Below are 55,492 nucleotides of genomic sequence, written 5' to 3'. Positions count from 1 at the left end.
CACTTCTGGGAGGAAGTGGCGCGCGGGTAGGGCGGCACGGCGGCGCCGGTGAAATAGTCTTTGAACGGCACCATGCCCGCGTTGACGAACATCAGCGTCGGGTCGTTCTGCGGCACCAGAGGAGCCGAATGGACTTTCGTGTGACCGTCGGCCGCGAAGTAGTCGAGGAAGGTCGAGCGGATCTGTTTCAGGCTGGCCATGGGCGGTTCAGTCGTTTGCGCGTCAGGGAATTGGGAAGGCGCATATAGAGACCGGCGAGGCCGTGAGCCAAGGTTTTCCGGCCGCTCGCGGTCAGTCGGCGTCGTCGAACCCGTCCACGGCGTCATCCTCGTCCGACAGGAGGGCGTCGAGGGCCTCGATGATGGCGTCGATCTGTTCGGCGCTGGCGGCGACGCGAAGCACGGCCCCGTCGCTGCCGCCGATCTCCAGCAGGTAGCCGTCGTCGCCTTCGGCCAGGTTGAACTGGGTCAGGGTCGGAATGTCTGCGGCCATGGGACTCTCCTCGGCGGATGAAGCGCCGGCGGGTGGAAGACGGGTATCCGGAGCCTGATGCCGTGGATCAGGCTCCGGATTCAAGCGCGAGCATGATTCACGCGTGGTTCGGGACCTGAAACGCGGACGCGCCGGGATCGATCATGTTCCGGGGCGGCGGCATGACGCGGGCCAAGGACCGGGTCGCGGTGCTATGCTGGGCCATGTCCACGCTTGAAGTCTGGTTCGATGGCGACTGCCCGCTTTGCCGACGGGAAATCGCCCTGCTGCGGCGTCTCGATCGGAAGGGTGCGATCGTCTTCACCGATGTGGCTTCGGGCGAAGGGTACTGTCCCATTGACCGGACCGAACTGCTCAGCCGCTTTCATGCGCGGGAGGACGGGCGGCTGGTCTCCGGCGCCGAGGCCTTTGCGGCGATGTGGCGGGCGATCCCCGTGCTGGCTCCTCTTGGCCGGCTGGCGAGAAATCGGCGTGTGCTGGCTGGTCTCGAACAGCTCTATCTGGCGTTCCTGAGGGTGCGGCCGGGCTTGCAGCGGGCCATGGGACGGCGAGGCTGAGCCCCTGGTCGGCAGGTGAGGGCGTTCGCCTGATCGCAAAGGAAAAGAGCCCGCCCGGACGAGCCGGGCGGGCGGCTCCGCCCGACCCGAGCCCCGCGGGGGTCGGCGGCGGGTCGCAGGGACCGGCCGGGCGGAGTGTTCTGTCGATCCGGACGGTCAAACACCGTCCGAAGCGTTCGAAGCGTCCGGATCAGCCCTCGAGGTCCTGACCTTCGTCGGGCTCGGGCGAACCCAGCAGTTCCTCGGCGATCTTGGAGGTGGATTTGCGCACCTTGTCCTCGATCGCGGCCGCCATGTCGGGGTTGGCCTTCAGGAAGGCGCGGACGTTCTCGCGGCCCTGACCGATCCGGGTCGAGTCATAGGAGAACCAGCTGCCTGACTTCTCGATGATCCCGGCCTTGACGCCAAGGTCGATGATCTCGCCCAGCTTGGAAATGCCCTCGCCGTACATGATGTCGAAGATGACCTCGCGGAACGGCGGGGCGACCTTGTTCTTGACGACCTTCACCCGGGTCGTGTTGCCGACGACCTCGTCGCGGTCCTTGATCGCGCCGGTGCGACGGATATCCAGACGGACCGAGGCGTAGAACTTCAGCGCATTGCCGCCCGTCGTCGTTTCCGGTGAGCCGTACATGACGCCGATCTTGTGGCGGATCTGGTTGATGAACAGGACGATGCAGTTTGACTTGGAGATGGAGGCGGTCAGCTTGCGCAGGGCCTGGGACATCAGGCGCGCCTGAAGACCCGGCAGGCTGTCGCCCATCTCGCCCTCGATCTCGGCGCGGGGCGTCAGGGCGGCGACGGAATCGACCACCACGATGTCCACGGCGCCCGAGCGCACCAGGGTGTCGACGATCTCCAGCGCCTGCTCGCCGGTGTCGGGCTGGGAGACCAGAAGGTCGTCCAGGTTGACGCCCAGTTTCTGGGCGTAGCCGGGGTCGAGCGCGTGCTCGGCGTCGACGAAGGCGGCCGTGCCGCCCGACTTCTGGATCTCGGCCACCGTGTGCAGGGCCAGGGTCGTCTTGCCCGAGGATTCAGGGCCGAAGACCTCGATCACCCGTCCGCGGGGCAGGCCGCCGATGCCCAGCGCCATGTCCAGACCCAGCGAGCCGGTGGATACCGAAGGGATGACGTCGGCGATCCCGCCCTTGCCCAGCTTCATGACCGATCCCTTGCCGAAGGCGCGATCGATCTGCGCGATCGCCGCCTCCAGCGCGCGCTGCTTGTCGCTGTCGTCCTTGCCCACCAATTTCAATGCCGCCTGCGATGCCACCTTGCCACTCTCCCTTGCCATGATTCCCGTTGAGACCCTGGGGAGAGGCCCGCCTTCGGTCCGATGACCGTGACCCACTCCCTGTGAGCCGGACTATGTGCACGGTTTGTTCCGGTTGCCAATATGTTCTTTTTGGAACGGCGGCCGCATCCGGAATGGTGCGACCGATTTTGGCGTATCGGGCCCGGTTTCCCGGCCGCCTGAAGCGCTCTCGCGCTGAGGCGTTACGACTTCAGCCGTCCTTCCATCAGGACATACCAGCTGGTGTTGAGCTGCTCGAACTCTGCCTCGCAGCGCTCGGCGCGGGCGGCCGTCAGCCATTCCTCTTCAAGCAGATCGGCGTGGGCCGAAGTGTCCGAGCCGTAAACCCAGCACAGGAAATTGTAGTAGCGCTGCTGGCTCAGCGAATGCTCGTCGGCAAGGGAGTCCTCGTCACTGCCCGTGCGCGCGTCTCCGTCCGGGTCCTCATAGAAGCCGAGTGCGGCGTCGATGACAGCCAGGTCACCCTCGTCATTGTCGGACAGCCACCAGACGGCGAACTGATCGACGGCGTCCTCTTCACGGCCGGTGATCGGGATCTCCATGACGTTGACCACGGCGTGGCCGACCTCATGATAGATGATGGCGAGGGCATAGCCCCGGATCGCCGCGTCGGTGTCCTCATCATTGTCGTAGAAGGCCGCCAGTTTCTCGCGCGGCTCGGTGAACAGCTCCAGACAGACCGTGATCGCCGTCTCATCGGGGCTGTAGTAGGCGTTCTCCTCGCCGCACTGCTTGAAATTGATGCTGATATCGACGGGCAGGTTCAGGCTGTCATTCAGTCCTTCGACGATGCCTTCGAGGAACTCGTCCTCCTCCAGGCCTTCCAGCACTTCCTGCAGCCCGTCGTCGGTGACGTTCTCCGCGTCGGTGATGTAGAAATCACCCTCATCCTCATAGTCATCCTGGGCCGCGGCCGGAACGGCAGCCGCGAAAAGCCCCAGCGCCAGCAGGGCCGAGAGCGCAGCTCGTTGAATGCCGCCGCGGACGCCGCGTTCTGCCTTGAAGACTGTCATGGTCGCCCCCGCGATGATCAAGCTTGACCATTGCGCGCATTCCGGCGCGCGGCAACGGCTGGGATGAGGACGTCAGGACTCGTCTGATTTCAGGTGTGCGTCCAGCAGCGTGTACCAGGTGCGGGTCAGGCGCTCGAACTCGGCCGGGCACTGTTCGGCGCGCGCCTCGGTCAGCCATTCCTCTTCGAGCAGGTTGGCGTATTTCTCGGTATCCGAGCCGTAAACTAGGCAGGTCAGGGTGTAGTAGCGCTGCTGGCTCAGCGAGTGCTCGTCGGCGAATTCGGTTTCGTCGATCTCTGCGGCTTCTTCAGGGTCGGTATAGAAGCTCAGGGCCCCCGAGATGGCCGATTCCTCGCCGTCATCACCGTCGATGAGCCACCAGGCGGCCAGGCTGTCGGCGGCGTCTTCCTCGCGACCGGTGAACGGGATGTCGAGCACGTCGACGAGGGCATGGCCGACCTCGTGGAAGACGGTGAACAGGAAGGAGCCGTTAACGGCGTCCTCGATCTCTTCCTCGGTCTCATAGTAGGCGGCGAAGGTTTCGCGCTCACCCTCGAACATCTCGATACAGATCTGGATCTCGCGATCCTCGGGGACGTAGTAGGCGTTGTTCTCGCCGCATTCGGCGAAGCGCATGCCGATATCGACCGGCAGGATCAGGCTCTCGTTCAGAACGTCGGCGATGTCCTCCAGCCAGCGCTCCTCGCTGAGCTGGGCGGCCAGCTCGGTGTAGTCATCGCTTTCCAGCACGGCCGGGCGGACGACGAAGTCGCCGCGGTCCTGGGCGGGGCGGGCGGCGGAGGCCTCAGCCTTGCCGTCCTGGCAGGCGGAGATGGCCAGGGCCGCGAAGGTGATGAGCGTGAAGCGACGCACGTGCGTCCGGATCGATAGTGACATACTGGTCCCCCTTGACGGGCGTTCTCTAGCGGCCACGGACGGGTGACGCCAAGGGCGGGAGGCCGGTCGTCAGGCGTCGTCAGGTCAGCCCCTGGCCGCCGCCAGGATCGGTCCGCCGTTCGGCGCCTGGACGAGGACGGCGGTCAGGAGTCCGTCGCGACCGGGCGCCGGGAGGCCGAATCCTCGGGCGCGGCCGCCGGACCATGACCCCAGACGGACCAGTTCGCGCACCACCGAGGCGTGGGGGAGGGTACGGCCGCCATTCTCTCCGCGCGCCACCGGTACGTTGATTGGTCGGGGCTCGTAGCGAACCAGCCAGACGTCGGCGGGGGCTGAGACCGAAGAACCGCCGGCCAGGCCCACGCCGCTGCCGCGGAAAACCACCGTCGGCCCGGTGAAGGGGCGATGGGCGGCGATCAGGCGCTCAATGTCCGACATCCGCCGGCCGACGACATGGGAACGGCCGTCGACGATGACCTGGGGCGTCCAGACGTTGTCGGTTCCGAGGCCCTGTTCATAGTCCCTCTGCCGTTGGGTATAGGCCGGTCTGGCAAAGATATCGGGCCAGCCCAGGTCGTCCCAGTAGGTGACGTTGAAGCTCAGCGTCAGCAGGTCGGGGCGTGCCGACAGCCGGACGAGATTGTCATTGGCGGGCGGGCAGGAGCTGCAGCCCTGGCTGGTGAAGAGCTCCACCACCGTCAGGTCGCCGGAGGGCGGTGGGGCGGGCACAGCGGCCTCGGCCGAACGGGTGGTGATGTGACCGGTGATCAGGGCCGCCGCGACCACTCCGACGGCGGCGAACAGGGTCAGGCGGCGGCGAAGGTCGGAGGCAAGGGCGATAGCTCGGGGACTGCGCGACATGGGGTCCTCTCCACGGGGTTCGGGACCGTCTTCGGCCGTCACCGCGCGAAGGTTACGCTGCGCCCGGCGTCAGTGGGACGTGGGGTCGCGGACCGCGATCAGGGACTTGGTCAGGCCGGCGACGACCTCGTCATGGTGGACTGCGTCCGGATAGAGGAAGCGGAACTGGGCCTTGTCCAGCAGCCGGGCGTGCTGGACGTCGCGCATGGCCGCGCCCATGTCGGGCGCCTTTTGCGAGAAGCCGTGGCGACGCCTGAGCAGCGAGCGGGCGCGGCTCTGCTCCGAACGCCAGTGGAAGAAGGGGGCCGAGAAGTGGGGCTCTACCGGGAACCAGAAATAGGGCGTCTGGACGTAGTAGCGCGGGGCCAGGCGACGACATTCGGCGGCGAAGGCCTCCATTCGGGGCCAGTCGCCGACGTGCTCGATGACGCTGTTGGAGTGGACCAGGTCGAAGGCGTGGTCGGCATACTGCGGCAGGGCGCAGGCGTCGCCGTCGACGACCGTGAACAGGCGAGGGTCTGCGACCTCGTCGATCCCGCCCGGATTGACCAGGGTGATCCGCACCTTCGATGCCTGCAGGAATTGGGGATCGAACAGGGTCCAGTAGTTCGCCTCCCCGCCCAGATCGATGATGTTCACCTCACCCTTTTCGGCGTGAATCCGGGTGATCAGAGCGACGATCCGCCTCGCTCGGGCGCGGCGGAAGCGCGACACCAGCGAGTTGGGATCGGTGTTGTCCTGGAGGGCGTGGATCAGGTTCATGGCGACCCTGTTACCGCAGCGGCTTTGCCTTCCGCTTAAACGGCAGGGTTAGCGGCGTCCTAAGTGGGCCCGTCGGCCGCAGGCGGCGGCGCGGGCTCGGCGAAGCGCGCGGTCAGGGACAGACCGCAGGCCAGGATCAGGCAGGCCGCCGCCGCGGCGGCGAGCGTTCCCTTGGCGCGCGGGGCGAGCGGGGCGAGGAACAGCTGGACCAGAAGGGTCATAAGGGCCAGAACGCCGGGCAGGTCCATGCCGACGCCGAGGAAGACCTGGTGCGACAGGTTCAGGATCCAGGCCCCGCCGATCACGGTGGCGACGACCGCAGGGATAAGGGAGCGGGGGCTCTCGAGACGGGCGCCGACCAGGGCGCAGGCGCCTGCGGCCGCCGCTGCGAGCAGGCCCGGCCAGATCAGGATCAGGGCGGCTTCAGGGGCTGCGCCCTGGACCACGCAGCCGAGGACGAAGATCAGGGCGATCAGGCCGAGCCAGCCGCCCCAGACGGTTTTCGGCGCACTCTGCGGCCAGGCGGTCAGGGCGATGGCGACGCCGCCGGCGCCGAGGATGACCGGATCGAATCCGCCCAGCGCAAAACTGGCGACCACCGCCGCGAGGACGACCCCGGCCAGCAGTTTCGGCCCGAGGGCCTGTCGTCCGGCCAGCAGGGCCAGGGCGATCGAGGCCATGGCCAGACCGGTTCCGGCCTCCATCCAGGGCAGACGACGCAGCAGTGTATAGTAGACGTCGGCGGACTCGGCCCGCGACGAGAGCGGTCCGGCCAGTACGCGGACGCCGCCGGCGATCACGATCCCCATGGCCAGGACCCACAGGCCCGACAGCATGCCGCGTCCGACGTCGGCCGCGGTCAGCCGGGTAGCATGACGCGCGCCCCAGGCCGCGAAGGCGCCGAGTCCGGCGGTGATCGCCAGAAGGGTCCAGCCGAGTTCGAGCGAATGGACGATGGTGAACAGGCCGAGATAGTCGCCGTAGACGACGTTGCGGCCCGCAACGGGAAGGGCGTCGGCCCGGAGCAGGGCGTCGGTCGCCTCAAGCGCCTGGGATCCGATGTGCTGCACCGCGCCCTGATCGAGGTTGTCCGGGGTGGCGGTCGGGGAGTGATACTGGGACGGTCGCCCGATGAAGGCGAAATTGACCCCGCCGATGCCCCGGTTCTTGGGGATGGTGAAGTCGGTGCCGTTCGGCATGTTCTCATAGACGAAGATCGACAGGGAGCTGGAAGAGGCCCCGCCGTCGGCACGGCGCGCCGCCCGGCTGAACAGGTCGATGGTCTCCTCGTTGCCACGCCCGGTCTCGAACATGAAGGCGCGTCCGCCGCCGCCTCTGGCCTCCAGATTGACCACTGCGCCGATGCGGTCGCGAAGAGGATGTTCGGAGAAGAAGATGCGGGCGCCGTCGAGATTCAGTTCTTCTGCGTCGGTGAGCAGGACGACGAGACTGCGGTCCGCCGGGCCACGCTCCCTGATTGCGCGTACGGCCTCAAGAACAGCGGCGACGCCGGCGCCGTCATCGGCCGCGCCGGGAGAGTCCCAGGCGCTGTCGTAGTGGGCCATCATCAGGACGGCGGCGGCAGTCGGATTCCGTCCGGGCAGGACGCCGACGATATTGACCGCCTGGTTGCCCGCCGCCGCGGGATCGCCGCCCCACTGGGTCAGCCGGTTCACGGTCTCCGGGGAAAGGGCCCCGGCCTGCAAAGCCGGGTTCAGGCCCAGGGCCGCCATCCGACCGAAGAGATATTGCTGAACACGCGCATGGTCTGCCGATCCGACCGGGTGGGGACGGGCGGCGATGGCGCGAACGTCGGTCATGGCGCGGGCGGCGGAGAAGTCGACGGCGGGGGTTTCAGGTCCGCGCGGAGCAGGGACCTGAAGAGCCCAGACACCGATCAGCAGGGCGACCGCCAGCGATCCCAGGAACAGAGCCCAACGCATCGTCAATCCCCCTCGACGTTCCCCGGACCATAGGGGGGCAGACGGGGTTGTGTCGACCGGGATCAGGCGGCGCGGCTGAGGGCGGACGGCGCCTTGACGAACAGTCCCTTGCGGCCGGTCACGGGGCGGAACGCGACGGTGTCGCCATCGATCCGCTCGTCGGTGCCCAGGATGAGGACGCCGTCGTCCACCAGCCGTCGCTCAAGGCCGTCGACGACCTGGCCGCGTTTGGCGGGGTCCATCTCCGAGAGGATGTTGCGGCACAGGATGACGTCGAAGCGGGCGGCGTCGGATGGCGCGTCCAGAAGGTTGTGGCGCGCGAAGCGGACCGCATCGCGCAGGGCCGGCTTGGCCACCCAGGCGTCGTCCGCCGGGTCGAACCAGTCGAGCATGGTCCGGGCGGAGAGGCCACGCTGAATCTCGAAAGCGGTGTAGACGCCCGAGCGCCCGCGTTCGACGGCGCGCTGCGACAGGTCCGTGGCGACGATCTCGACATTGGCGCCGGCGTCGAGCGCCGCCATGGCCAGGGAATAGGGCTCCTGTCCATGCGAGCAGCCTGCGCACCAGACCCGAACCAGTCCCTCGGGCCGGGCACCGCCGATGGCGGGCAGAAGCTCGCCGGCGAAGGTATCGAACACGGCGCGATCGCGACGGAACCAGGTTTCCGGGTTCAAGAGGGCCTCGATGACCGCCCAGCCGAGGCTGGCCACGGGCTTGGCCCAGAGACTGGCCAGCATGTCGTCGACGCTGTCGAAGCCCTCGCGACGGGCGACGGGCGCCAGTCGATGCTCAGCCAGATGGATACGGTCGCGCCCGAGCCGGAAGCCGGCGCGCGAGACCATCAGGGCCTGCAGACGGTCGAAGTCGTCCTGGATCATGTGACGGCTGCTGCGCGGGTCATGACGGGCTTCAGACCGCTCCGACTTCGGAGAATTTGGAGTGCAGGATCTCGCTGTCGAACGGTTTCATGACGTAGTCGTCGGCCCCTGCCGAAAGGGCCTCGGCGATACGATCAGGGGCCGTCTCTATGGTGCAGAACAGGACCTTGGGCCGGTCGCCGCCGGGGGTGGCGCGCAGCCGACGCAGGAAGGTCAGGCCGTCCATCACCGGCATGTTCCAGTCGAGCAGGACGACGTCGGGCATCATGCCGGCGCAGTAGGACAGGGCCTCGACACCATCAGCCGCTTCATCGACCTCGAAGCCGAGACCTTCCACGATGCGACGCGCGACCTTCCGGATGATCCGGCTGTCGTCGACGATCAGGCAGGTGCGGATGTCCAACGCGGTTGTCTCCCAGCGGCCGGAATCACCCGCCGCTTCATCCGCCAATATCGCTTCCGGGCGGTTAACGAGGCGTTGGGATTCGGGATTAAGACGGCATCCGCGCCGTCATGGCGACGCGGCCTTCCACAGCCTCGACGGACAGGGTTCCGCCCGCCTGATCAGCTGTCAGCCAAAGCCAGTAGGGCTGGATCCACTGACCCGCGAGACCGTCGGTCAGGCGCAGGCCGGCCAGACCGGTCGCCGCCTCGGCCTTGAGCCGGGCCCTCGCGCCCTCGGCGACGCCCTCGATCACCAGTTGCGTGCCCTCGCGGCGCACGGCGACCGTCGCCGCACCGCCCATCGGCAGGGCGCCGACCGTCAGATAGGCCAGGTTGACCAGGGCGCGGGCCTGGGGTTTGCCGAAGTCGCCTTCCCCGAGGTTCCAGGCCAGGGTCGCCCGACCCCCCGAGACGACGTTGTCGACCAGGGCGGTCAGTTCGGCGCCCGTGAACCGCTCGGCGGTGGTGGCGGCCCCGAAGGCGACGCGGCAGAACTGGACCAGGGCGACCATCTTCTTCGCGCTGTCGGCGATCAGTCCCATGGCGTCGTCGCGCATGTCCTGGGCGGTCGGGTCGTTCAGCAGGTCCAGGCCCGACATGATCGCGCCCGACGGCGAGATGAAGTCGTGGCAGAGTTTGGCGGCGATCAGGCTGGCCAGCTCCTGGCCGTCGACCGGCAGTTCTGACGGGGCGGAAAAGGCGGCGTCGGTCATGCGGGGGTCTGGCTCGTCGAGAACTGTGGATCTGATCGGCAGGCTGGCGTGATTTGCCGGTTCGCGAAACCGTCCGCGATGGTCTATCCCCCGGCGAATGACCGACAGACTTGCTTCCGACCTCGCCTCCGGCGCTCTTCACGATCATCTCGCTGCGATCGCGGAGGAAGCCGCTGCGGTCATCCTGCCCTTCTGGCGAGCCGGCGGAGAGGTCTTTTCCAAGGCCGACGACAGCCCGGTGACCCTGGCGGATCGGCAGGCCGAGGCCCTGATCCTGTCGCGCCTCGCCACCCTCTATCCGGAGGTCCAGGCCGTGGCCGAGGAACAGTCGGAGGCGGACGGCAAGCCGGAGAGCGCGGCCGAGCGGTTCTGGTTGATCGACCCGCTGGATGGAACCAAGGGGTTCGTCCAGGGCAAGGAGAGCTTCACCGTCAACATCGCCCTGGTCGAGGGAAACCGTCCGACCGTCGGCGTCGTCTCGGCACCGGCGACCGCCCTGACCTGGCGCACCGCGCCCGGCGGCGGGGCCCAGATGCGGCGCTATGGCGACGCCTGGCGCGCGATCCGGGTGCGCAACCGGCCGGACGAGGGATTCGCCCTGCTCAGCCACAGCGTCACCGACGAGGAGGCCGTCCGCCTCGCCGCCCGACATGGCTGCACCCAATGGCAGGGGACGGATTCGTCCTTGAAGTTCTGCCTGATCGCCGAGGGCCGGTTCGACGCCTATCCGCGCACCGGCCCGACCATGGAATGGGATACGGCGGCGGGCCAGGCGGTGCTGGAAGCGGCTGGAGGGCGGGTGCTCGGGGCGGACGGCCAGCCGCTGGCCTATGCCAAGCCGGGGTTCCTCAACGGGGCGTTCGTGGCAATGGGCGGGTAGGGGGCCTCAGACTGCGGCACTTCAGGCCCGGACTGGAAGCCCCATCATCAGCCCTCGGGCGCGGTCGGCGATGACGGCGACGCCGTGGTCACGCGCGGCCTCGGCGGCTTCGGCCAGGACGAAGGCGGCCTGATCAGGGTCGGAGCCCATCAGCTCGCTGCGGGCGATCATGAGGCGGGCCATGGCCATCTGGTCGACGGCCCAGTCGATGGCCGGAGGGGCGCCGGTACGGTCGGCGAGGCGGCGGCGGACGCGGGTCTCGATCCGCGTGAGTTCGGTCAGGTCGCCGGCGGTTGCCGCCGCATCGATTTCGCGCGCCACCAGCAGGTCCAGCGCCAGCGCGCCGAGGATCGTGCCCCGGCCCGTGGTCAGGGCCACGGACTGGCGGATCGGCGCGATGGGGGCGGAAGGATCGATGGAGCGGGCGATCTGGATGGCGACCCAGTCCAGCGGGCTGTGATCGACGAAGAACTGGTCCGCGGCGGCTTCGAACATCTCGTGGCCGGTCTTCATCGCCGCGTCGTCGTTCGCCATGGCGGCCAGGGCCGAGAGACCGGCGGCGCAAAGCGCCAGGGCGCGGGCGCGCGTCAGGGGGCGGGTGTCCGGCGACGAGGCCTCGACAAGCGCGGTCAGGTCACGGCCGGCCTGGTCCAGCAGGCGGGCATCGCGCTGGATGATGCCGCCTTCCAGCGCCAGGGCGGCGGCGTCGAGTCGCAGGTCGTCGGCCTCGAGCGGATTGTGCTTTGTCAGGGCGTGCAGGGCCGCGTCCATCAGGGCGGCGGCGTCCTGACGATCCGTCGATTTCTCGCTGAGCCGGGCCTGACGGGCGCGGATGCGGGCATGGACGCCGGCGCAGGAGGCCAGGGTCGGCAGCCGCTTCGACGTGGCGTCGCGCGCCATCTCGCCGGCCTGGGCCACGGCGTCGCGGTCGCCGAACAGGTCGAATTTCGTGATCAGGGCCTGGGCCCCCGCCAGGAGGGCGCGGGCGCGCTCGTCCTCGGTGCGGGCGGCCTTCACGGCGTCTTCAGCCGTGGTCAGGGCGCGAGCGATACTGTCCGGGGCGCCAGTGCGGCGGGCGTGCTCACGCCACAGAACCGAGGCGCGATGCCAGGTCTGGGACGGACGCAGGCAAGAGACGCGGCCCCCGTCGGTCGTCAGGGATTTGGCCTCTCTCGCAAGGAGGTTGACGCCGATCAGCTCCAGCCAGCCGAGGTCGTCGCTCTCGCGCGCCTGCACGAAGAGGCGTCTCAGATCCTTGCCGAACTCAAACATGGCCACGTCTTCAGTCTCCGCGCGTCCCGGATCGGGACCGTCTCAGGCGTTTGCTTCCCTGTCTAGCAAACCCGACGCCGCCCGGTGGTTCCGGGCCTGTCCCTGTTGCGCCTGCGTCGGGCGATGCTTACCTGTCGGTTAACGTAACACTAGGTGTTTCATATGACGACTCTCTTCGACCCCATCGACCTCGGCGCGATCCACCTCTCGAACAGGATCGTCATGGCGCCCCTGACCCGCAGCCGCGCGATTGCGGGCGAGGTACCGAACCCCCTGGCGGTCGAATACTATTCCCAGCGCGCCTCGACCGGCCTGATCATTTCCGAGGCGACCCAGATCAGCCAGTCGGGTCAGGGCTATCCCAACACGCCCGGCATCTTCACCGACGAACAGGTCGCCGGCTGGAAGGCCATCACGGACGCCGTCCATGCCAGGGGCGGCAAGATGGTCGCCCAGCTTTGGCATGTCGGCCGGGTGTCGATACCGGACTACCAGCCCGACGGCGGACAGGCCGTCGCGCCCTCCGCGATCGCCGCAGTCGGCAATGCGATGAAGCGTGATTTCTCGATGACCCCGTTCGAGACGCCTCGCGCACTTGCGGTTGAGGAGATCAAGGCCATCGTGGCCGACTACGCCCACGCCGCCGAACAGGCCAGGAAGGCCGGGTTCGACGGGGTCGAGGTGCACGGTGCGAACGGCTATCTGATCGATCAATTCCTGAAGGACGGGTCCAACCAGCGCGACGACAGCTATGGCGGCTCGGTCGAGAACCGGTCGCGTTTCCTGCTCGAGGTTGTGGCCGCTGTGGTCGCCGTTTGGGGCGCGGACCGGGTCGGACTGCGCCTGTCGCCGTCCAACGGATCGAACGGGACGCAGGATTCCAACCCTGAGACGATCTTCGTCCATGCGGCCGCAGCGCTCAAGCCGTTCGGTCTGGCCTATCTGCACGTCATCGAGGGCGAGCCCGGCACGCCCATGGCCAGCTGGGACGGCGCGCCGAAGCTGGCGGCGAGGATGCGCGAGGCCTTTGGCGGTCCCGTCATGCTGAACGGCGGCCTGACGCGCGAACTGGCCGAGGCGGCCATCGCCGAGGGTCGCGCCGACCTGGTCAGCGTGGGCGTGCCGGTCCTGGCCAATCCCGATCTGGTGGAGCGCTGGAAACGGAACGCTCCGCTCAACACGCCTGACAAGGCCACCTTCTATGGCGGCGGGGCCAGGGGCTACACCGACTACCCGTTCCTCGAGGCGGCCGAAGCCCAGGCGACGGAATGAACAGCTGGCCTGCTCCAGCCGTTCACCATTCCTGAAAGAACCCTGTTAGGGTCCGAGCTCTACGGTCGACCCCCGAACAAGGGGACAGGCCGTTGCCACAGCGCGCAAAGGCGAGAAATCTATTCTGGTCCGTCGCGGCAGGCGGCGGGATCGCGATCGCCCTGCTGGCAGCGACCTTGCTGCGCATGTCGGAGGATTTCGATCGGGTCGCCAAGGCGCGCGAGCAGGTCGTCGTCGCCAACGGCCTGTCGTCCCGGGTGGTGGAGCTCGGCCGGTCGGTCGTCCCTCTGGCTGTGTGGGATGATGCGGTCGCCAATCTGGACAACCGGTTCGACCGGGACTGGGCGCGCGACAACATCGGCACTTTTCCGTACGCCACCGACGGACTCGAGTTCTCGTGGGTGCTCGATGCCGACGACCGGCCGATTTACGCCATGGAGGAGGGTCGCGACGTGGCGACTTCCGGGTTCGCGGACCTTGAGCCGTCGGTGTCGGGGATCATCGGCAAGGTCCGGCAGGCGGAGGCATCACGGGCCGCCGCGGCCGCGCCGTCGGCCGCATCGCCACAGGTCGCTATCGTCGCCAACACCACGGCCAGGATCGGACCGGACCTGTTCATCCTGTCCGCGACCCTGGTGCAGCCGGATTTCGGAACGGCCCGAATCCTCGGTCGCCGCGCCCCGATCGTCGTGACCGGTCACAAGATGGATCAGGCGTTCGTCGACGCCTTCGCGGACCGCTACATGCTGGCCGACGCCCACCTGCACCTGGCCGATGCTCGCTCGGAGCCGGACCAGGCTCACGTGGGCATCCCGGGGCCAACGGGGACGGTGGTGGCCACCCTGGACTGGACGCCGGAGCGTCCAGGAGGCGCGCTGTTGCGCAAATTCCTGCCGATGACGCTGGTCCTGCTGGCCGGATTGCTGGCCATCGCGCTTATTTCCTACCGCAAGGCGCACGCCGCCACGCGCGCTGTCGTGGCCAGCGAACAGCGGGCGGTTCATATCGCCTCCCACGACAAGCTGACGGGGCTGGGCAACCGCCGGGCGCTGGAAGACCGGCTGGAAACCATCTTCGCCGCCCGGGCGAGTGGCGGGCTGCGTTATGCCCTGCACTGTGTGGATCTGGATAACTTCAAGGAAGTCAACGATCTGAGCGGTCACTCCGTCGGGGACGAGATGCTGCGGACCGTCGCGCGGCGACTGCGTCGTCTCGAGCGCGCCGAGGACATGTGCTTCCGCCTGGACGGTGACGAATTCGCGGTGCTCCAGGTGATCGATGAGGGGGCCGACCCGGCTGCCTTCGCGGACCGGATTCTGCAGACGCTGGCCAAGCGCTATGCCCTGTCGATCGGGCGCTTCACCCTGACGAGCAGTATCGGCGTGGGTCTGGCGGAACCGACGGATCAGGAGCCCGGCGACCTGCTGCGCAAGGCGGGGCTGGCCCTGGTCTCGGCCAAGCGCGAGGGACGGGCGCGGTTCGCGATCCATGATCCAGGGATGGACGAGGTCCTGCGTCGCCGGCGAGGTCTTCAGAACGCCCTGCGCCGCGATCTTCAGGCCGGAGCTCTGACGATGGTCTACCAGCCCCAGGTCGACCGCGGTCGCGCCATGACGGGGGTAGAGGCCCTCGTGCGCTGGACCTCGGCCGAGTTCGGACCGGTTTCGCCCGCGGTCTTCGTGCCTCTGGCAGAAGAGAGCGGGATGATCGAGTTGCTGGGAGCCTTTACGATCAGGCGCGCTTTCGAGGACAGTCTGCGATGGCCGGACCTCAAGATGGCCGTCAATATCTCCGCGCTTCAGCTGCGTGATCCCGGCTTCACCGACCGGATTCTTGCGCTCGCGCGCGACACCGGTGTCAGCCCGTCGGGCATCGAGCTCGAACTCACCGAGGGGATTCTGGTCGACCGCGGACAGGGTGCGACGAGCCAGCTCAGGAATCTGAGAGAGGCCGGATTCTCGATCGCCATCGACGATTTCGGTACGGGCTATTCCAGCCTGTCCTATCTGAACCGCTTCCCCATCGAGAAGATCAAGATCGACCGGTCGTTCGTCATCGACATGGGGCGATCGAAATCGGCCGATGTCCTGGTCTCCAGCATCGTCCAGCTGGGCCGCTCACTGAACATGAGGGTGATCGCCGAAGGCGTCGAGACGGCGGACCAATGGCTTCGCCTGGCCGCTGCCGGTTGCAATGAGTTCCAGGGCTACCTGGCCAGCCGGCCGGTACCGGCCGAGGTCATCGACCGGATCTATGCGGGTGAGCGGGTCGACGTGGTCGGGGAAGACGCCCGATTCGCCCCGGAACACAGGCTGGCGGCCGCCTGATCAGGCTCTAGAAGACATCCGGCTCAGGGGCCTGGGTCCGCCGGGCCGGACGGGCTCCGACATCGGCCCAGGCCTCCGCCAACATATCGACGGCTGCCTCCAGTTCGGGCTCGGGCAGGCAATAGGGCAGGCGGACGAACCGCTGGAAGGCGCCGTCCACGCCGAACCGAGTGCCGGGCGCGATGATGACGCCGCGCTTCCGGGCTTCGACCACGAGAGCGGCGACCGACGGACGGGGCAGGGCGACCCAGAGCGACAGGCCGCCCACCGGCCGCGTCGTCTTCCAGTCCGGCAGGACCTTTGCCAGGCGTGCATACAGCGCCGCCTCGCGCCCGGCCAGCAGCCGCCGACGTTCGACCACCGGCGACTGGTCGCCGACCAGCAGGTGCGCAGCGGCCAGTTGCTCGATCACAGCCGCGCCGAGGTCCAGCGACGCCCGTGCGCGTACCGCGGCATCCGCCACCTCGACCTCGGCCCTGATCCAGCCGATCCGCAGCCCGCCCCACCAGGTCTTGCTCATGGAGCCAAGCCGCGCGACGTGCGGACCGGGGACGGATGGCGGGGGCGGTGGCCGGTCGAACCACAGCTCGCGCTGGGTGTCGTCCATGACCATCAGGCTGCCGACCCGGGCGACCGCCTCGGCCACCTTTGCTTCGTCCTCAGCCGCGATGACATGGCCGGTCGGGTTCTGATGGGCCCCCAGCAGATAGACCAGGCGGGGCCGGACCCGCTCGATCGTGGCGATCAGCCCGTCTATGTCCCAGCCGCCGGGCGCCAAAGCCACCGGCACAGGCCGCATCCCCGCCCGCACGATCGCCTCGATGGCATGGGGATAGGTCGGGTGGTCGATCACCACGGCGTCACCGGGACGTCCGAAGGCCCTGAGCAGGATCGCCAGTCCGTTCTGGGCCCCGGCCGTCACCACGATCTGGTCCGGCCGCGTCGGCAGACCCGCGCGGTCATAGGCCTCCGCAGCCGCCCGTCGCATGGGCAACAGGCCGACGGGGTCGTAGCCATGCCCCGGCAGGTGCGGCGGCAGGGAGTCGAGCGCCCGTGCATAGGCCGAATGCACATGCGCCCCGGCCGGCAGGACCGCCGTGGCCATATTGACCACCTCCGGGCCCGGCGCGACGTGGAACAGCCCCTCCAGCCGCTCGGCCCGGCTGAAGGGCAGGGCCGTGAAGGTGCCCGATCCGACGCGGCTGGTCAGGAAGCCGTCAGCCCGCAATCTGTCCAGGGCGGCGCTGACCGTAATCCGACTGACGCCCAGGGCCTCGGCCAGCCGGCGCTCCCCCGGCAGGCGCGCGTCCAGCGGCAACCGCCCGTCCAGCACCAGACCCTTCAGGGCGTCGGCCAGGCTGCGCCAGGCGACGTCCTTCGTCCCGGCGGCGCGCCAGTCGCCGAGATGACGCGACAGACTGTTCAGATTGACGACGGAGCCGGACATGAGGCCATCGTCGCCAAAGTGGCTATGGATTACAAGGCCGGTTGGTCTAGCGTAGCCGCATGTTCATCCGTCGCTTCATCCAGCTCCAGATCGGCCTGCTTCTGTACGGAGCGTCGCTGGCCCTTATGGTCCGCGCCGACCTGGGCCTGAATCCCTGGAGTGTCTTCCATCAGGGACTGTCGGAACTGACCGGGCTCAGCCTGGGCCTGATCGTCAACATCGTCGGGGCGCTGGTCCTTCTGATCTGGATCCCGCTGAGGCAGAAGCCGGGCGTGGGCACGATCTGCAATGTGCTGGTCATCGGCACGGCGGCGGATGTGAGCCTTTATTTCCTGCCGGAGATCCAGGGCCTGGGGCTGCAGATCGGGTTCCTGGTCGGGGCCATCCTGCTGAACGGGGTGGCGACCGGGGCCTATATCGGCGCAGGCCTGGGGCCGGGGCCTCGCGACGGACTGACGACCGGCGGCGTGCGCGTGACCGGCTGGGAGGTTCGCTGGGTGCGGATGGGGATCGAGGGGCTGGTCCTCGTCATGGGCTGGATGCTGGGCGGCACGATCGGGGTCGGTACGGTGGCCTACGCCCTGTCGAACGGGCCGCTGTTGCAGTTCTTCCTGCCGATGTTCGAGATCCGGCCTCCGGCTGCGCCTGTTGCGGCGCCGTCGCCCGGCTAGGAGCCGAAGCGGGCGTTCTCGGGCACGTCCGCGAGCCGGCAGAAGTTCCACAGATCGTCCTCGGCCGCATCGACGTCGTCACCGAAGCGGGCGGTGCGCTTGATCTGATCGGTGCCGAGCACTTCGTAGGTGACGTTGTAGGCGCCGGCGTCGCCGCCCATCTCGGTCCGGCAGCGCTGTTCCTCGTCCCAGCTGTTGGGGCCGGTCTGCAGGAACTGGCCGGGCTCGCAGCCGCCGTAGTCGAGGGTGAAGGCAGTCGGTGTCAGGAAGGCCAGATCGCCCTCGCCGGGCCAGACCTGTTCGCAGTCCTTGTCGCCCCGGACATAGTAGCCGAGCGTCATCGGGATGGGATCCGGCTCGGTCTGGCCGGGCTCGAGGGTGACGCCCACCTGACCTTCAGAGGTTTCAACGCCCTCCTCGCCGGTGGCTCCCAGCAGGTCTTCCAGGGTGCGGTCGGCCGCCGTCGTCCGGGCACGAGAGGTCTGGGGACGGGCAGGTTGCGGGAGCGCCGCCTGTGGACGCTGTGCCGCGCTCAGCGGGGGCTGGGCGTTGGGGCGAGGCGTCAAGGTCGATTGGGCAGGTGCGGTGTTCAGCGACCGGGTCGTCGCCGAGCCCTGGTTTTGCTGAGCCGATGCAGCGCCGGCCAGCAAAAGGGCGCCGGCCGCCAAGGCTACGGTCGTCCCACAGGTCATTGTTCGTCCGTTCATGTTGTCCTTTGAAGCAGGCCCGGACGACAAAACGAAGGCGCGCGGCCAGGATTCATTCCGAATCCACCTGACGGAACGTGATGAGCGCCAGAGGTCCTTACAGATTCAGGCTGCTGCACGTGATCGATGTGCTGGCTGCGATCTGGATCGTGGCCGCCTTCGTCGGCCTAACGTGGCTGGACCTGCCGTGGATCGGTTCGCGCACCAACCCGATGGTGATCCTGATCCCGTTCGGCCTGTTCGGCGGCTACTTCGCCCTCAGGCGAGGCGTGCTGACGAAGCTCTAGCCGCGTTCCTTCGTCTTGGTGAAGGCGACCTTCGGGAAGCGCTCCATCACATAGCCGGTCTCCCAGCTCGACTTGGCGAGGAAAACCGGGGCCTGGTCGATGTCGCGGGCCATCTGGCCGCGGTATTTGCCCATGAAGTCCTCGACGTCGGCCTTGTCGCCGTCGATCCAGCGCGCCTCGGCATAGGGGCTGTGCTCGAAGATGACCTCCAGGCCGTATTCCTCGCCCAGTCGGTCGGCCATGACCTCGAACTGCAGCTGGCCGACGGCCCCGACGATGAAGTCCGCGCCGATCTCGGGGCGGAACAGCTGGGTCACGCCCTCCTCGGCCAGACCGTCGAGCGCCTTCTTCAGATGTTTGGCCTTGAGCGGATCCTTGACCCGGACGCGCTGAAGGATTTCCGGCGCGAAGTTCGGCAGGCCGGCGAACCGGATCAGGCCGCTTTCGGACAGGCTGTCGCCGACGCGCAGGACGCCGTGGTTCGGAATGCCGATCACATCGCCGGCGAAGGCGTCGTCGGCCAGTTCGCGGTCGGAGGCGAAGAACATGATGGGGGCGTTCACCGACAGCTGTTTGCCGGTATTCTGGACCTTCAGCTTCATGCCGCGCTTGAAGCTGCCTGATGCCATGCGGAACATGGCGATCCGGTCGCGGTGGTTGGGGTCCATATTGGCCTGGACCTTGAAGACGAAGCCGGTGACCTCGGCATTGCCGGGCTCGACCGTCAGTTCGACCGGAGCGGGGGCGTTGCGGGTCTCGGGCGGGGCTTCCTTGCGGGCCGGCATGGTCTTGGGCGGCGGAGCCCATTCGCCGATGGCGGCCAGCAGTTCGTCGATGCCGAAGTGGCGCAGCGCCGAACCCCACAGGACGGGGGTCATATGGCCTTCAAGGAAGGACTGGCGGTCGAATGCGGGATAGCCGCCCTCGACCAGTTCCTGGGCGTCCATCAGGGCCTGAAGCTCGCCCGCCTCGAAATATTCACCGGCCTCTGCCAGCGGCAAGGCGGCCGGGTGGGGGACGTCGTCCTTCGAGCCCGCGGGCTTCTTCGCATAGGGCTGGAACCTGCCGGTGCCCATCTCGACCATGCCGCGCAGGCGGTTGCCGCTCTCGGCCGGCCACCAGATCGGCGACGGGTCGAGCTGAAGCCGGGAGGCGATCTCGTCCAGCAGGGCCATCGGGTCCTGGGCCTCGCGGTCCAGCTTGTTGATGAAGGTGATGATCGGAATGTCGCGCAGGCGGCAGACCTCGAACAGCTTGAGCGTCTGCGGCTCGATGCCCTTGGCGGCGTCCAGCACCATGATCGCGCAGTCGGCGGCGGTCAGGGTGCGGTAGGTGTCTTCGGAGAAGTCTTCGTGCCCGGGCGTATCGAGCAGGTTGAACATCTTGCCGTCGTGCTCGAACGTCATGACCGAGGCGCTGACCGAGATGCCGCGCTCCTTCTCGATCTTCATCCAGTCGGACTGGGTCCGCCGGTTCTCGCCGCGCGCCCGCACCGCGCCGGCCGCCCGGATGGCGCCGCCGGACAGCAGGATATGTTCCGTCAGCGTGGTCTTGCCGGCGTCGGGGTGCGCGATGATGGCGAAGGTCCTGCGGCGCAGGGCCTCCTGTTCGAGGGTCAGTTTCGACATGGGGGCGGGAGGTAGCGCGCGACGGCTTGAAAGTCACGCGGGCGGGCGTCTTTGCCCGTTCTCGAAGGTCGTTCGACAATGCAGTCGGAAACCGCTCGCCATCACAGGTCTTTGGAGTCATTCTCGTCAGCGCGAGACGTTCCGGACATGAGCCGGACGCCGCAGGGAAGAAGGAAACGGCTATGGCTCTGCTGGATTCAGCACACCGCGTTTCGACCGTCCGGGCGCCTTCCAGACGGTTCACGGAACGCGAGTTTCACCCCGCAATCTGCCTGCTCGCGGGCTTCGGCGTGATCATCGGGACGGCCGGTCTCGTGCATGTGGTGTTCAACGTCCTGATGTAGGGACGTCAGTCAGCCGGCCCGGTCTCCTCGACCGCCGGCGGCGCGTCCGTCGTCAGCGGCTCAAGGCCGGCGCGCTCACGCGCCTGCGCCAGCAGCTCGCGCACCGAGGCGAGGTCTCCGCCGTCATGCGGGTTGTTCGCCAGCGGCGACAGAACGCTCACGGCCTCGAGATACTGTTCCTTGGCCATCAGGATCTGTGCAGCCTCGAACGCCGTGGACCCCAGTTGTGGAGCCAGTCGATAGGCGGACACCGCGATGTTCAGATCGTTGTCGCTGGGATAGCCCGGTGCGCTGCGGCGATTGCGCAGCAGGGCCATGTAGACCCGGAAATCGAGCGGATCGGCCTCATAGGCGGCGCCCAGTCGAAGCTGTGCCTGACGCATCAGGGCCGCGCGTGCGGCGGGGTCTTCGAGGTCGTCGGCGACATCCATCTCGGCACTGGCCATCAGCCATAGCGCCTCCGCATCGGCGGGGTCTGCGGCGATCACCGGTTCCAGCGTGGTGATCGCTTCTGCGGGCAGTTCGGCCTCGATGAGAAATTTGGCCAGGGTCACGGTCGGCAGGCGCTCGCCCGGATGGCGCGCGGCCATCGTCCTGACCCGCTGGATCAGAGCATCCTTGTCGTCACCCAGCGAACGCATCGAACGCAGATCCAGCCAGATCGCATCCTTCGTGCTGTCGGGCAGGGCCGTAACGGTCACCTCGGCCACCGGCAGGGCCTGGGTCAGGGTGTACACCGTCACGCCGCGCCCCAGGTAGGCCCGCAGGCTGTTGGTCAGTCGTTCAGGTGTCTGGCCGGTCTGCGCCTCGAAGGCCGCCACGGACTCCTCGCCCCTTGCGACGGCGGCGAGATAGGCGCTGAATTGGCGTTGTCGCTCGGGCGTCCCGTTCATGTAGTGGGTCAGCAGCCAGGCTTGCGCGTAGTAGGCGGAGCCCTGTCTGGAACCGAGATTGGGTCGCGCGCTCAGCACGGTACGCATCGGGATCCAGTTATTGGCCTGGGCCAGGGAATTGAGTCGGCCCTCGCTCCAAAGACCGTAGCGGATGCGCCCCCAGCGAAGGTCGGAGGGCGCCAGATATTCGGCGAATCCTTCCACGAACCAGGCCGGGTAGGCCTCGTTGTGGTACTGGAACATGTAGTGGTGAGCGTATTCGTGGAACAGGATGGAGTCGCTGTTCTCATTGCTCAGGTCGACCACCGCGTAGATCCGGCCGTCGTTGCGGCTGTAGAAGCCCCCGACCGTCGTCGGCACTCCGGGCCAGACCTGCCGCATCGTCTCATTGTTGGCCGCCAGATAGATCCAGAGCTTGGGCGCTGCGAACTCGTCGCTATTCGGCGGCCGAAACATCTCGAGCATCTCGTGGAAGCGTTCGACCTTGCGGGCGTATTCGGAGATGGCGCCCCGGCTGATCTCGCCCTGGATGACGAAATGCTCGGTCTCGGCGCGCAGGAAGTCCGCGCGTGCCGGGGCAGCGGCACAGATGACGAGGGCCACGGCGAGCGAGAGACCCCGCAAGGCGAAAGAGATACGCATGGCTGAACTTCCCGAGAAGGTTTCAACCTAGCGGGGCATGCGTCCGATAGACAAGCGTCGGTGTGACGGCCTGGCCTCAGGCGGCCATTCTGCCCCAGACGGCGCGGTCCGCGGCGACGGCGTCCAGCTTGCCCTTGCGGCCGCGCAACATGAGCTGGTCCAGCACGGCGGCGGGCAGGGCGCAGAACTGCGGCTCGACCAGGGCCGGGTCGCAGTCTGTCTCGGGTGCCGCGAACAGGGCGGCGTTCACCTCCGGCGAGCGGTCGTGGATCAGCCAGGCGAGACGACGGGCGCGTTCGGGATCGTTCCGGTGAAGCAGCGGGTCTTCTGCAAAAAGCTCGCAGCCGAGTTCCATCAGATAGTCGAAGCCCAGCTTCTCGAACCGGCGCGCATCGGCCGACGTGACCGGAGAGGCCTCGTCCAGGTCGAACACCACGTCGTTCAGGAGAAACAGCATATTGGGGCACTCGCTTGCCGCCGACGTTTCTCGCCGACGTCGTGACCCTAGGTCCGAGTGGTTTTCAATCCGGTTCCCGAACGTCGTTAAGGATTTTCGACTGTTGAAGGGCTCAGTCCTGGACCGTCTCGACGATGAAATGCCGGCCCTCGCGATCTTCCACCTCGACCACCCAGAGGTCCGGGTCATAGGTGCGCTGGCGTTCGATATAGGCGTCCAGTTCGCTTTCGGTCCCGCTGACCGGCTGGATCCAGAGTCGGTCTCCATCCTGGCCGAAGGCTTCCGAATACAGCCGCGCCGTCCGGTCGGAGGTGTTGTAGGCCTTCACGATCACGGTCCCGGCGCGTGCGTCGCCCCGGCGCACGACGGTCGCACTGGCCCCTTCGATCCCGGCGCGGCGGATCAGGGCGCCGACCCACAGGTCTGAGTTCAGAAGCAAATCGGTAACCCTGCTCGGAAACGGGACCGGAACGCCGTGGCGCTACGGTGGGCTCATGAGGATAGGCCTTTCGACCCGCACCGCCAGAGCCATGACCGCCGCTGTCCTGATGGCGACGACGCCCGCGGCCGCCTTCGCCGACGGCACCGGGACCTTCTACGATCGGACCTTCATTCTGGCGGCGCACGAGAAATGCCGGCTGTTCCTGGCGCCGGTCGCGGGGGCCCTGTCGGCCGCGACCCTGCAGTCGCGGGGGGCGGCCCTGCGCGCCGGCACGACAGAGGCGACGCTTCAGGCGACGGCCGCGCGGGCCCGGTCGCGGGCGCGTCAGGTCTCCTGCGCCAACCCCGAACTGGCCACGGTGCGGGACCGGGTCGCCGACGCCTTCGCCGGCTGGCAGCGCATTCCCCGGATGGATTTCATCGGCGACCGCGCCACCTGGACCGCGGATCGTGTCCGTCGGGAGGTCGCGACCTGGCGTCTGGTGCAGACCTCGGTCACCGGCGCCTCGCCGGTGCGGTTCGGCCTCAGCGCAGCCGCTCCGGGCTCGGGCACCGTATTCGGCGGAGAAACCCTTTCGGCGGTCGTGTCCTTCGTGGGCCGTCCGCGTCCCTATGCGACGCGGATCGTGATGCGCGACCCGACCCTGGCCGCCCGTCCGTGGCTAACTGCCTCCGGCCGCGCGGTCCTGCCGCCCGAGACCGCGCGCCAGGAAGTCTGGTCCGCCGGAACCGCCCCGGCCGCGGCGACCTTGCTGATGACCGGCAAGACCCAGGGCGAGACCTGGTATTTCCCGTCGACGGCGGGCGACCGGCTGTCCCGCCTCGACCCGCGCGAGCCCTTCCTGATCCAGTTCCTGTTCCGCGACGGCAGCGTCGCGACCGCGACCTTCGAGGCCGGGGACTTCGCGGCAGCGCGGGCGTTCGTGGCCTTGGGCACGGTCTAGCCGCCCAGGTTCAGCGCAATGATCTCCGCTCCGCCTTCGGGCGCGACCGGGCGCACGGCGACCGCGACCGGCATTCGCACCGTGACCGCCGTGCCCTCGCCGAGGGTCGAGTCGAGGCTCATCCGGCCGCCGTGCAGTTCGGCGAGGGCGCGGACCAGGGAGAGGCCGAGGCCAGTGCCCTGGATCTTCTGCTCGACGGCACCGGCCTGTTCGAACGGGCGACCGAGGCGTTTCAGGTCGCGGGCGGCGATGCCGACGCCGGTGTCCGATACAACCAGCTCCAGGTAAGGGCCGATGACCTCCAGCGTCAGGGTCACCGATCCGCCAGCCGGGGTGAATTTGATCGCGTTGGACAACAGATTGAGCGTGATCTGCTTGAGCGCGCGGCGATCAGCGTCGACGGTCAGGGGGTCGTCCGGGACGAGGCTGTTGAGGCCGATGCCCTTGTCGGTCGCCGTGACGCGAACGAGGGCGACGGCGGCGGAAACCACCTCGCGGGCGTCGAACCTTTCGCGCGACAGCTCGTAGCGTTCGGCCTCGATCTTGGACACGTCGAGCACGTCGTTGATCAGTTCCAGCAGGTGGCCGCCGGCCTCGTGAATGCTGTCGGCATAGTCGGCATACTTCTGGGGCAGGGGTCCGAACAGGCGCTGGCGCATGATGTCGGAGAAGCCGAGCACCGCATTCAGCGGCGTGCGCAGTTCGTGGGACATGTTGGCGAGGAAGCGGGTCTTGCCGCTGTCCCTGGCCTCGGCCTCGGCACGGGCGGCCTCCAGGCCGATCTCGGTGGCGAACTGACGGGTGTCGTCGAAGGCCTGGGCAATCAGGCGCGGGCCGCTGTCTCCGTCGTCCATCCGGCGAATGATCAGATTGACGCGGCGATCGAGCGCGATCCGCGGCGCGAACTGGGCCTGGCCTTCCTGGCCTGCCACCGCGCGGTCAATGGCGGCGAGGACGGCGGGACGGTCGGGGGCGTGGACAGCGGCGAACAGGCCCGACTGGAACAGGCCCTCAGGGTCCAGGGCGGGCGGGGCGGAACCGTAGGCGGCCAGGATGCGACCCGCCGGCTCGAGCACCAGTGTGAGCGCCGGCTGGGCGGCCAGCAGGGTCTCGATGCGCTGGCTCATGGCTTCCGCGGCGTTCAGCTTGTTTTCGCGTAGCCGCCATGAAAGGCGCACGGCCAGAACGGCGAAGACCATGGCGAGGACGACGGAGGCCGACGCCGACAGGGGCTGGCTCTCCGGTTGGCCGACGAAAAGGGCAGAGAGCTGGCCGCCGAGCGCCGCGACCCCCGATCCGACCGCGCCCGCCTGGGCCAGTCTGACGCCATGCCGGGGGCCGCCGAGCGCCAGGGCTGCGACGAAGGGCATGATCCCGTACCCGGCCAGAGGTCCGGCCAGTCCGCCCGACAGCATGGCGGCTGCCAGGGCCGCGAGGGTCCACACCATCAGCAACAAGGAGCGCTCGCCCGTTCCGTCCCGCCATACCAGGGCAAGGCCCGCGAGGCCGGGTACTGCGATGGCCGCGGCGCCGAAGATCGCCGGGCCGCTGAGCCAGCCCAGGGTCGCACCGGTCACGAGCGAGAGGATCGCACCCCCGGCCCAGGCCGCGTGCCAGGCCGTCAATGCCGACAGTCCGTCGCCCATCGCGCGCGATGGCGGCGGAGAGGCGTGCGGATCGTGGCGGGGGGCAGAGGTCAAACAGGTGTCCGGGCGGCCGGGGCGAGGGGCCATATGGGGAGGGCGCCAGCCGGCGAGACTAGCGTTGCAGCCGAGTCGCCTAAAGCCCGCACCCGCAGGAGGCGACTCCGTCGGGGTGCGCCAGGGCCGACAACCGGGGATGGACGGGCCGGTTGTCGTTACTCCGCGCGCGGCCTATCTGACGGGGCATGATCGAACCGGCCGACAGCATCGACGCGACCCTGAACGAACTGGCCGAGGATTTCGAGGTGCTGGAGGACTGGGAACAACGGATCGCCTACGTCATCGACCTCGGCAAGGATCTGGCACCCCTGCCGGACGCCGACCGGAACGAGGCCAACAAGGTGCCCGGCTGCGCGGCCCAGGTTTGGCTCGCCTCGGGGCGGGAGGGTGGCCGGCTGACGTTCCGAGCCGACAGCGACAGCGCCATCTCCAAGGGCAACGTGGCGCTGCTGCTGAAGCTCTATTCAGGGCGGCCGGCCGACCAGATATTGGCCTTTGACGCGAAGGCGGCGCTGGACCGGCTCGGCCTGCCGCAAGCGTTGACGCGGCAGAGGGCCAATGGACTCAACGCCATGGTCGGGCGGATCCGGCAGGAGGCGATGGGTTCGAACTGAACCGGCGTTCTTCTTAACCCGGATCAAGGCGGTACGCCCGGCCTCACGTCACAAGTTCTCCGTCGCCCACGTTCGGGCCGAAGGAGACCACAATGACTTTGACCGCTTCGCCCGTGCCCAGTCGCGTGTCGGGCCTCTGGGCCGGACTGACCTTGTCGGCCCAGTTTGTGCTGATCTGGACCACCTTCTTCATCCTCTCGTCCGCGATCGACTGGCCCGCCAGTCTGGACGACCCGGCCGCCATCGCCCTGCCGCGCCTTCTGGAGAACAAGCCGGCCGTCCTCATGGGCTACGCCAGCTATCTGGCCGCCGCGCTGCTACTCGTGCCTGCCACCGCTGCCCTCAACGGCCGGCTCGGCCTGTCGGGACCGATGGCGGGCCTGAATCTGTCGCTCGCCACATTTGCGGCGCTCGCGAAAGCGATCGGCATCAGCCGGTGGCTGTTCGTCATGCCCGCCCTGGCCGACGCCTATAACCAATCCGGCGCTGCCACGGGTGGTATCGATCTGCTGTTCAGCGCGATCAATGCCTACGCTGGCGGCATTGGCGAGGTGATCGGCGTCGGCCTGGTCAGCGGCCTGTGGAGCCTGTCCATCGCCGTGTCCCTTTGGCGTGTTGGCGGGATCCTGCCGACGGCGCTCGCGGGCACGCTCGGCCTGACCGGGTTGGGGCTGTTTCTGACTATCCCGGCCGGGTTCGGGATGGATCTGGGGCCGGTGCTCACCCTGACCAATATCGCCTGGCAGTTCGCCCTGTTTGCGATCGGCCTCTGGGCCCTGACGCCCGTCCGCCCCCGTCACTGATCCCGCATCCGGCAAGGAACTTGAGTCATGACCGCACGTCACGTCGTCTTCGGAACCGGCCCGCTGGGCCGCGCCACTGCCCAGGCACTGATAAGGCGGGGGCAGGCTGTCGCCCTCGCCAGCCGGGGCGGCTCCATGCCGGAACCTCCCGACGGAGCCCAGGTCATCGCCGCCGACCTGAACGACCCTTCGGCCGCTCGCGGCGCCTGCGAGGGGGCCGCCGCAGTCTACCTCTGCGCCCAGCCGCCCTATCACCAGTGGCCTGGATTGTTCCCTGCATTGCAGGCCGCCGCCATTGAAGCCGCCGCCTCGGTTGGGGCCCGGCTGGTCGTGGGCGAGAACCTCTACGGCTACGGCCCAGTGAAGCAGGTCATGACGGAGGACCTGTCTCTGGTCCCCAATACGCGGAAAGGTCGCGTCCGCGCGGACATGCATCGCGACCTGATGGCCGCCCATGATGCTGGCCGGGTCGCGGTCGCGGTGGCCCGGGGTTCGGATTTCTTCGGTCCCTGGGTCGCCGGCTCCGCCGTCGGCGAACGTGCCTTCCGGGCCGTGGTTCAGGGCAGGCCGGCCGAGGTTTATGGCGACTCAGATGCGCCGCACAGCTACACTTTCGTCGAGGATTTCGGCACGGCCCTTGCGATCCTCGGGACCGACGACCGGGGCGCCGGCCAGGTCTGGCATGTGCCCAACGCTCCAGCTGTCTCGACCCGAAGGTTCCTGGAACTGGCCTTCCGGCTGGCGGAGCAACCGTCCCGCCTGAAACGCTTCACTCGCCTTGAGCTGGGCCTGATCGGTCTGTTTGTGCCGCCGGTGAGGGAAAGCATCGAGATGCTGTATGAGTTCGAGCAACCTTTCGTGGTCGATCATTCGAAATTCATCCGCACCTTCGGCGACATCTCCACCCCGTTGGAGGCCGCCCTGGCACGGACCATCGACTGGACCCGGGGTCATCTGGGCTGAACCGGGGCGGTCGTGATGGACAACGCGGATCTGATGGCCGAAATCCTGCGTCTGGCGACGCCGCGTGTCCCGGATCCCGAGGCGTTGGCGGTCCTGGTGAGCAGCGCGCGGGAACAGGCTTTTGAGAAGGGCCGCCACCTCGCTCGCGCCGGCGACCCGGCCGAGGGGCTCTGGTTCATCCGCCAGGGACTGGTCCGCTACTATTTCCTTGCTGACGGGGTGGAGCACACTGGCCAATTCTTTGACGACGGCATGTTCTTCGCCGACGTTTCCGCCCTGACGACCGGGCAGCCGGGGCTTCAGAATATCGACGCTCTCGCACCGACGCGGGCCGTGCTGATCCCCCGTGCGGCCCTGTTCGCCGCCTATGATGCCGATCATGCGCTGGAGCGTTTCGGGCGCCGTCTGATCGAGGAAGCCATGGCCGGCGTCCAGCGCCGCAACGCCGCCCTGCTCCAGCTGTCCGCGGAAACCCGCTATGCTCGTTTGATTGAGATGCGGCCCGAGATCGTGCGGCGCATACCGCAATATGTGGTAGCATCCTACCTGGGGATCACGCCGGAGGCCCTGAGCCGCATCCGCCGACGCCGAATCGCCTGATCACAAGATCCTGTAGTGGTCTGCCAAGGCTGCCAGCCCCTGTTTGAGCAACCATTTTCCGGCCCGCCGCCGCAGTCCGAAATCCTGCTCGGCAAGCTGGATCGGCCGACCCCGGATGCAGATGTGCTCGACGAAACCTCGCGTGGCCGGACCGCATGCTTCCATCGCCTCCGCGACACGCCGCCACGCCGCCAGCGCGCGGTCGCCGGGCTCGAGACGCCCTGAAGACCCGCCGCCGCCCGCGCGGGGCAGGGCGTCCCAGCGCATGGTCAGGGATGGACCTGATTGAGCGCGTTCGGCGTCGAGCCTGAGGCGTTCGGCGGCCGCGATCTCGGCGGGGGACAGCCAGGGACGGCCCTCGGCGTCCCTGCGGCGAGCCAGCCATCCGATGGGGCTCTCTCCCAGATTGGCGCGGCGCAGGGTCAGACGACCGTCGGGCTCCATGACGGCCCGTTCCCCCTCGATCCGACCCGGTGCGCCGTGTGGTGGCGAGGGTGGGTTCGTCGGGGCGGGGCGTTCGACCCAGCCGCCGCCCTTGCGCGCCTTCAGGCCGGGGCTTTCGACGAGGGCGCGGAAGGTCGCCTCGTTCAGCGTCATGGCGGCGCGCGCCCTGCGGTCGCCGCCGATCCGCAGGGCGTAGCTCCCGTCCGCCGCGGCGAGGTCGATCCAGCCGCCCCGCGCCAGCAGGCCGCGCGCCCGGACCGCCGGGCCGCTCACGCCACCTCCGGCAGGTCAGTGACCGGCGGGGCGTCGCACAGGCCGAGGATGGTGGCCGCCAGTTCGTCGAGCAGATCGTTCAGATGAGGTTCGTCGCGCGCCTCCTCCATCCGGGTGCAGGCCCTCGACACAGTCTGCCGGTTCAGGCCGAAGGCGTGACCGACGCGCTCGAGCGTCCAGCCCAGCGCCACATGGGCGAGATACAGCGACACGCGCCGGACCCGCAGCGCCGGCAAGGACAGGCGGCCCTTGCGGGTCAGGGTTTCCATCGGCGTCCCCAGGCGCATCGCCACGACGTGCATCGTCAGGTCGGCTCGGTCCCGATCCTGCGACGGTACGATGATCCGATAGGGTGTGTTCAAAGCGGTCCTCCCAGGTCGATGCGCGTCCGCCATGCTAAGGGCGGGCGTGCGTCATGCTAGGAATATGGTCCGGTGTGACGTCAGGATCGGTCGTACCTCCAGTTGTGGCGGGACTGCCGCGAATTTCATGTAGGCGCATCAGGCACGGCCAAACGGCGGGCGGCGAAAATAATTCGAATCGTTGACTCGTGGAGTCTCGACGCGATTCGCAAATCACCCCAGATTCGCCTTCATGGGGTGGCGTTAATACTTCTTAAGGGTTCGACGGGTTAACTCTCGAACAAGGTTACCCGGGCTTATTCGTCGGGTCATATGGTCTAGCTTTTGCCTGGAGGGGCATGAATGCGCGTTCTGCTTATCGAAGACGATCATGCGACTGCGCAGAGCATCGAGCTGATGCTGAAGTCGGAAGGCTTCAACGTCTACACGACCGACCTGGGCGAAGAAGGCATCGATCTGGGCAAGATCTATGACTACGATCTCATTCTTCTTGACCTGAACCTGCCGGACATGAGCGGCCTGGAAGTGCTGCGCCAGCTGCGCGTCGGCAAGGTCAATACGCCGGTCATGATCCTGTCGGGCTCGACGGAGATCGAGACCAAGGTCAAGACCTTCGGCGGCGGCGCTGATGACTACATGACCAAGCCCTTCCACAAGGACGAGCTGATCGCGCGCACCCACGCCGTGGTCCGCCGCTCCAAGGGGCACGCCCAGGCCATCATCCACACCGGCGAGATCGCCGTGAACCTGGACGGCAAGACGGTCGAGGTGCATGGCCACCGCGTCCACCTGACGGGCAAGGAATACCAGATGCTGGAGCTGCTCTCGCTCCGCAAGGGCACGACCCTGACCAAGGAAATGTTCCTGAACCACCTTTACGGCGGCATGGACGAGCCCGAGCTGAAGATCATCGACGTCTTCATCTGCAAGCTGCGCAAGAAGCTGGCGACGGCCGCCGGCGGCAAGCACTATATCGAAACCGTCTGGGGCCGCGGCTACGTCCTGCGCGACCCGTCGGAAAACACCGGCTCCGCCCCGGCCAGCGCCGCCGCCTGAAAGGGTCAGGCCTGAAGCCGGATTGAAACGCCCGCCGGAAACGGCGGGCGTTTTGCTTTTCCGCTGCAGTCGGGTCGGCCGATCGACCGGGTCGGCTCTAGTCGCGCTCGACCCGGACCGCGACCTCGTTGCGGCGCATCGGCGGCAGGGTCCAGGGCGGGTCGTAGAACCAGACGACGGGCTCCCCGCGCGCGGTCCATCCACTGCCGGCCAGTCCGGCCAACAGCTGGGCCTTGTGCGTCTCTACGGCGCGGACCGAGCCGACGCCGCTGAACCTCATCACCGCATAGGTCTCCGCCGGGACGACGACCAATTCGACCGTCGGGTCGTTCGGAACGGGGAGTTCGTCCATCGTATAGGCTGCAGGCATGAAGAACTGGACCGTCCAGCGGTCGTCCCCCGACGGCGTCTGGGCCACGGGCGCGGTCATGGCGATTGACTGCGATCCGCCTCCGCCGGCCTGCGAGACGGGGGCCGTCATTGCGATGGAGGACCGCCGCGCGTTGCCGCCGAAGATATATCCTGCCAGCCTTCGAAAGCCCTGGTTGCGGGCCGCATCGCTGTTGCCGGTCACCACGGTCTGGGCGGCGATCCGCTCGCCATACCGCCGGATGTCGATTGCGCCGACGGTTGCGACGCTCTGATAGGCCGGCTCTTCGGTGCCTGATCTCACCCCGACCGTCGAACAGGCCGTCGTCATCAGGGCCGCACCCACGGCCGCCAACGCATGTCTCATGATCAAAGCCTTGTAGAAGGAGCGGAGGATCGCTGTCTGCCTTAACGCACAGAACGTCCTCGCGGGTATCGGCGATCTTTGTCTACGGCAGAAGAAACCAACGACCCGCCTGAGCGGTGACCATCATCTGCGGCCGGATCAGCCGGCCCGCATCGTGTCGGCGACGGCCTTGAACATGGGATTGGGGCGTCCGGCCGCGTCGAACAGCAACGGGCTGTCCTTGCCGTCATCACGGGCGTCGCGTCTCAACCAGCTGTCGGTGTCGCGCAGCCCCCAGACCGTGAAGGCGAAGCGCTGTGCGGGCGGCAGGTCCATGAAGGCTTCGGTCAGTTCGGCAACGCGGGCGGTCTGTTGTTCGATCTTCTGTCGGGGCGACCGCAGATCGATGCGGCCCTCGGATCGCAGGCTGGCGTCGAGCTCGGAGACATGGATCGGCAGGCCGAATTGGGCAGCCTCACGGAAGAAAGCAGACGTCAGGCCGGCGGGAATTTCGATGTCGAGATGGGACTGGGTGCCGATGCCGCCGACGGGGACGCCGGCCTTCAGCAGACGTTCGACCAGGCGGAGGAAGGTCGAGCCCTTGGTCGGCAGGTTTTCGAGATTGTAGTCGTTGAGGAACAGGACCGCGTCGGGATCGGCCAGCTTCGCCTGTTCGAAGGCGCGGGCGATATAGCCGTCCTGGCCGAGGGCCTCTGACCACAGGCAGGTGCGCAGGCCGTTGCCGTCTTCGGCCACTGCCTCATTGACCACATCCCAGCCGGTGGCGCGACCGCGATAGCGACCGGCCACAGTTGCGATGTAGCGGTCGTACTCGGTGCGGAATCGCGTCGGGTCCAGCGAGCGGAAGAAGGCGCTGTCCTGCGAGTACCAGATCAGGGTGGTGCCGTAGAGGCGCAGGCCGTGGGTGGTGCAGAAGTCGGCGATCCGGTCAGGCGCGTCCCACCGGTAGTCACCGGTCTCCGACAGGATGTACTCCATCTTCATCTCCCACTCAGGCGTGAGCTGGGAGACCTGGGTCAGGCAGAGGTCGACCCAGGCCGAGTCCTCGAACTGGCCGGACATCGCAGCCGTACCGATGGGGAAGGGGGCGATGGATTTCAGCGGGGTCGCCGCGATCGCGGGCGCGGCGGAGGCGTTCTTCTCACAGGCGGCCAGCGCCAGGGCGGAGGCGAGGAGTGCGCGGCGGTCGATCATGCCGCGCGGGAAATCAGGCGCTGCGGCGACGCAGGCCCATTTCGTCAAAGGCAGCGGTCTCGCGCTTGCCGGCGGCGATGAGGGCGTTGAGGCGGGTGGTCTCGGCGACGTGCTCGAACTTCTTGAGCTCGGAATAGGCGTCAGTCAGGGCGTCGCGGGCCCCTTCTTCCTCGGCATCGAGGGCAACGAGATCGGTTTCCGCGGCGCCCTTGCGGGCCTTCCAGCCGGCCAGATAGGCCTGAAGCAGCAGCCCGGCCTCGACGTCGGCGCGGGCGCGTTCGCGTTCCACCTCGACCTCAGCGTCAAGCACGGCCAGGCGCATCTCTGCGGAGACCTTGCGGCTCGAGATCTCCGCGAGGCGCTTCTGCAGCGTCTCGACCTCGTAGTTGGAGATCCGGATCAGCGAATGGGCCCAGGCGGTCATACAGTTTTACTCCAGCGGGCATGGTTCACTGCGCCATGCCCTGATTCAGAATTGCCTCCAGGCGGGTAAAGGAATCGGAAAGACGGGTGACGTCCTCCTTGTCCTGGCCCAGGAAGGCCTCCAGTGCGGGGTTCAGGGCGATGGCCCTGTCGGTGATCGGATCGGCGCCGGCACGATAGGCTCCGATCTTGATCAACTCCTCCATCGAGGCGTAGGCGCTCAGGCATTGGCGGGCGCGCTTGTTCAGTTCGCGCTCAGGTGGGGTCTGGCAGGCGGGCATGGTGCGACTGACCGACTTCAGCACGTCAATGGCCGGGAAGCGTCCGCGCTCGGCGATCTTGCGATCCATCACGATATGCCCGTCGAGGATGCCTCGCACGGCGTCGGCGATCGGCTCGTCATGGTCGCCGCCGTCCACAAGCACGGTGAACAGGGCGGTGATCGGCCCGGCCGTGGTGCCGTCGGGGCGGACCGGGCCGGGGCCGGCGCGTTCCAGCAGTTTGGGCAGTTCTGTGAAGACGGTGGGGGTGTAGCCCTTGGTCGTCGGCGGCTCGCCTGCGGCCAGGCCGATCTCGCGTTGCGCCATGGCGAAGCGGGTGACCGAGTCCATCAGACACAGGACTTCCAGATCCTGGTCGCGGAAGTATTCGGCGATGGCGAGTGTCATATAGGCGGACTGGCGACGTTTCAGGGCGGGCTCGTCGGAGGTGGCGACCACGACGACGGCGCGGCGCAGTCCCTCCTCGCCCAAGGTCTCCTCGATGAACTCACGGACCTCCCGGCCCCGTTCACCGATCAGGCCGACGACGACGACGTCACAGGTGGCCTGTTTGGCCAGCATCGACAGCAGCACGGACTTGCCGACGCCCGAGCCGGCGAAGATGCCCAGCCGCTGGCCGCGGCAGGTGGTGGTGAAGACATCCATGGAGCGGACGCCCAGATCGAGGCGCTCTCCGACCCGGCCGCGAGAATGGGCCGGCGGCGGCGAGGCGCGCAGGGTGTAGGGGGCGGCGCCCTGGGGCAGGGGGCCTTTGCCGTCGATCGGCTGGCCAAAGGCGTCGATGATGCGGCCGAGCCAGGCCTTGGTCGGGCGGACACTGGCCTGTTCGCCGATGATGTGGATGTCGGCGCCGGGGGCCACGCCCTCGACCGGCCCGAAGGGCATCAGGAGCGCCTTGGAATCGCGGAATCCCACAACCTCGGCCGGCAGGGGCGTCGTGCCGCGCCGACCGATCTCGGCGCGGGCACCCACGGCCAGTCGCGACAGTCCGCCCCGCGCCTCGATCAGCAGACCGCTGACGCCCGCCACCTTGCCGGTGACGATCAGAGGATCGATCGCTTCGACGGCTGAGACGAGATTGTGCAAAGGCTGGCCCCGGGGACTGGCCTTCAGGGATGCTTCATCGTGGTTAACGGGGCATGAAGGTCGGAGGTCGAAGGTCGGGCCAGCGGCCGGTCCGCCAAACCCGGTCAGGCGAGGGGTTCAGGTCGTCAGGCCGGCCACCGGGACCGGATTCTTGCGCTGCAGTCGGGCGGAGATCAGCGGCACCAACATGTGGGGCACGGTCAGGATCGACAGCGTCATGAAACTGGCCGCCATGATCCTGTCGGGCAGGGCGGCTCTGAGTTCCAGTCCGAAGATCAGAACGGCGACCGCCCCCGCCGCAAGGCTGAGTGGCAGAACGACGGCCCACCAGTCTCGAAGGTCCGGCCATGACAGGGTCGCCAGGCTTTCGCGAAAGTGACGTGGAGAGTGGAACAGGCAGAAATAGAGGGCGAACCCCACGAGCGGCGGCAGGACGATCATCCCGGTCAGCGCCACCAGCCCACCGAGGGCTTGTGGCCTGCGTCCCGCCTGCCAGAGGGCCGCAATGGCGATCAGCCCCAGCCCGATCGCCATAGGCAGGACCAGCAGCAGGGCGTCGGTGACCATGGTCGCCTCGATCCGGTCGGTCAGACCGGTAAAGATCAGATCCAGTTCAGTACGGTGAAACAGGGTCGGGGCCGACAACAGAGCCAGCGCCAGGCCGGCCCTCAACAGGACCGAACCCGCCCCTTGCCAGTCCTCTGAAAAATGAACGACGGCAATGGCGATGAAGGCGGCGAGCGCGAGGACCGGCTCGATCCGCCACAGGGCGTACATGGACGCCGCCAGTGAAAGATAGAGGAGTACCAGGGTCACCATTCCCATCCAGGGTCCGGCCGCGCGGGCGCGAATGAGCTCGAGGTCCAAGGTGCCATGCGGAAGCCCGAACACCAGCAAGGCCAGGCAGGACAGGGTTGTCGCGACTGGCCCCGAAAGCGGAACGCCGAGCACCAGCGCCAGAAGCGACAGCAACAGGGCTACGATCACGAGCGAGGTCCCCGACAGAGGGGAAACCGGAGGGCCCCTTCGATCCATTGGCATGGACATGGCAATGCCTTCTGTTGGCACGATGCCCGGACAGGCGTTCGGCCTGTCCGGACGGTTCGTGCGATTGGCCGATCAGGCCTTGGCGGTTTCGTAGGCGGCTTCTCCGTATTCGGCCCGCGATTTGCGGACGGCGATGAGATAGACCAGCACGCCGACACCGGCCTTGGCGACGATGTCTGCGATCGTGTAGCCGACCTGGACATAGGTCTCGGCGGCGGCCCCGCCGATGTTGGTGTAGGGGATCATGTAAACGATCGGATAGAAGCCCCACGACGCAAACGTCAGCAGTCGGGCTTTCTTGATCAGTCCCTTAACGCTTTCAGGCTGACGCTCGATCGAGGCGCCCAGACCCTTGAACAATTCCCAGACGATATAGACGAACGGAATGCTCGACAGCGTTCCCCAGATTGCCCGGGTCGTATTGTCGTCGGCGATCTCGCCCGGATAGCCCAGGATGATCATCAAGGCTGCGGCAAAGCCCAGCTTGAGGGACTTCGACATCGTCTCTTCCTGGCTGAGGCGCATAACCAGGATCAGTTCGATCAGAAGAAGCGGCACAGTCAGGAGCCAGTCGACATAGCGATAGGCGTCGTTGAACGCCAGGCCCGTCACGGTGATGACGCCGTCGCGGACCTCGTAGGCGGACTCCCAGCTCTCGAAGATGCGGAAATAGTGATAGGCCGCGATGGCCGTCACCAGACCGGAAATGGTCAGGGCTGTCTTGTAGGCGGGTCCGACCTGGGACCGGCCAAACCACAGGAACAGCGTCGCCGCGGCCATTGTGGCGAATGTGAATGAGAAGGCGTTGTAAACGAGCAGGTATTGCCCGATCTCGATGGTCGGCATGGCAGTGTTTCCTCCGAAGGGCCCGGTCGGGCCTTGCCGGGGAAGACTTCAGCCATTCGGAGGTTCCTTTCCATACGGCCTTTAGGCCGTATTCAGGCGCCCACAGAAGCATCGGTTACTAAAGACCGGCCTCGACTGCCAACCGGATGGCGTCGGCGATATTATGGGTGCCGATCTTTTCCAGGATCAGGGCGCGGTGCATCTTGACCGTCTTCTCGCTGAGGCCCAGGTGGAACGAGATCTGTTTGCTGCGGTACCCGGCAGCGATCTGCTGCAGCACCTCGCGTTGGCGAGGTGACAGGGTCCTCACCACCTCGACGGCCTGGTGGTGGCGGCTGGACGACGGGCCGACGGCGTCCTGATCCAATTCGACCTGGGAGCCGATGAAATACTCCAGCTCTCCGTCGGGCAGGAATACGGGAGCGACAAGGACGGCGTTGCGAAACGGCTGACCGTCTCGCTTGTAGTTCAGGATTTCGACCAGGGTCGGTTTCCGGTCCCGCGTGCCCTGACGGATGCGTTCGGTCAGCCAGGGCTCTGTCGCCGGTCCGGCCAGAAAGCGGCAGTTCCGCCCCACGATTTCGTCATCATCATACCCGGTCAGGTCACAGAACGCCTGGTTGACTGCGATGATTGGATTGTCTGGCAAGCGCGGATTGCTGATCACCGAGGCGATCGGACTGTTGACGATGGAGGACAACAGGACGCTGCCGTCCTCGTCCAGGTCATAGTCGATCACCGCGTCGCCCTCCCCCTGCCATGAGCATAGGCCCGGAAGAGAGCAAAAGCGAAGCCGAACCCGTCGACGGATGTCGGGCGGAACCAGAGCGTCCATCAGCACCCGCCTGGGCCGCGCCGTTGGGAGCGGATAGAGCATTTCGCTGGGTGGGGATCAGATAATCTGGCTTGTGCACGATGGACGACGGCCTATGTCACGAGGTGCGCGGTCTCGGTCGCGCCCTGTCCAACCGCATGATGCGCACGATCCGCAGAGTGTTTTCGACGGTGCATATTTCGACCCGGAGCTCCCCATGTCCGACACCGCCCCCAACGCCCGCGCCACCCATGGTCGAGGCAAGGTCTATGACTCGATCATCGACACCATCGGTGACACGCCCCTCGTCGGTCTTCCGCGTCTGTCCGCCGAGTATTCGCCGAAGGCGCGCGTGCTTGCCAAGCTGGAGTTCTTCAACCCCATCGCCTCCGTGAAGGACAGGATCGGGGTGGCGATGATCGAGGCGCTGGAAGCCTCGGGCAGGATCGCTGCGGGCAGCATCCTGATCGAGCCGACCAGCGGCAACACCGGCATCGCCCTGGCCTTCGTGGCCGCGGCCAAGGGCTATCGCCTTATCCTGGTCATGCCCGAGTCGATGTCGATCGAACGTCGCAAGATGCTGGCCCTCCTGGGCGCCGAACTGGTGTTGACCCCTGCCGAGAAGGGGATGAAGGGCGCGATCGCGATGGCGACCGAGCTGCTGGAACACACTCCCGGCGCTGTCAGTCCGTCGCAGTTCGAGAACCCCGCCAATCCCGCCATTCACCGCGCGACCACGGCGGAAGAGATCTGGAACGACACGGCGGGCGCGGTGGACATCGTCGTCGCCGGCGTCGGAACCGGCGGCACGATCACGGGCGTGGGCCAGGCGCTGAAGGCGAAGAAGTCGTCGATAAGGATGATCGCGGTCGAGCCCACCGCCTCGCCGGTCCTGTCCGGCGGCGAGCCAGGGCCGCACAAGATTCAAGGGATCGGCGCGGGCTTCATTCCCGCTATCGTCGACCGCTCGATCATCGACGGCGTCGAACAGGTCTCCAACGAGGACAGTTTCGAGATGGCTCGCAAGGTAGCTCGCGTCGAAGGCATCCCGGTCGGTATCTCGTCCGGCGCCGCCTTGACCGCCGCCTTCCGCCTGGCCGGACTGGACGAAAATGCAGGGAAGACGATCGTCGCCATCATTCCCAGCTTCGCGGAGCGCTATCTGTCGACGGCGCTGTTCGAGGGGCTGTAACCGTCACCGCCGGTTAACCCGCGCAACGTTAGTCTCGCGGCGTCATGTCCGATCCGGCGACCGTTCCAGCTCCAGAGGCTCCTCAGCCCGCTTTCCGGGCGCGGCATGCGTTGTTGAAGCGACTGGCCGACGTCGTGTCTCTGCCCGGCAGTCGGGTCAACGCCTTCGAGCGCTCGGTGACCGGAGATCTGCTGGTCGAGATGTTGCGGCTTGCGGCCCCGCGAGAGCGCCAGAGGGTCGCGACGAGGCTGGCGCCCCTGGCCGAGTTGCCGAACAGTCTGGCGCGGATGCTGTTGAGGGACGATCCGGCCATCGCCGGCCTTCTGCTGGAGCAGTGCGCCTCCCTGACCGACGCCGACCTGGTCTCCTGCGCCCGCGACACGGGGACTGAGCACCGCTTCCTGATGGCCGGCCGTCGCGGTCTGGCCGAGGTGGTGACCGAGACCCTGATCAGCTTCGGCGAGCAGGGCGTGATCGAATGCCTGTTGCGCAACACTACAGCACGCCTGTCCCAGAGCGGGGTCGAGGCCGCCGTGGCCCTGAGCCGTCAGATGCCGGTGCTTTGCGGCCATCTGTTGCGGCGGCCCGAGCTTCGTCCGTCCGGCGCCTATGTGATGTTCTGGTGGGCCTCGGCCGAGGATCGCAAGATCATTCTGCAGCGTTTCGCCGTCAGCCGCGAAGTCATGCAGGAGGTGGTCGAGGACGTCTTCGCAATGGCCGCTGCGGAGGGGTGGCAGGATCCGGTGTCCCGCAAAGCCCTGCAGTTCATCGAGCGACGCCAGAGGAACCGGGCAGCCATCGACAAGAGCCCCTACGACAGCCTGGAGCAGGCCGTCACTGTCGCTGCCCGGGATGGACTGAGCCGGGAGGTTGCGGCCGAGATCGCCTATCTCGCCGGCGTCAAGCCGCTGACCGGCGCCAAGATCATGGGCGACGTCGGCGGTGAGCCCCTGGCCATCCTGTGCAAGGCGACCGGCATGTCCCGCGTCGATCTGCAGAATCTGTGGAGGTCTGTCCGGCGACCCGAGACCTTGCCCGATGGGCGCGTGCATCCTGACTGGGATCGCGTGCAGGTGACCTATGAGATGTTGGCAGTCGATCGGGCCCAGACCGTGCTTCGTTACTGGAATTGGTCACTGTCATCGGCCCTGTCGCCTGACCTGCTGAGGGCGATCCGTGAAGGCGACAGCCAGGCTCTGGACGACTATTCCACGCCCGAACGTGCGGCAATGATGGCCCTGGCGGAAAACTTCGGGCGCTGAACCTGCCCCATGCGGCCGGACTGAATACAGACCTGCAGGGTTGTTCGACGACTTTCTGATGCATTGAGTTCAGACGCGCATTGCTTTCAGCGCCGAACATCCGTATTTACCGAAACCACAATCGCCACTGTCCGGCAAGATTAGGCAAGGAAAAGCTCGTGGACGCTGCAAGACTGGACGAACGGTCCGAACTTCTGGAAATGACGGCGGACATCGTGTCGGCCTATGTCGGAAACAACAGCGTGTCGGCCAACGACCTGCCGTCGTTGATTTCCAATATCCACGCCGCCCTGTCCCAGGTTTCAACCGGCATTGTCGAGGTCGAGCCCGAGGTCAAGGAACCTGCCGTGCCGATCCGCAAGTCGATCAGCCCGGATTTCCTGATCTGTCTGGAAGACGGCCGCAAGTTCAAGTCGCTGAAGCGCCACCTGCGCACCAAATACGACATGAGCCCGGAAGAGTACCGCGCCAAGTGGGGTCTGGCGAAGGACTACCCGATGGTCGCCCCGAACTACGCCAAGGCCCGTTCTGACCTGGCCAAGCAGATGGGTCTCGGCCAGGGCGGCCGCAAACCGGCCCGCGCGCCCCGCGCCAAGAAGTAGTTTCCGGATCCGGTGAATATCAGACGCCCGTCTCCGCAAGGAGGCGGGCGCTTCTGTTTCAGGCGGCGGTCGCCGTGCCCCGGCGCATCCGCCAGAAACGCAGGGTGCGAAGAGCCGCGTCTCGCTGTAGCTCGGCATAGAGTTTGGCGTAACTGTGCGCCTTGCCCATCGCATTGTCTTCGCCGCCGATGATGACCACGGCGAAGGTCAGGAACAGGGACCGGTCCAGATCGGCCGCCTTGCAAATGACCGCCAGAGCGTCGAGCTCCTTTTTCTCCACGATCTGGCTGGCGGTGTGGAAGTCCACGTCGGCCAGCTGGGCCAGAGCGATCAGGAATGACGTTCGGCTGCCCGAACGGAGGAAACGTGCCAGCATGGTCGGGCTGAGCTGATTGGCCGCCTTGAGCTCCTCCACATAGGCGAGGCATTCGGAGTAGTCGGACGGCAGGGAACCATCCCCGGTCGCCACGCGGGCGCGCCCCGCGGCCAGAGCGCTTTCCAGCAGGGCCGGGTCCATGGCGGCGTTCTGTTCGAGGATCTGCTGGCGTAGCCGGGCCTCGACCACGAAATACATGTCATTCAGCAGGTCGGCGGGCAGGCCCTTTCGCTGGACCGTCGCCTCGTGAAGCGCCGGATTGACCTTGGCGCGTTCAACGGCTGTCTCAGTCGCCGCACGGGACAGGCGGGCCCCGTCGTTGCGGAGCAGGGTCCCGAGGGTCTCGTCGTCGCCACGTTCGACGATGACGTCGGAGACGGCCTCGGACACGCTCGCGCGTTCGGATACTGCCCGCAGGTGTTCCTGACCCTTGGAGCGGACAATGCCGAGCAGATCGTCGTCGGTCAGTACCGTGGAGGCCCGCAGGACAGCCTCGGCAACCGCCACCTCGTCATTGGCGAGCCGACGGATCAGGCCACGCGGGGCGTCGGGTGAAAGTGCGAAACGGGCCGACAGCTCTGCGCGGACGGCGGTCTCCATCTCGGAGGTGAGGTCGCTCAGGACGGAGTCGTAAAGGGCGTCCTCCGCGGCGCTGCGCTGGCCAGCGCCGAAGAAATGTTCAGTCAGCTCGCGCAGCAGGGCGCGGCGTTTCTCGCTTGAGGTTTCCTGGGCCAGCATGACCAGATCAGGCAGGCGCGATCCGGTTTCGACCGGGGCGAAGTCGGGGTCGGTCATGGCAGGCTCGGATCGTTGTTGGGGACGATTCGGCGGCGGCCCTGTGAGTCGCGCGTCTGGGGCTCGTTCTCCGGCGGCTCGGCGAGGTCCAGAGTAACGCTGTCGAAATAGACGGGCTCGGGAAGGGCGGTGGGGTCGGGGCGATGGCCCGCGTCGCGGTGTACCGAATAGTAACGGGCGCCGGATTGACCCGCCTGGACCGAGGCCTCGCCGGCGGGCGCCGGCTGGCTCGGCGCCGTGAGCGCGGCCTGTTCCTGGCCGTCGGTCGGCCCCTGCTGCATCTGGAAGATGCGGGCGTCGCGTCGCGGAGCCATGGGATCGTTCGGATCGGCCGCGGCCGGTTGCGACGTCGGTTGCGACGCCGGGGCCTGGCCTGTCGGGGCGGCGGCCTGGCGCGGGAGACTGAAGACCGGGGCGTCGCGGCGGGGGGCCATGGGGTCGACGGCGGCGCGTTCGACCGGCGTGGACGGCGCGGGGATCGGGGCAGCCATTTCAGTCGTGGCATAGGCCAGCGGGTCTGGCGAGCCGGGCGCATAGGCCGGGACGACCCGGGGGCCTAGCCAGGCGCTTGCGGGGGTCAGGCCGCGAGAGGCAGGAACGGGCGTCGATGTCGGCTGCAGCATGGGACGGTAGGGCGCCTGGGACGGCGCGACCCGACGGGGAATCATGGCTGTACGCGCGCGCGCCTGGACGGCGGCGACATCGGCCGGGGTCGTGCCCGCTGGTCGATTGGCCCACGTCAGGTAGCGTCCCGTCACAGGAGCTGGCTGGGAGGCGGACTGGGCCTCGGCGCCCGACGTCGCGAGGCAGGCGCCGGCCGTCGCCAGAGCCAGGGTCAGGATGCGAGGGGCGCGGTGCGGCAAAGGCGAGGCTCCCGTTCGAGTGGAACGTATCGGGAAGCGTAGGCGATCCCGGCTTAACCCCGCGCTAACAGACGTAAAGACTTCAGGCCTGATTGCGCAGCAGGCGGCGCTCGATCAGCCGCGTAGCGCCATTAAGCGCCAGGCCGAGGATGGCGAGGCAGACGAGGGCGGCGAGGAGCTCGGCGGTGCGCAGGCGGTTCCCCGCCTCAAGCAGACGCCAGGCCAGGCCCTGTGCGGCCCCTGAGCCGGAAACGAACTCGGCCACGACGGCGCCGACCACTGCCTGACCGGCCGCGACTCTCAGGCCTTCGAGGGCGAAGGGGAGGGCTGACGGGAGACGTAGCCGCCAGAGACGTTGCAGGGGCGTGGCGGCATGCAGGTCAAACAGCCGTTCAAGATCCGGATCGGCGGACTTCAATCCGGTCAGGACGCCGGAAAAGATGGGGAAGAAGGCTATTGCGGTGGCGAGGGCGGTGACGGCTCGATCGGCATGGTCAAGGCCGAACCAGATCAGCACAAGAGGCGCTATGGCGACGACCGGCGTGACCTGAAGCGTTACGGCCAGCGGGGCGACAGCGCGCTCCGCCTGTCGGCTGAGGGAAACGCTGACGGCGAGACCGCCGCCGATCAGGGTCGCCACGATCAGGGCCTTGAGCGCCATCCAGAAGGTCTGGAGCGCCGAGCCGGCGAGGATCGCGCCGTTGTCGATCAGGGCGCGGACGACGTCGCTCGGCGGGGGAAGGAAGTAGACCGGCACATGCAGCAGGCGGCAGGCGGCCTCCCAGATCGCCAGCAGGATCGCTGTCAGCGCCAGGGCAGGCATGGCGTCCAGCAGGCGTCTCACGACGTCCGCTCCATGGATTTCGCAAGGGCTTCGGCGAGCGCCTCGACAGCCTCGCGACAGGCAGGCTCGCGGCGCCAGCCTTCAGGCCGGGGCAGGGGGCCGGGCATGGGGAGGTCGGCGACAGTCCGGCCGTCTGCGGCGGACAGGACGACGACCCGGCCAGCCAGATAGGCCGCCTCCTCCACGTCGTGGGTGACGAAGACCACGGCCACGGACCGGTCGGCCCAGAGACGGTGCAGGTCCTCGATCAGGCCGCGCCGGGTGATGGAGTCGAGCGCGGCAAAGGGTTCGTCGAGCAATAGGAGGTCAGGTTCGACCGACAGGGCGCGGGCGAGTGAGACGCGCATGGCCATGCCCCCGGAGAGCTGGCGCGGGTAGGCTGTGGTGCGATCGCCGAGGCCCACGGCGCGGAGGCCGAGGTCGGCGCGGCGGCGGGCGTCGGCGACGGGGGTGCCCGACAACTCAAGCGGCAGGGCGACATTCGTGCGGGCGTCGGCCCACGGCATCAGGGTCGGGTTCTGGAAGACGAAACCCGTGCGATCAGGCTCGCCGATGCGGATCACAGTACCGGACGCAGGGCGCTCGAGGCCGGCGAGGAGCCGAAGCACCGTGGACTTTCCGGCTCCCGAGGCGCCGACGACCGCCACGATCTCGCGTGGACCGATCGTCAGGTCCAGCGGTCCCAGAGCGGCACGGCCGGGATAGTCCATCCTGACGTTCGAAAGGCCGGCGACCGCCGCCCTGCCTTCGTCAGCCACGGCCGGGCAGGAAGTCGTCAGTGAAGGCGGTGCGCCAGCGCAGATCGGCGGGATAAACTCCCGCCTGTGAGGTCACGTCGAAGAAGGCCTGCCATCGCTCGGCCGTCATGGCGCCGAGGCCGTACAGGGCGGCGTCGCCGGAATCGACGATGCCATTCTCGCTGAGTTTGGTCCGGGCCTGGTCAAGGACGTCCTGGGTCATCTCAGGATTGGCCTGTTTGATCAGTGCGTTCGCCGCCGCCGGGTCGCCCCGGATGTAGTCGCGCCAACCTTCGGCCGAGGCTGCGATGAAACTTCGCAGCGCCGCTGAATTGTCACGGGCGAACCCGTCGGGCGACATCACCATGGTAGCGTAGGAGGGATAGCCCTCATCGGCGAGGAGGAAGACGCGGGGTTCGAAGCCCGCCTCCTTCTCGATCGTATAGGGCTCGGAGGTCAGATAGCCCTGCTGCACGGCGCGTTCGTCCGCGAGGAAGGGGGCCGGGTTGAAGTTATACTTACGGACCTGGTCGTCGGTGAAGCCGTATTTGGCCTTGAGCCAGACCCAGAAGGCGGTGATCGAGGCGTCGGCGAGAAGGAAGGGCCTGCCGGCCAGGTCGGCGATGCCGGTCAGGTCAGGGTCCGGATGAGCGATCAGAACCTGGGGGTCCTTCTGGAAGAAGGCGGCTACGGCCTTCACCGGCGCGCCTTCAGCGACAAGGTTCAGAGGGATAAAGCTGTTGGAGCCCATTCCGAGCTCGACGGCGCCGGACGCCAGAAGCTGGGGCACGTTCACACCCGGACCGCCCTGGATGATCTGGACGTTCAGGCCACGGCGCTCATAGGCGCCGGACGCGAGGGCGTGGTAGAAGCCGCCGTGCTCGGCTTGGGCTCGCCAATCCGTTGCGAACCGGATGCGCACCCGGCCCTGGTCGTCGACAGGGGCCTGCGAGTCACCGCAAGAGGCCAGACCTATTGCGGTCACGGCGACGCCACCCGCGAGAACGAGGCGGCGGCTGACGACGGAATGAGTCGTGCGAGGGTGCATGGCCCCAAACTAGGGCCGGAGGGGATGCAAGGGAAGGGAAGCCGCGCCCGAGCCTTTGCTCGCTAAAGCCTGGCCCGGAATTGAGCGAGGGGACGGGAACCCGGTCGAGCCGGTATTCACGTCCCCCCACCAAGTCCGGGTTGGGACTTGGCCATTGAGGTTCAGGGCCTTGGCGTCGGCGCCCGCGAGCGAACCCGGAGGCGGTTGGCTGTATCCTGGCGGCTCCTGTCCGATGGCGTTCCGTCCGGGCTTTTGACCCTCGCGTCGTCCATCGATCCTGGCCTGGTTCTCCATGACCCTTCCCGCTGAAGCGTTCCGTGTCGGGAGCCTGGACCCTGCCCGGTCTTTCCGCCATCGCCCGAAAGCGCCCTTGGAACCCTTGGTCAGAGAGCCGGACCGACCCGCTTGAAACCCCGGTCTCCCTGGATTTCCGCGCCGCCGTGTCCCTCGGCCTAGTCAAGCTCGCTCCAAATGCGGGAGGCAGCAAGAAGGGGGTGCGAGGGGGCTGTGCAGGATCAAGGTGGAGCCGGTGCATAACCGCGTTAACCTCTGTGGACGGACGAGGTTTCTGCTTGCCGATCAGCGTTCTGTCTTGTCCACAGAATCCGCTCAGCCGGTCGTGAGCGCCTCACGTTTGGCTTCCAGCTCGAGCCACTCCTCCTCGGCCGAGTTGAGCTTCTCCTGTGCGGCTTCGAGGGCCTTCATGGTGGAGGCGAAGCCGGAGGGATCGCGGGAGTAGAAGTTGACGTCGTCGAGGCGCTTCTGGTGGGCGGCGATGTCGGCGGGCAGGGTGTGGATCAGGGCGTCCAGTTCCTTGAGTCGGTGCTGGTCCTTGAAGGACAGCTTGCCCTTGGCGGCGGGAACCGGCGGGGGCGCGGGCGTGGTGACGGCTGGTTTTGACGCGGCCGTGCCGGCCGGCTTCGGCTTCAGGAAATCGGGGTTCTGCCCGATGAAGTCGGTCCAGCCGCCGGGGGTCTCGACGATGTCGCCCCGGCCGTTCATGCCGATGGTCGAGGTCGCCAGACGGTCGACGAAGTCGCGGTCGTGGCTGACCAGGATCAGGGTGCCGTCGTATTGCTCAAGCAGCTCTTCCAGCTTGTCGAGCGTGTCCATGTCGAGGTCGTTGGTCGGTTCGTCGAGGACCAGCATGTTGGCAGGCTTGGCCAGGGCGATCGCCAGAAGCAGGCGATTGCGCTCGCCGCCCGACAGGGTCGAGATCGGCTGGCGCAGCTGGGCGTCGGTGAACAGGAAGTCCTTGGCGTAGGCGGCGACGTGCTTGGAGAAGCCGCGCACGATGATCGAGTCGCCGCCGCCGGGCGTCAGGGCGTCCCACAGGGTCATGTCGGACTTCAGGCCGTCGCGGGACTGGTCGAGGTAGACGGTCTCCAGACTGGCTCCGAGTTTGACCGTGCCTTCTGTCGGCTCAAGCTCGCCGAGCATGATCTTGACCAGGGTGGTCTTGCCTGCGCCGTTCGGGCCGACGATGGCCAGTCGGTCGCCGCGAAGGATGCGGCTGGTGAAGGGTTTGATGACGACGCGGTCGCCGAAGGATTTGGTGACGCCCTTGAGGTCGGCGACCAGCTTGCCGGACGTTCCTCCGGAATCGACGCCGAGCTGCATTTCGCGCGGCCGGTCCTTCGCCTGTTCCGCACGTTCGGCGCGCAGGGCGTCGAGCGAGCGGGCCCGACCTTCGTTGCGGCTGCGGCGGGCGGTGATGGAGCTGTAGAAGGTCGCGGTCTCGCGCTCAATGGTCTTGGTCAGCTTCTGGAAGGCGATGGCCTCTTCTTCCATCGTCTTGGCGGCCCATTCGTCGAAGGCGTCGAAGCCCTTGTTCAGGGTGCGGACCTTGCGGCCCTCAAGCCAGTGGCAGGACTGGGTGACGCGGTTCAGGAATGCGCGGTCGTGGGAGACGATCAGGGCGGCGCATTTGGCGTTGATGATCTCCGTCTCCAGGAGCTCGATCGCCATGATGTCCATATGGTTGGTCGGCTCATCCAGCAGCAGCAGGTCCGGCTCCTCGGCGAAAGCCTTGGCGAGGGCTGCCCGCCGGATCTCACCGCCGGACAGGCCCTTGGTGGACTTGTTCGGATCCATGCCGAAGGTCTCGAGCCAGGCTTCCGCCGTCCAGTGTTCGGCGCCGTTCGAGGTGGCGTAGTCCAGCAGGGTGTCGCCCGCGATCAGCGGCTCCTGCGGCACATAGGCGAACTTGACCGCCCCCTGGATCGAACGCGTTCCGCTGTCCGGCTCGATCAGGCCCATGACGACCTTCATCAAGGTGGATTTGCCGGCGCCGTTGCGGCCGACAAGGCAGGAGCGGGTGCGCGGCTCAATGGCCAGGTCGACGCCGTCGAACAGGGGGCGCGGGCCGTCCTGGAGACGGACGTCTTTCAGGGCGACGAGAGGGGGTCTCGGAGACGAGCGGGGGGCCATGGGTGCTTTCGAGAGCCGGGGAGGCTAAGGGGAGGCGTGGATGTAGAACTTACGACCCCCGAACCCAAGCCCTTCTGGCAGACGAAGCGGCTGGACCAGATGACCCGCGAGGAGTGGGAGAGCCTGTGCGACGGGTGCGGACTGTGCTGTCTGATCCGGTTCGAGGATGAGGACACGGGCGAGGTGTTCCCGACCCGGGTCCATTGCAAGTTGTTCGACAGCCAGCTGTGCAGCTGCACCGACTACGCGAACCGCCAGGAGCATGTGCCGGACTGCATCAAGCTGACGCCCTGGAATATTCAGGCGCTGGGTTGGATGCCGAAGTCGTGCGGGTACAGGCGGATCCATGAGGGGCGCGGTCTGGCCGAGTGGCATCCCCTCGTGTCCGGCGATCCGGAGTCGGTGCATACGGCGGGCGTGTCGATCCGCGGGCAGACGATCTCCGAGGAGGCGCTGGCCGAGCCGGAGGACGCCGTGGAGTACGAAGCCGTCGAGTGGCTGGAGGAACGCGGGTGAAACCGGTTACATGATAACCCTTTGTTCGGAAGGGCGGATTAACCCTGATCTTCTTGATGGAGATCGGTCTTGTCCAAGAGTAACTCTTTTGATCGATTGACCGAGCTGGCGGCGGCGATGTTCGACGCTCCGATCGCTCTGATCACGGCCCTTGATGACGAGCGCCAATGGTTCCGTTCCAACCGGGGTTATGGGGAAGATCAGACGACGGCGGAGGAGTCCTTCTGCCGTCACATGATCGGGTCGGAAGCCGGTACGACTCTGGTGGTGGAGGATGCCGCTCTCGACGACCGTTTCGCCGAGAATCGCCTGGTGGTCGTTCAGGGCGTACGATTCTATGCCGGGGCGGTGATCACGACGGCTGACGGAGGTCAGGACGGTGCCGTATGCGTGATCGATACGGTGCCCCGAGCTGCACCCACCGATGCGCAGATTGAGAGCCTCAAGCTGCTGGCGCAGCTGGCAGGCCAGCAGATCGACCATGCCCGTTTGCTGCGGCGACAGTCCAAACAAGCAGCGATGCTCGAAATGGCCGAGGAACTGGCCGGTCTGGGCCGTTGGCGGTTTGATCTCGTCACCGGCAAGGTCGACTGGTCGAACGAAGTCTATCGCATCCATGGCCGCGAACCTGCCAGCTTCGATCCAAGCTATGCCGACGTGCTGGCGGACTATCATCCGGAAGACCGTGAAATCCTGTCCGCCTGCGTTGAACGGGCGATCGCGACCGGTCAGGGCTATAATCTGGAACTCAGGCTGAGCCTGACAAACCGCGGCGAGCGCAGGGTCATTACCCGTTCCGGGACCGAAACCGGCGATGACGGTCGGCCGATCGCCCTGTTCGGCGTCTTTCAGGACGTCACCGACATCGTAAGGACCCGGGAAAGACTTGAGCGCAGTGAGGCGCTGTTCCGCGAGATGAGCGAGAAAGCGACCGACATCATCTCGCGATACGCCCTGGACGGAACCTTCCTTTACCTGTCGCCCTCGGTCGAGACGATCATGGGTTATCGGCCGGACGAGATGGTCGGGCGGAACTGCATGACGTTCATTCCGCCCGAGGAAGCCGTCCGCGTCGAGGCCATCGTTCGAGCCTATGTGAAGGCGGGTCCGGGCACGATCTCCCCGCGCTATGAATATCGGGCAATCCGCAAGGACGGTACGACGATCTGGCTGGAAGCCTCGCCAAGGGCGATCTGGGACGAGGCCGGATGCAAGGTGATCGAGTTCCACGATCACGTCAGAGACATAACCGAACGCAAGGCCGCAGAGCGGGCACAGGCCGAACTGGTCGAGACCCTGGGGATGGCGGAGCAGCTCGGCGGGGTGGGTTGCTGGAAGCTGGATGTCGCCGATGGGAGCGTGACCTGGTCCGACGAGGTCTACCGGATCCACGGCAAGACCCGGGCGACCTTTGATCCTAGCTTTGACGACGCCGTCGGCTGTTACCACCCTGATGACCAGCCTGTGGTCGCCGAGGTCTGCAGGCGGGCGATCGAGACCGGCGAGGGCGGCGGATTCCAGTTGCGACTGATCCGGGAGGACGGCGAGGAGCGGATCGTGACGTCCGAGTGCCGGCCGGAGCGGGCCGAGGATGGGACAACGACCGCATTGTTCGGTGTGTTCCAGGACGTCACCGACCGGGTGCGCAGCCAGCAGCGCATTGAGGCCAGCGAGGCCCGCTATCGCCTGCTCGCGGATCGAGCCAGCGACATCATCGTGACCTATGGCGTCGACGGATTGATCCAGTACATATCGCCGAGCGTCGAGGCGGCGACGGGGATTGCGCCAGGTGATCTGGTCGGACGTCCGGTCACCCATCTGATCCTTGAAGAGGACGTTCAGGCGCTGACCCGGCGGTTCCGCGACATGGTGCGCGCGCGGCCGGGAACCGTCCTTCCGGGGCTCGTCTACCGGGCGCGGATGGCGTCCGGTGAAGTGCGCTGGATGGAGGCAAGGACGACGCTGATCCGGAACGAGGCCGGTCGGGTCGTGGAGTTCCACGACGTGGTGCGCGACATCACCGAGACCAAGCGGCTGGAGGACGAACTGATCGCGGCACGCGACGTGGCCGAGGCTGCGGCGAAGGCGAAGTCCGAGTTCCTTGCAAACATGTCTCACGAGCTGCGGACGCCATTGACCAGTGTCATCGGCTTTTCGGGTCTGTTGCTGTCCAGCGAGGTCCTGCCCGAGGCTGAGCGGCGCTATGCCGACCGGATCGCGACCTCGTCGGAGGCCCTGTTGAGCGTCATCAACGACATCCTCGACTATTCCAAGCTGGAGGCGGATGCCGTCGGACTTGATCCCGTGGCCTTTGATCCGGCGGCGATGGTGCGGGGGGCGGCCTCCATTATCGAGACCCAGTGCGAGGCCAGGGGACTGACGCTGGCGATGACGACATCGGCCGCCCTGCCCGACATGATCATGGGCGATGAGGGGCGGTTGCGGCAGGTGACGCTGAACTTCCTGTCGAATGCCGTTAAATTCACGGCTTCGGGCGAGATCCGACTGGATTTGCGGACGATCGGGGAGCGGCTGCGCGTGTCGGTCACCGACAGTGGTATCGGCATCGCGCCAGAAAAGATCGACGGGCTGTTCGACCGGTTCACCCAGGCGGATGCGTCGACGACGCGGGTCTATGGCGGGACCGGGCTGGGGCTGGCGATCTCGCGCCGGCTGATAGAATTGATGGGCGGGGAGATCGGGGCCGAGAGCCGGCCGGGTGAAGGGTCGACCTTCTGGTTCGAGATCCCGCTCATTGAGGCCGAAGGTGATGTCGGGACAGAGGCGGACTATGCCCTCGCCCTGGCCCCCGGAACCCGGATCCTTCTGGCGGACGACGCGCCGGCGAACCGTGAGCTGGTGCGGATCATTCTGTCGGGATGGGGCGTCGAGCTGGACACGGTCTGTAATGGCGCCGAGGCGGTGGATGCTGCGTCCAGGAGCGACTACGACGTGATCCTGATGGACGTGCATATGCCCGTAATGGACGGGATGGATGCGACGCGGGCCATTCGTGCCCTGGGAGGGGCCCGCGCCGCCTTGCCGATCCTGGCCCTGACCGCCAATGTGCAGCCCGATCAGGTCGAGGCTTGCGCCCGTGCCGGGATGGATGGCCATGTCGGAAAGCCGATCCAGATCAGCGAGTTGATCGCGGCCATCGCCGGGGCTTCAAGGCCGATGATCGAGCAAGACAGAATTTTGGCGGCGAACTGACCTGGGTTCGGCGATACCCATCAACGGATCGTCGAAATCGGCCTTTGGAATCAAGGGCCGGACTTATTTTGAGGCTTTATCCGCGCCTTGTGACGCTGGTCCCCTATAGTTTGGGCAAGGCGGGAAAGGGGACGGGACGGGGCGAGGCTCCGTTGCCCCATACTCGCATAATCCGAAATCAGGGGACCGATCATGCCATCCACTCCGGATGCCTATGCCGCCTTCACGCCGTCGCCCTCGGCGCCGGCCCGCCGTCTGGAGGCCGTGACGCCGGCGGATGGCACAGATCTGCCGAGTCTGGCCAAGGCGCTGTACGTCGGCTCAGCCGGCGATCTGAAGATCGTGCCCGTCGCGTCGCCGGACGGGGAGGCGGTGACCCTCAAGAACCATCCGGTCGGCTATGTCGCCGTACAGACCCGCAGGGTATTGGCGACAGGGACCACGGCGGCGCACATCGTGGCGCTGCTGGACTGATGATCGGCATCGAACTGGGTCAGCCGGCCCTCGTCATGCGCAGGGCGGATCCGCTCCCACTTCTGATCGACGTCATCGGGAACCGGTATGAGAGGGGCTGGGAGATCGCCTCCTCGTTGGACGGCCTCGGCGGATTGAGCTTCGCCCGCTCGGGGGCCGGGACGGCCTTCACCGCAGCGGGCGCCGTTATTCCCTTCGCAACCGGCGTGGCCCGGATCACGGACCGGGGTCTGTTGCTGGAGCCTGCCGCCACGAACCTGTTGCGGCACTCGACCGCGCTTCTGAACCCCGTCTGGCTGGCGGATGCAGGCGCGACCGCCTCCGCCAGCCCCGATCCCGATCCGTCCGGAGGGATGGGTGCTGTCCGGCTGACCCTCAATGGCGGGCTGAAGCAGTGGTATCAACTCGTGTCGGGGGGCGCAGGCCCCTATGTCCTGAGCGCCTTCGTCAGGGCCGTTTCGGGGACGACCAACGTCAGGCTGAATGAAACACACACTACGGGCTATACGCCTTCCGCCAACCTCGCCCTGAACACTCAGTGGCAACGGCTGGTATTCCCTGTGACTGTAACGGGGACCTTGGTGACCGTCTCGTTCATGACGGCCTCAGGGGGCGTGACAGCGCCAGTCGACGCTTGGGGCGTTCAGCTCGAAGCGGGCTCACTCCTCTCCAGCCCCATGATTACGGCAAGCTCGTCGGTGACGCGCGGGGCCGACGTAGCCAACGTCCTCGTGCCTGCCGGGGCGAGTGTCTATGAAGCGACCTACGGGGTCGCAGATACAGTTGTGACTGGTGCCGTTACACCGGGCACCACTTTTGATCTGGTCGGTGGTCGGCCTTGGGTCGGAGTCAACAACGAGTTGAAGCGATTGGTTATGCGCTAAGCACGATGCATTGCAGCATAGGCCCAACAGTCGCGGGCGAAGACTGCATTCCAATCGACGACTAATCCTGACGAACCGGCCAGGGCGATCGGCTGAGCGCGGACAACGAACATTCAAAAGTTGCGACCGGTCGATCCGGTCAGGGAGAGACCATGCCCTTGTTTCCATGGCGGGCCGGCCCAGCCGCGCCCGAGGCGAAGCACAGCCGCGCGGGGCCGCTGATCGCACTGACCGGGGCCGGTCGGGCGCGTTGGACTCCGCGTGACTACGCCAGCCTGGCGCGCGAAGGCTTCAATCGGAATCCCGTGGCCTATCGCTGCGTCCGGATGATTGCCGAAGCGGCGGCCTCGGCGCCGCTGATCGTCTTCTCCGGCGGAGTCAGGGACGACACCCATCCGGCGGCCCGTCTGCTGGCCATGCCCAATCCGGAGCAGTCCGGCGCTGAATGGCTGGAGGGCATCTATGGTGCGTTGCAGACGGCGGGGAACGCCTATGTCGAGGCAGTCGGGGAGGATGCGCCGGCCGAGCTGTGGAGCCTGAGGCCGGACCGGGTCCAGGTCGCGCCGGGCCGGCAGGGCTGGCCCGAGGCCTATGAATATGCGGTCGGCGGACGCTCGGTGCGCATTGTGCGGGAGGCGGACGGCTGGATGCCTGTCATGCACCTGAAGCTGTTTCATCCGACGGACGATCACTACGGGTTTTCACCGCTGGAGGCGGCGGCGTTCGCGATCGATGTGCACAATGCGTCGGGCGCCTGGAACAAGGCGCTGCTGGACAACGCTGCCAGGCCGAGCGGGGCGCTGGTCTTCTCGTCGAAGGACGGCGAACGGCTGACCGAGGCCCAGTTCATGGCACTCAAGGCCGAACTGGGCGACGCGCATGCCGGGGCGGCGAACGCCGGCCGGCCTATGGTGCTGGAGGGCGGGCTGGACTGGAAGCCGATGTCGATGACGCCGGCCGACATGGACTTCATCGCCGGGAAACATGCGGCGGCGCGCGAGATCGCCCTGGCCTTCGGGGTGCCGCCGCAACTGCTGGGGATCCCGGGGGACGCGACCTATGCGAACTATCGCGAGGCCAATGCGGCCTTCTGGCGAGGGACGGTGGTTCCCCTGGCGAGGAAGATGGCCGGGGCGCTGAGTGGCTGGCTGGGCGGACGGTTTGAAGACGTGCGGATCGAACCGGATCTGGACGCCATCCCTGCGCTGCAGCCGGAGCGGGATGCGCTGTGGGCCCGGCTGAACGCGGCGAGCTTCCTGACCGACGAAGAACGTCGGCGGATGGCGGGGGTCGGCGACTGATGGACGATCTGAAGAAGATGGCGACGGCGCTGGCCGTTGCGCTGGCGATCCAGACGATCGGCGGACTGGTGTGGGCCGGTGGTGCGGCGGCGCGGATCGCGACGCTGGAGGCGAGGGTCGGCGAGCAAAGGCTGGTGGCCGAGCGGCTGGCGCGGCTGGAGGAGCAGGGCGTCGCGACACGGGCGGCCGTCGAGCGGATCGAGCGCAAGCTGGAGGGCGGCCGATGACGTCGGTGATCGAAGCCGGGCTGGAGATCCAGGGCCATGCCTCGCTGTGGGGCGTTGCGGATCTGAACGGGGATGTTGTGGCGAAGGGGGCATTCGCCGACAGCCTGAAGCGGACAGGGACGAGCGGGGTGCGGATGCTGCACCAGCACGAGAGTCGGGCCGTGGTCGGGGTCTGGGACGAGGTCGTCGAGGACGACCGGGGCCTGTTCGTCCGGGGCCGGATCGCCGACTGGTCGGCCGAGGCCCGCTATGCCCGGGCGCTGAGCCGGGCGGGGACGCTGGACGGGCTGTCGATCGGGTTCCGGACGGCGAAGGCGCGCAGGGACGGGCGGTTGCGGGTACTGTCGGGCGTGGATCTGTGGGAGGTGTCGCTGGTGACGTTTCCCATGCTGCCGGGGGCGCGGTTTCGGGTCGGGGGGTGATGAGATGCGGTCCCCCGCAGACGGGTGACGTCATCGGAGTTTCACAATTTTCCTGTTTTTTGACGGAGAAGAGGACTCAGCACTCGGCAGTGTCGGGCTGCTCAGGGAGTGCTGGAAATGATCGCCTTCGCCAAACGCGCCTTGCCGGTTCTTGTAGCCGTGGTCGCTCTGTCGCTGGGCTGGACCGCCATCGCCAGCGCGCAGACGATCGTGCAGAACGTCGGCGACACTTCAACGAGTGGAGGACAACCGGGGTTCGGACAGTCTTTCACCGCGACCCTGACGGGAACCGTCACCCAGATTCAGGTTCGACCACGCTCTAATGCGACGGTCACGATGCATTTCTACAGCGGGCCCGGCAGCGGGACAGACGGCAGCGTTGGGACACCCGCCTCGTCCCAGACGGTCAACCTTGTGGACACCGGAAGCAATACCAGCGGCTTTCAGACGATCGTCTTGAGCACGCCCCTGCCGGTCACGGCCGGGCAGCAGTACGCCTTCGTGATCGACCAAACGATTGTGCCTTTCGCGGTGTCATCGAGCAATCCGTACGCTGGCGGGAGCATGCTCGGCATCTACAACAGCCCGTTCGGTGGAGTGAATGGGCCGTTTGACCTGGTCTTCACCGTGACAGAGGTCGCGGCCGCGCCAGTCCCGACGATGAGCGAGTGGATGATGATCCTGCTCGGCCTGATGCTGGCCGGCGGGGCCGCGCTCTACATCCAGCGCCGGCAAATGACAGCCTGACGGTCGGCTTCGCGTCCTGTCGTGCGTGGCATTTGAGGCGTCTCGCTGGTGACGTTTCCCATGCTGCCCGGCGCGCGGTTCAGGGTCGGGGGGCGATGATCGCTTCAGACGGTGGGCTCAACTGATCGCTGCAACACACTCGGCGAAGGTCTCCGCTGGTGTCCGATAGAGCAAGGTCTTTCTGGGTCGTTCGTTGAGCTGCCGGGCGATGGAGCTGAGCTGGGCCT

The 55,492-nt window shown here is 67.1% G+C and carries 58 protein-coding genes and 1 pseudogene (1 of these 59 cut by a window edge); 24 read left to right on the top strand and 35 right to left on the bottom strand.

Annotated features, from left to right (window positions below):
* Both alaS and Q0044_RS11320 read right to left on the bottom strand, forming a co-directional pair.
* Window positions 1-200 carry the beginning of an alanine--tRNA ligase gene (alaS, locus tag Q0044_RS11325; RefSeq protein ID WP_298162291.1) on the bottom strand. 2,473 nt of this gene lie to the left of the window's left edge, so only the first 200 of its 2,673 coding nucleotides appear in the window; it begins with the start codon at window positions 198-200; its stop codon lies off the left edge, out of view.
* A gap of 91 nt (window positions 201-291) precedes the next feature.
* Entirely contained in the window at window positions 292-492 is a 201-nt protein-coding gene (locus Q0044_RS11320; protein ID WP_298162290.1) for a hypothetical protein, read from the bottom strand.
* A 143-nt stretch (window positions 493-635) separates the two neighbouring features.
* Between Q0044_RS11320 and Q0044_RS11315 the strand changes: the two genes are divergently transcribed.
* Window positions 636-1,049 carry a thiol-disulfide oxidoreductase DCC family protein gene (locus tag Q0044_RS11315; protein ID WP_298162289.1) on the top strand — a complete coding sequence of 138 codons (414 nt, stop codon included), beginning with the start codon at window positions 636-638 and terminating at the stop codon, window positions 1,047-1,049.
* Between the two features lie 190 nt (window positions 1,050-1,239).
* Here Q0044_RS11315 and recA read toward each other — a convergent pair whose 3' ends face one another.
* The 9 genes from recA to chpT form a co-directional block, all read right to left on the bottom strand.
* On the bottom strand, window positions 1,240-2,322 hold the full coding sequence (gene recA / locus Q0044_RS11310) for a recombinase RecA (protein WP_298162287.1): 1,083 nt from the start codon (window positions 2,320-2,322) through the stop codon (window positions 1,240-1,242).
* Window positions 2,323-2,546: 224 nt separating this feature from the next.
* Window positions 2,547-3,377 (bottom strand): DUF4344 domain-containing metallopeptidase, encoded by an 831-nt coding sequence (locus tag Q0044_RS11305; protein WP_298162285.1) that lies wholly within the window; start codon window positions 3,375-3,377, stop codon window positions 2,547-2,549.
* A gap of 72 nt (window positions 3,378-3,449) precedes the next feature.
* Complete coding sequence (locus Q0044_RS11300) at window positions 3,450-4,274, bottom strand: DUF4344 domain-containing metallopeptidase (protein WP_298162284.1); 825 nt, start codon at window positions 4,272-4,274, stop codon at window positions 3,450-3,452.
* Window positions 4,275-4,358: 84 nt separating this feature from the next.
* Entirely contained in the window at window positions 4,359-5,135 is a 777-nt protein-coding gene (locus tag Q0044_RS11295; protein ID WP_298162282.1) for a DUF1223 domain-containing protein, read from the bottom strand.
* Between the two features lie 69 nt (window positions 5,136-5,204).
* Window positions 5,205-5,897, bottom strand: a complete 693-nt coding sequence (locus Q0044_RS11290) for a class I SAM-dependent methyltransferase (protein ID WP_298162281.1) — start codon at window positions 5,895-5,897, stop codon at window positions 5,205-5,207.
* 59 nt (window positions 5,898-5,956) lie between these two features.
* Complete coding sequence (locus tag Q0044_RS11285; RefSeq protein WP_298162279.1) at window positions 5,957-7,840, bottom strand: M20/M25/M40 family metallo-hydrolase; 1,884 nt, start codon at window positions 7,838-7,840, stop codon at window positions 5,957-5,959.
* A 62-nt stretch (window positions 7,841-7,902) separates the two neighbouring features.
* Entirely contained in the window at window positions 7,903-8,718 is an 816-nt protein-coding gene (locus Q0044_RS11280; RefSeq protein WP_298162276.1) for a CheR family methyltransferase, read from the bottom strand.
* A 31-nt stretch (window positions 8,719-8,749) separates the two neighbouring features.
* The gene (locus Q0044_RS11275; RefSeq protein ID WP_298162411.1) at window positions 8,750-9,115 is read right to left on the bottom strand and encodes a response regulator; all 366 of its coding nucleotides are present in this window, start codon (window positions 9,113-9,115) and stop codon (window positions 8,750-8,752) included.
* Window positions 9,116-9,209: 94 nt separating this feature from the next.
* Complete coding sequence (chpT, locus tag Q0044_RS11270; RefSeq protein WP_298162275.1) at window positions 9,210-9,875, bottom strand: histidine phosphotransferase ChpT; 666 nt, start codon at window positions 9,873-9,875, stop codon at window positions 9,210-9,212.
* A 97-nt stretch (window positions 9,876-9,972) separates the two neighbouring features.
* Between chpT and cysQ the strand changes: the two genes are divergently transcribed.
* Entirely contained in the window at window positions 9,973-10,755 is a 783-nt protein-coding gene (gene cysQ, locus Q0044_RS11265) for a 3'(2'),5'-bisphosphate nucleotidase CysQ (protein WP_298162274.1), read from the top strand.
* Window positions 10,756-10,776: 21 nt separating this feature from the next.
* Here cysQ and Q0044_RS11260 read toward each other — a convergent pair whose 3' ends face one another.
* Window positions 10,777-12,027, bottom strand: a complete 1,251-nt coding sequence (locus Q0044_RS11260; protein ID WP_298162272.1) for a hypothetical protein — start codon at window positions 12,025-12,027, stop codon at window positions 10,777-10,779.
* A 162-nt stretch (window positions 12,028-12,189) separates the two neighbouring features.
* Here Q0044_RS11260 and Q0044_RS11255 point away from each other — a divergent pair, with 162 nt between their 5' ends.
* Together Q0044_RS11255 and Q0044_RS11250 are read left to right on the top strand one after the other, a co-directional pair.
* Window positions 12,190-13,299: an alkene reductase gene (locus Q0044_RS11255; protein ID WP_298162271.1), complete on the top strand. Its 1,110-nt coding sequence runs from the start codon at window positions 12,190-12,192 to the stop codon at window positions 13,297-13,299.
* Window positions 13,300-13,391: 92 nt separating this feature from the next.
* Window positions 13,392-15,626, top strand: a complete 2,235-nt coding sequence (locus Q0044_RS11250) for a putative bifunctional diguanylate cyclase/phosphodiesterase (RefSeq protein WP_298162270.1) — start codon at window positions 13,392-13,394, stop codon at window positions 15,624-15,626.
* A 7-nt stretch (window positions 15,627-15,633) separates the two neighbouring features.
* Here the strand turns inward: Q0044_RS11250 and yczR are convergent, their stop codons facing one another.
* A complete protein-coding gene (gene yczR / locus Q0044_RS11245) occupies window positions 15,634-17,073 on the bottom strand; it encodes a MocR-like transcription factor YczR (RefSeq protein ID WP_298162269.1) in 1,440 nt (479 codons plus the stop codon).
* A 59-nt stretch (window positions 17,074-17,132) separates the two neighbouring features.
* Here yczR and yczE point away from each other — a divergent pair, with 59 nt between their 5' ends.
* Window positions 17,133-17,744 (top strand): membrane protein YczE, encoded by a 612-nt coding sequence (gene yczE / locus Q0044_RS11240; RefSeq protein ID WP_298162268.1) that lies wholly within the window; start codon window positions 17,133-17,135, stop codon window positions 17,742-17,744.
* On the opposite strand, the gene Q0044_RS11235 is transcribed toward yczE, so the two are convergent.
* A complete protein-coding gene (locus tag Q0044_RS11235; RefSeq protein WP_298162267.1) occupies window positions 17,741-18,451 on the bottom strand; it encodes a hypothetical protein in 711 nt (236 codons plus the stop codon). The genes yczE and Q0044_RS11235 overlap by 4 nt on opposite strands.
* An 80-nt stretch (window positions 18,452-18,531) precedes the next feature.
* On the opposite strand from Q0044_RS11235, the gene Q0044_RS11230 reads away from it, so the two are divergent.
* Window positions 18,532-18,738, top strand: coding sequence for a hypothetical protein (locus tag Q0044_RS11230; protein ID WP_298162265.1), 207 nt, complete (start codon window positions 18,532-18,534; stop codon window positions 18,736-18,738).
* Here Q0044_RS11230 and Q0044_RS11225 read toward each other — a convergent pair.
* Window positions 18,735-20,366: a peptide chain release factor 3 gene (locus Q0044_RS11225; RefSeq protein ID WP_298162264.1), complete on the bottom strand. Its 1,632-nt coding sequence runs from the start codon at window positions 20,364-20,366 to the stop codon at window positions 18,735-18,737. The genes Q0044_RS11230 and Q0044_RS11225 overlap by 4 nt on opposite strands.
* Before the next feature lie 182 nt (window positions 20,367-20,548).
* Between Q0044_RS11225 and Q0044_RS11220 the strand changes: the two genes are divergently transcribed.
* Window positions 20,549-20,710, top strand: coding sequence for a hypothetical protein (locus Q0044_RS11220; RefSeq protein WP_298162263.1), 162 nt, complete (start codon window positions 20,549-20,551; stop codon window positions 20,708-20,710).
* A gap of 5 nt (window positions 20,711-20,715) precedes the next feature.
* On the opposite strand, the gene Q0044_RS11215 is transcribed toward Q0044_RS11220, so the two are convergent.
* The 3 genes from Q0044_RS11215 to Q0044_RS11205 form a co-directional block, all read right to left on the bottom strand.
* The gene (locus Q0044_RS11215; RefSeq protein WP_298162262.1) at window positions 20,716-22,245 is read right to left on the bottom strand and encodes a hypothetical protein; all 1,530 of its coding nucleotides are present in this window, start codon (window positions 22,243-22,245) and stop codon (window positions 20,716-20,718) included.
* Window positions 22,246-22,321: 76 nt separating this feature from the next.
* A complete protein-coding gene (locus Q0044_RS11210; protein WP_298162261.1) occupies window positions 22,322-22,702 on the bottom strand; it encodes a hypothetical protein in 381 nt (126 codons plus the stop codon).
* Between the two features lie 112 nt (window positions 22,703-22,814).
* Window positions 22,815-23,141: a DUF1491 family protein gene (locus Q0044_RS11205; protein WP_298162260.1), complete on the bottom strand. Its 327-nt coding sequence runs from the start codon at window positions 23,139-23,141 to the stop codon at window positions 22,815-22,817.
* Window positions 23,142-23,232: 91 nt separating this feature from the next.
* On the opposite strand from Q0044_RS11205, the gene Q0044_RS11200 reads away from it, so the two are divergent.
* Complete coding sequence (locus Q0044_RS11200) at window positions 23,233-24,087, top strand: hypothetical protein (RefSeq protein WP_298162259.1); 855 nt, start codon at window positions 23,233-23,235, stop codon at window positions 24,085-24,087.
* Here Q0044_RS11200 and Q0044_RS11195 read toward each other — a convergent pair.
* Window positions 24,084-25,787: a sensor histidine kinase gene (locus Q0044_RS11195; protein WP_298162257.1), complete on the bottom strand. Its 1,704-nt coding sequence runs from the start codon at window positions 25,785-25,787 to the stop codon at window positions 24,084-24,086. The two genes, Q0044_RS11200 and Q0044_RS11195, sit on opposite strands and share 4 nt — an antisense overlap.
* A gap of 188 nt (window positions 25,788-25,975) precedes the next feature.
* Between Q0044_RS11195 and Q0044_RS11190 the strand changes: the two genes are divergently transcribed.
* The 4 genes from Q0044_RS11190 (at window position 25,976) to Q0044_RS11175 (ending at window position 28,770) form a co-directional block, all read left to right on the top strand.
* Window positions 25,976-26,404: a SufE family protein gene (locus tag Q0044_RS11190; protein ID WP_298162256.1), complete on the top strand. Its 429-nt coding sequence runs from the start codon at window positions 25,976-25,978 to the stop codon at window positions 26,402-26,404.
* A 92-nt stretch (window positions 26,405-26,496) separates the two neighbouring features.
* Complete coding sequence (locus tag Q0044_RS11185; RefSeq protein ID WP_298162255.1) at window positions 26,497-27,207, top strand: DUF4386 family protein; 711 nt, start codon at window positions 26,497-26,499, stop codon at window positions 27,205-27,207.
* Window positions 27,208-27,234: 27 nt separating this feature from the next.
* Entirely contained in the window at window positions 27,235-28,170 is a 936-nt protein-coding gene (locus Q0044_RS11180; RefSeq protein WP_298162254.1) for an NAD-dependent epimerase/dehydratase family protein, read from the top strand.
* Window positions 28,171-28,185: 15 nt separating this feature from the next.
* Window positions 28,186-28,770, top strand: a complete 585-nt coding sequence (locus Q0044_RS11175) for a Crp/Fnr family transcriptional regulator (protein ID WP_298162253.1) — start codon at window positions 28,186-28,188, stop codon at window positions 28,768-28,770.
* Here Q0044_RS11175 and Q0044_RS11170 read toward each other — a convergent pair whose 3' ends face one another.
* Window positions 28,771-29,487, bottom strand: a complete 717-nt coding sequence (locus Q0044_RS11170) for a DUF6456 domain-containing protein (RefSeq protein ID WP_298162252.1) — start codon at window positions 29,485-29,487, stop codon at window positions 28,771-28,773.
* A complete protein-coding gene (locus tag Q0044_RS11165; RefSeq protein WP_298162251.1) occupies window positions 29,484-29,849 on the bottom strand; it encodes a chromosomal replication initiator DnaA in 366 nt (121 codons plus the stop codon). Before Q0044_RS11165 ends, Q0044_RS11170 begins: the two co-directional genes overlap by 4 nt.
* Before the next feature lie 342 nt (window positions 29,850-30,191).
* On the opposite strand from Q0044_RS11165, the gene ctrA reads away from it, so the two are divergent.
* On the top strand, window positions 30,192-30,905 hold the full coding sequence (ctrA, locus tag Q0044_RS11160) for a response regulator transcription factor CtrA (RefSeq protein WP_298162250.1): 714 nt from the start codon (window positions 30,192-30,194) through the stop codon (window positions 30,903-30,905).
* A 97-nt stretch (window positions 30,906-31,002) separates the two neighbouring features.
* Here ctrA and Q0044_RS11155 read toward each other — a convergent pair whose 3' ends face one another.
* The 7 genes from Q0044_RS11155 to Q0044_RS11125 form a co-directional block, all read right to left on the bottom strand.
* Complete coding sequence (locus tag Q0044_RS11155; RefSeq protein ID WP_298162249.1) at window positions 31,003-31,641, bottom strand: SOUL family heme-binding protein; 639 nt, start codon at window positions 31,639-31,641, stop codon at window positions 31,003-31,005.
* 138 nt (window positions 31,642-31,779) lie between these two features.
* Window positions 31,780-32,835 carry an endo-1,4-beta-xylanase gene (locus tag Q0044_RS11150; RefSeq protein ID WP_298162410.1) on the bottom strand — a complete coding sequence of 352 codons (1,056 nt, stop codon included), beginning with the start codon at window positions 32,833-32,835 and terminating at the stop codon, window positions 31,780-31,782.
* A 13-nt stretch (window positions 32,836-32,848) separates the two neighbouring features.
* On the bottom strand, window positions 32,849-33,259 hold the full coding sequence (locus tag Q0044_RS11145) for a flagellar export protein FliJ (protein WP_298162247.1): 411 nt from the start codon (window positions 33,257-33,259) through the stop codon (window positions 32,849-32,851).
* A 25-nt stretch (window positions 33,260-33,284) separates the two neighbouring features.
* Entirely contained in the window at window positions 33,285-34,625 is a 1,341-nt protein-coding gene (gene fliI / locus Q0044_RS11140) for a flagellar protein export ATPase FliI (RefSeq protein WP_298162246.1), read from the bottom strand.
* A 117-nt stretch (window positions 34,626-34,742) separates the two neighbouring features.
* A complete protein-coding gene (locus Q0044_RS11135; protein WP_298162245.1) occupies window positions 34,743-35,612 on the bottom strand; it encodes a Brp/Blh family beta-carotene 15,15'-dioxygenase in 870 nt (289 codons plus the stop codon).
* A gap of 132 nt (window positions 35,613-35,744) precedes the next feature.
* A complete protein-coding gene (locus Q0044_RS11130) occupies window positions 35,745-36,518 on the bottom strand; it encodes a bacteriorhodopsin-like (protein WP_298162244.1) in 774 nt (257 codons plus the stop codon).
* Window positions 36,519-36,636: 118 nt separating this feature from the next.
* Window positions 36,637-37,257, bottom strand: a complete 621-nt coding sequence (locus Q0044_RS11125) for a LuxR C-terminal-related transcriptional regulator (protein WP_298162243.1) — start codon at window positions 37,255-37,257, stop codon at window positions 36,637-36,639.
* Between the two features lie 292 nt (window positions 37,258-37,549).
* Here Q0044_RS11125 and cysK point away from each other — a divergent pair, with 292 nt between their 5' ends.
* The 3 genes from cysK (at window position 37,550) to Q0044_RS11110 (ending at window position 40,388) form a co-directional block, all read left to right on the top strand.
* Window positions 37,550-38,524 (top strand): cysteine synthase A, encoded by a 975-nt coding sequence (cysK, locus tag Q0044_RS11120; RefSeq protein WP_298162242.1) that lies wholly within the window; start codon window positions 37,550-37,552, stop codon window positions 38,522-38,524.
* Between the two features lie 44 nt (window positions 38,525-38,568).
* The gene (locus tag Q0044_RS11115; RefSeq protein ID WP_298162241.1) at window positions 38,569-39,786 is read left to right on the top strand and encodes a DUF2336 domain-containing protein; all 1,218 of its coding nucleotides are present in this window, start codon (window positions 38,569-38,571) and stop codon (window positions 39,784-39,786) included.
* Window positions 39,787-39,986: 200 nt separating this feature from the next.
* Entirely contained in the window at window positions 39,987-40,388 is a 402-nt protein-coding gene (locus Q0044_RS11110) for a Ros/MucR family transcriptional regulator (protein ID WP_524536173.1), read from the top strand.
* A 58-nt stretch (window positions 40,389-40,446) separates the two neighbouring features.
* Here Q0044_RS11110 and Q0044_RS11105 read toward each other — a convergent pair whose 3' ends face one another.
* The 6 genes from Q0044_RS11105 to Q0044_RS11080 form a co-directional block, all read right to left on the bottom strand.
* On the bottom strand, window positions 40,447-41,559 hold the full coding sequence (locus Q0044_RS11105; RefSeq protein WP_298162240.1) for a DUF2336 domain-containing protein: 1,113 nt from the start codon (window positions 41,557-41,559) through the stop codon (window positions 40,447-40,449).
* Window positions 41,556-42,422, bottom strand: coding sequence for a hypothetical protein (locus Q0044_RS11100; protein ID WP_298162239.1), 867 nt, complete (start codon window positions 42,420-42,422; stop codon window positions 41,556-41,558). Before Q0044_RS11100 ends, Q0044_RS11105 begins: the two co-directional genes overlap by 4 nt.
* Before the next feature lie 82 nt (window positions 42,423-42,504).
* The gene (locus Q0044_RS11095) at window positions 42,505-43,266 is read right to left on the bottom strand and encodes an ABC transporter permease (RefSeq protein ID WP_298162238.1); all 762 of its coding nucleotides are present in this window, start codon (window positions 43,264-43,266) and stop codon (window positions 42,505-42,507) included.
* A complete protein-coding gene (locus Q0044_RS11090) occupies window positions 43,263-43,976 on the bottom strand; it encodes an ABC transporter ATP-binding protein (protein WP_298162407.1) in 714 nt (237 codons plus the stop codon). Before Q0044_RS11090 ends, Q0044_RS11095 begins: the two co-directional genes overlap by 4 nt.
* A gap of 40 nt (window positions 43,977-44,016) precedes the next feature.
* Window positions 44,017-45,051, bottom strand: a complete 1,035-nt coding sequence (locus tag Q0044_RS11085; protein ID WP_298162235.1) for an ABC transporter substrate-binding protein — start codon at window positions 45,049-45,051, stop codon at window positions 44,017-44,019.
* Between the two features lie 609 nt (window positions 45,052-45,660).
* Complete coding sequence (locus Q0044_RS11080; protein WP_298162234.1) at window positions 45,661-47,481, bottom strand: ABC-F family ATP-binding cassette domain-containing protein; 1,821 nt, start codon at window positions 47,479-47,481, stop codon at window positions 45,661-45,663.
* Window positions 47,482-47,580: 99 nt separating this feature from the next.
* Here Q0044_RS11080 and Q0044_RS11075 point away from each other — a divergent pair, with 99 nt between their 5' ends.
* The 8 genes from Q0044_RS11075 to Q0044_RS11040 all read left to right on the top strand — a co-directional run bounded on the left by Q0044_RS11075 (window position 47,581) and on the right by Q0044_RS11040 (window position 55,265).
* Window positions 47,581-47,997, top strand: a complete 417-nt coding sequence (locus tag Q0044_RS11075; RefSeq protein WP_524536172.1) for a YcgN family cysteine cluster protein — start codon at window positions 47,581-47,583, stop codon at window positions 47,995-47,997.
* A 69-nt stretch (window positions 47,998-48,066) separates the two neighbouring features.
* Window positions 48,067-51,210, top strand: a complete 3,144-nt coding sequence (locus Q0044_RS11070) for a PAS domain S-box protein (protein WP_298162231.1) — start codon at window positions 48,067-48,069, stop codon at window positions 51,208-51,210.
* Window positions 51,211-51,402: 192 nt separating this feature from the next.
* A complete protein-coding gene (locus Q0044_RS11065) occupies window positions 51,403-51,684 on the top strand; it encodes a spike base protein, RCAP_Rcc01079 family (RefSeq protein WP_298162229.1) in 282 nt (93 codons plus the stop codon).
* Complete coding sequence (locus Q0044_RS11060; protein ID WP_298162228.1) at window positions 51,684-52,568, top strand: phage head spike fiber domain-containing protein; 885 nt, start codon at window positions 51,684-51,686, stop codon at window positions 52,566-52,568. The genes Q0044_RS11065 and Q0044_RS11060 overlap by 1 nt, the downstream gene beginning before the upstream one ends.
* A 152-nt stretch (window positions 52,569-52,720) precedes the next feature.
* Window positions 52,721-53,869, top strand: coding sequence for a phage portal protein (locus Q0044_RS11055; protein WP_298162226.1), 1,149 nt, complete (start codon window positions 52,721-52,723; stop codon window positions 53,867-53,869).
* Window positions 53,869-54,096, top strand: a complete 228-nt coding sequence (locus Q0044_RS11050; protein WP_298162225.1) for a hypothetical protein — start codon at window positions 53,869-53,871, stop codon at window positions 54,094-54,096. The genes Q0044_RS11055 and Q0044_RS11050 overlap by 1 nt, the downstream gene beginning before the upstream one ends.
* A complete protein-coding gene (locus Q0044_RS11045; RefSeq protein WP_298162224.1) occupies window positions 54,093-54,518 on the top strand; it encodes an HK97 family phage prohead protease in 426 nt (141 codons plus the stop codon). Before Q0044_RS11050 ends, Q0044_RS11045 begins: the two co-directional genes overlap by 4 nt.
* Before the next feature lie 117 nt (window positions 54,519-54,635).
* On the top strand, window positions 54,636-55,265 hold the full coding sequence (locus tag Q0044_RS11040) for an IPTL-CTERM sorting domain-containing protein (RefSeq protein WP_298162223.1): 630 nt from the start codon (window positions 54,636-54,638) through the stop codon (window positions 55,263-55,265).
* A gap of 117 nt (window positions 55,266-55,382) precedes the next feature.
* On the opposite strand, the pseudogene Q0044_RS11035 reads toward Q0044_RS11040, so the two are convergent.
* A pseudogene (locus tag Q0044_RS11035) lies at window positions 55,383-55,492 on the bottom strand (IS30 family transposase); the annotation flags it as partial.

It is taken from the genome of Brevundimonas sp. (assembly GCF_027484365.1).
GTDB lineage: Bacteria > Pseudomonadota > Alphaproteobacteria > Caulobacterales > Caulobacteraceae > Brevundimonas.
The sequence above is the reverse complement of the archived record's forward strand: the minus strand, read 5'-3'. Positions and strand labels throughout refer to the sequence as shown.

Bases quoted from the DNA above. Each gene is read 5' to 3' on its own strand.
- Q0044_RS11320 (WP_298162290.1), bottom strand. From the start codon at position 492: ATGGCCGCAGACATTCCGACCCTGACCCAGTTCAACCTGGCCGAAGGC.
- Q0044_RS11315 (WP_298162289.1), top strand. From the start codon at position 636: ATGTTCCGGGGCGGCGGCATGACGCGGGCCAAGGACCGGGTCGCGGTG.
- Q0044_RS11305 (WP_298162285.1), bottom strand. From the start codon at position 3,377: ATGACAGTCTTCAAGGCAGAACGCGGCGTCCGCGGCGGCATTCAACGA.
- Q0044_RS11300 (WP_298162284.1), bottom strand. From the start codon at position 4,274: ATGTCACTATCGATCCGGACGCACGTGCGTCGCTTCACGCTCATCACC.
- Q0044_RS11295 (WP_298162282.1), bottom strand. From the start codon at position 5,135: ATGTCGCGCAGTCCCCGAGCTATCGCCCTTGCCTCCGACCTTCGCCGC.
- Q0044_RS11290 (WP_298162281.1), bottom strand. From the start codon at position 5,897: ATGAACCTGATCCACGCCCTCCAGGACAACACCGATCCCAACTCGCTG.
- Q0044_RS11285 (WP_298162279.1), bottom strand. From the start codon at position 7,840: ATGCGTTGGGCTCTGTTCCTGGGATCGCTGGCGGTCGCCCTGCTGATC.
- Q0044_RS11280 (WP_298162276.1), bottom strand. From the start codon at position 8,718: ATGATCCAGGACGACTTCGACCGTCTGCAGGCCCTGATGGTCTCGCGC.
- chpT (WP_298162275.1), bottom strand. From the start codon at position 9,875: ATGACCGACGCCGCCTTTTCCGCCCCGTCAGAACTGCCGGTCGACGGC.
- cysQ (WP_298162274.1), top strand. From the start codon at position 9,973: ATGACCGACAGACTTGCTTCCGACCTCGCCTCCGGCGCTCTTCACGAT.
- Q0044_RS11260 (WP_298162272.1), bottom strand. From the start codon at position 12,027: ATGTTTGAGTTCGGCAAGGATCTGAGACGCCTCTTCGTGCAGGCGCGC.
- Q0044_RS11255 (WP_298162271.1), top strand. From the start codon at position 12,190: ATGACGACTCTCTTCGACCCCATCGACCTCGGCGCGATCCACCTCTCG.
- yczR (WP_298162269.1), bottom strand. From the start codon at position 17,073: ATGTCCGGCTCCGTCGTCAATCTGAACAGTCTGTCGCGTCATCTCGGC.
- yczE (WP_298162268.1), top strand. From the start codon at position 17,133: ATGTTCATCCGTCGCTTCATCCAGCTCCAGATCGGCCTGCTTCTGTAC.
- Q0044_RS11235 (WP_298162267.1), bottom strand. From the start codon at position 18,451: ATGAACGGACGAACAATGACCTGTGGGACGACCGTAGCCTTGGCGGCC.
- Q0044_RS11230 (WP_298162265.1), top strand. From the start codon at position 18,532: ATGAGCGCCAGAGGTCCTTACAGATTCAGGCTGCTGCACGTGATCGAT.
- Q0044_RS11225 (WP_298162264.1), bottom strand. From the start codon at position 20,366: ATGTCGAAACTGACCCTCGAACAGGAGGCCCTGCGCCGCAGGACCTTC.
- Q0044_RS11220 (WP_298162263.1), top strand. From the start codon at position 20,549: ATGGCTCTGCTGGATTCAGCACACCGCGTTTCGACCGTCCGGGCGCCT.
- Q0044_RS11215 (WP_298162262.1), bottom strand. From the start codon at position 22,245: ATGCGTATCTCTTTCGCCTTGCGGGGTCTCTCGCTCGCCGTGGCCCTC.
- Q0044_RS11210 (WP_298162261.1), bottom strand. From the start codon at position 22,702: ATGCTGTTTCTCCTGAACGACGTGGTGTTCGACCTGGACGAGGCCTCT.
- Q0044_RS11200 (WP_298162259.1), top strand. From the start codon at position 23,233: ATGACCGCCGCTGTCCTGATGGCGACGACGCCCGCGGCCGCCTTCGCC.
- Q0044_RS11190 (WP_298162256.1), top strand. From the start codon at position 25,976: ATGATCGAACCGGCCGACAGCATCGACGCGACCCTGAACGAACTGGCC.
- Q0044_RS11185 (WP_298162255.1), top strand. From the start codon at position 26,497: ATGACTTTGACCGCTTCGCCCGTGCCCAGTCGCGTGTCGGGCCTCTGG.
- Q0044_RS11180 (WP_298162254.1), top strand. From the start codon at position 27,235: ATGACCGCACGTCACGTCGTCTTCGGAACCGGCCCGCTGGGCCGCGCC.
- Q0044_RS11175 (WP_298162253.1), top strand. From the start codon at position 28,186: ATGGACAACGCGGATCTGATGGCCGAAATCCTGCGTCTGGCGACGCCG.
- ctrA (WP_298162250.1), top strand. From the start codon at position 30,192: ATGCGCGTTCTGCTTATCGAAGACGATCATGCGACTGCGCAGAGCATC.
- Q0044_RS11155 (WP_298162249.1), bottom strand. From the start codon at position 31,641: ATGAGACATGCGTTGGCGGCCGTGGGTGCGGCCCTGATGACGACGGCC.
- Q0044_RS11150 (WP_298162410.1), bottom strand. From the start codon at position 32,835: ATGATCGACCGCCGCGCACTCCTCGCCTCCGCCCTGGCGCTGGCCGCC.
- Q0044_RS11145 (WP_298162247.1), bottom strand. From the start codon at position 33,259: ATGACCGCCTGGGCCCATTCGCTGATCCGGATCTCCAACTACGAGGTC.
- Q0044_RS11130 (WP_298162244.1), bottom strand. From the start codon at position 36,518: ATGCCGACCATCGAGATCGGGCAATACCTGCTCGTTTACAACGCCTTC.
- cysK (WP_298162242.1), top strand. From the start codon at position 37,550: ATGTCCGACACCGCCCCCAACGCCCGCGCCACCCATGGTCGAGGCAAG.
- Q0044_RS11115 (WP_298162241.1), top strand. From the start codon at position 38,569: ATGTCCGATCCGGCGACCGTTCCAGCTCCAGAGGCTCCTCAGCCCGCT.
- Q0044_RS11110 (WP_524536173.1), top strand. From the start codon at position 39,987: ATGACGGCGGACATCGTGTCGGCCTATGTCGGAAACAACAGCGTGTCG.
- Q0044_RS11105 (WP_298162240.1), bottom strand. From the start codon at position 41,559: ATGACCGACCCCGACTTCGCCCCGGTCGAAACCGGATCGCGCCTGCCT.
- Q0044_RS11090 (WP_298162407.1), bottom strand. From the start codon at position 43,976: ATGGACTATCCCGGCCGTGCCGCTCTGGGACCGCTGGACCTGACGATC.
- Q0044_RS11085 (WP_298162235.1), bottom strand. From the start codon at position 45,051: ATGCACCCTCGCACGACTCATTCCGTCGTCAGCCGCCGCCTCGTTCTC.
- Q0044_RS11080 (WP_298162234.1), bottom strand. From the start codon at position 47,481: ATGGCCCCCCGCTCGTCTCCGAGACCCCCTCTCGTCGCCCTGAAAGAC.
- Q0044_RS11075 (WP_524536172.1), top strand. From the start codon at position 47,581: ATGACCCGCGAGGAGTGGGAGAGCCTGTGCGACGGGTGCGGACTGTGC.
- Q0044_RS11065 (WP_298162229.1), top strand. From the start codon at position 51,403: ATGCCATCCACTCCGGATGCCTATGCCGCCTTCACGCCGTCGCCCTCG.
- Q0044_RS11060 (WP_298162228.1), top strand. From the start codon at position 51,684: ATGATCGGCATCGAACTGGGTCAGCCGGCCCTCGTCATGCGCAGGGCG.
- Q0044_RS11055 (WP_298162226.1), top strand. From the start codon at position 52,721: ATGCCCTTGTTTCCATGGCGGGCCGGCCCAGCCGCGCCCGAGGCGAAG.
- Q0044_RS11050 (WP_298162225.1), top strand. From the start codon at position 53,869: ATGGACGATCTGAAGAAGATGGCGACGGCGCTGGCCGTTGCGCTGGCG.
- Q0044_RS11045 (WP_298162224.1), top strand. From the start codon at position 54,093: ATGACGTCGGTGATCGAAGCCGGGCTGGAGATCCAGGGCCATGCCTCG.
- Q0044_RS11040 (WP_298162223.1), top strand. From the start codon at position 54,636: ATGATCGCCTTCGCCAAACGCGCCTTGCCGGTTCTTGTAGCCGTGGTC.